At 71.9% G+C, this 57,035-nt stretch carries 50 protein-coding genes (1 of these 50 running past the window's edge); 33 read left to right on the top strand and 17 right to left on the bottom strand.

Going from position 1 to position 57,035, the window contains the following annotated elements; genetic code table 11:
* Window positions 1-3,209 carry the 3' portion of a DNA polymerase III subunit alpha gene (gene dnaE, locus ABZ444_RS37470; protein ID WP_358007758.1) on the top strand. Its footprint begins 445 nt before the window's first position, so the window shows 3,209 of its 3,654 coding nt (coding positions 446-3,654); the start codon falls outside the window, past its left edge; the stop codon is at window positions 3,207-3,209.
* Window positions 3,210-3,235: 26 nt separating this feature from the next.
* Here the strand turns inward: dnaE and ABZ444_RS37465 are convergent, their stop codons facing one another.
* A complete protein-coding gene (locus ABZ444_RS37465; protein WP_358007755.1) occupies window positions 3,236-3,907 on the bottom strand; it encodes a DUF4328 domain-containing protein in 672 nt (223 codons plus the stop codon).
* 115 nt (window positions 3,908-4,022) lie between these two features.
* Window positions 4,023-4,670 carry a response regulator transcription factor gene (locus ABZ444_RS37460; protein WP_352323489.1) on the bottom strand — a complete coding sequence of 216 codons (648 nt, stop codon included), beginning with the start codon at window positions 4,668-4,670 and terminating at the stop codon, window positions 4,023-4,025.
* A gap of 91 nt (window positions 4,671-4,761) precedes the next feature.
* Here ABZ444_RS37460 and ABZ444_RS37455 point away from each other — a divergent pair, with 91 nt between their 5' ends.
* The gene (locus ABZ444_RS37455; protein ID WP_352323488.1) at window positions 4,762-5,439 is read left to right on the top strand and encodes an ABC transporter ATP-binding protein; all 678 of its coding nucleotides are present in this window, start codon (window positions 4,762-4,764) and stop codon (window positions 5,437-5,439) included.
* Complete coding sequence (locus tag ABZ444_RS37450; RefSeq protein ID WP_358007751.1) at window positions 5,436-7,373, top strand: FtsX-like permease family protein; 1,938 nt, start codon at window positions 5,436-5,438, stop codon at window positions 7,371-7,373. Before ABZ444_RS37455 ends, ABZ444_RS37450 begins: the two co-directional genes overlap by 4 nt.
* A gap of 34 nt (window positions 7,374-7,407) precedes the next feature.
* On the opposite strand, the gene ABZ444_RS37445 is transcribed toward ABZ444_RS37450, so the two are convergent.
* Window positions 7,408-8,409, bottom strand: coding sequence for an LLM class F420-dependent oxidoreductase (locus tag ABZ444_RS37445; protein WP_358007748.1), 1,002 nt, complete (start codon window positions 8,407-8,409; stop codon window positions 7,408-7,410).
* 74 nt (window positions 8,410-8,483) lie between these two features.
* Here ABZ444_RS37445 and ABZ444_RS37440 point away from each other — a divergent pair, with 74 nt between their 5' ends.
* Window positions 8,484-9,914, top strand: a complete 1,431-nt coding sequence (locus tag ABZ444_RS37440; RefSeq protein WP_358007745.1) for a sulfatase — start codon at window positions 8,484-8,486, stop codon at window positions 9,912-9,914.
* On the opposite strand, the gene ABZ444_RS37435 is transcribed toward ABZ444_RS37440, so the two are convergent.
* The gene (locus tag ABZ444_RS37435) at window positions 9,908-10,588 is read right to left on the bottom strand and encodes an FCD domain-containing protein (RefSeq protein ID WP_358007742.1); all 681 of its coding nucleotides are present in this window, start codon (window positions 10,586-10,588) and stop codon (window positions 9,908-9,910) included. The two genes, ABZ444_RS37440 and ABZ444_RS37435, sit on opposite strands and share 7 nt — an antisense overlap.
* Before the next feature lie 84 nt (window positions 10,589-10,672).
* Between ABZ444_RS37435 and ABZ444_RS37430 the strand changes: the two genes are divergently transcribed.
* From ABZ444_RS37430 to ABZ444_RS37420, 3 genes are read left to right on the top strand one after another with little or no spacing between them, the layout of a single operon-like run.
* Window positions 10,673-11,404 (top strand): (Fe-S)-binding protein, encoded by a 732-nt coding sequence (locus tag ABZ444_RS37430; RefSeq protein WP_358007740.1) that lies wholly within the window; start codon window positions 10,673-10,675, stop codon window positions 11,402-11,404.
* Window positions 11,401-12,798, top strand: a complete 1,398-nt coding sequence (locus ABZ444_RS37425) for a lactate utilization protein B (RefSeq protein WP_358007738.1) — start codon at window positions 11,401-11,403, stop codon at window positions 12,796-12,798. Before ABZ444_RS37430 ends, ABZ444_RS37425 begins: the two co-directional genes overlap by 4 nt.
* Window positions 12,785-13,372, top strand: a complete 588-nt coding sequence (locus ABZ444_RS37420) for an LUD domain-containing protein (protein ID WP_358007736.1) — start codon at window positions 12,785-12,787, stop codon at window positions 13,370-13,372. Before ABZ444_RS37425 ends, ABZ444_RS37420 begins: the two co-directional genes overlap by 14 nt.
* Before the next feature lie 21 nt (window positions 13,373-13,393).
* Here ABZ444_RS37420 and ABZ444_RS37415 read toward each other — a convergent pair whose 3' ends face one another.
* Together ABZ444_RS37415 and ABZ444_RS37410 are read right to left on the bottom strand one after the other, a co-directional pair.
* A complete protein-coding gene (locus ABZ444_RS37415; protein WP_357980720.1) occupies window positions 13,394-14,404 on the bottom strand; it encodes a Vms1/Ankzf1 family peptidyl-tRNA hydrolase in 1,011 nt (336 codons plus the stop codon).
* 3 nt (window positions 14,405-14,407) lie between these two features.
* On the bottom strand, window positions 14,408-14,815 hold the full coding sequence (locus ABZ444_RS37410; RefSeq protein ID WP_357980717.1) for a DUF2795 domain-containing protein: 408 nt from the start codon (window positions 14,813-14,815) through the stop codon (window positions 14,408-14,410).
* A gap of 76 nt (window positions 14,816-14,891) precedes the next feature.
* Here ABZ444_RS37410 and ABZ444_RS37405 point away from each other — a divergent pair, with 76 nt between their 5' ends.
* The 10 genes from ABZ444_RS37405 (at window position 14,892) to ABZ444_RS37360 (ending at window position 29,394) form a co-directional block, all read left to right on the top strand.
* Window positions 14,892-15,980, top strand: coding sequence for a GNAT family N-acetyltransferase (locus tag ABZ444_RS37405; RefSeq protein ID WP_358007734.1), 1,089 nt, complete (start codon window positions 14,892-14,894; stop codon window positions 15,978-15,980).
* A gap of 81 nt (window positions 15,981-16,061) precedes the next feature.
* Window positions 16,062-17,237 carry an SAM-dependent methyltransferase gene (locus ABZ444_RS37400; protein ID WP_358007731.1) on the top strand — a complete coding sequence of 392 codons (1,176 nt, stop codon included), beginning with the start codon at window positions 16,062-16,064 and terminating at the stop codon, window positions 17,235-17,237.
* A 67-nt stretch (window positions 17,238-17,304) separates the two neighbouring features.
* The gene (locus tag ABZ444_RS37395; RefSeq protein WP_358007728.1) at window positions 17,305-18,150 is read left to right on the top strand and encodes a sirohydrochlorin chelatase; all 846 of its coding nucleotides are present in this window, start codon (window positions 17,305-17,307) and stop codon (window positions 18,148-18,150) included.
* A gap of 6 nt (window positions 18,151-18,156) precedes the next feature.
* Window positions 18,157-19,230, top strand: coding sequence for a nicotinate-nucleotide--dimethylbenzimidazole phosphoribosyltransferase (gene cobT / locus ABZ444_RS37390; RefSeq protein WP_358007725.1), 1,074 nt, complete (start codon window positions 18,157-18,159; stop codon window positions 19,228-19,230).
* 55 nt (window positions 19,231-19,285) lie between these two features.
* Window positions 19,286-20,281: an agmatinase gene (gene speB, locus ABZ444_RS37385; protein ID WP_358007722.1), complete on the top strand. Its 996-nt coding sequence runs from the start codon at window positions 19,286-19,288 to the stop codon at window positions 20,279-20,281.
* Window positions 20,282-20,360: 79 nt separating this feature from the next.
* Entirely contained in the window at window positions 20,361-21,593 is a 1,233-nt protein-coding gene (cobA, locus tag ABZ444_RS37380; protein ID WP_358007719.1) for a uroporphyrinogen-III C-methyltransferase, read from the top strand.
* A gap of 560 nt (window positions 21,594-22,153) precedes the next feature.
* Complete coding sequence (locus ABZ444_RS37375; RefSeq protein WP_358007717.1) at window positions 22,154-24,661, top strand: GTPase; 2,508 nt, start codon at window positions 22,154-22,156, stop codon at window positions 24,659-24,661.
* Window positions 24,658-26,283 carry a YfjP family GTPase gene (locus ABZ444_RS37370; RefSeq protein WP_358007715.1) on the top strand — a complete coding sequence of 542 codons (1,626 nt, stop codon included), beginning with the start codon at window positions 24,658-24,660 and terminating at the stop codon, window positions 26,281-26,283. The genes ABZ444_RS37375 and ABZ444_RS37370 overlap by 4 nt, the downstream gene beginning before the upstream one ends.
* 164 nt (window positions 26,284-26,447) lie before the next feature.
* Window positions 26,448-27,236: a single-stranded DNA-binding protein gene (locus ABZ444_RS37365; RefSeq protein ID WP_358007713.1), complete on the top strand. Its 789-nt coding sequence runs from the start codon at window positions 26,448-26,450 to the stop codon at window positions 27,234-27,236.
* 1,063 nt (window positions 27,237-28,299) lie between these two features.
* On the top strand, window positions 28,300-29,394 hold the full coding sequence (locus ABZ444_RS37360) for a GGDEF domain-containing protein (protein ID WP_358007710.1): 1,095 nt from the start codon (window positions 28,300-28,302) through the stop codon (window positions 29,392-29,394).
* Window positions 29,395-29,496: 102 nt separating this feature from the next.
* Here ABZ444_RS37360 and ABZ444_RS37355 read toward each other — a convergent pair whose 3' ends face one another.
* Both ABZ444_RS37355 and ABZ444_RS37350 read right to left on the bottom strand, forming a co-directional pair.
* Window positions 29,497-29,709 (bottom strand): hypothetical protein, encoded by a 213-nt coding sequence (locus ABZ444_RS37355; protein WP_358007707.1) that lies wholly within the window; start codon window positions 29,707-29,709, stop codon window positions 29,497-29,499.
* Window positions 29,706-30,185, bottom strand: coding sequence for a carboxymuconolactone decarboxylase family protein (locus ABZ444_RS37350; protein ID WP_358007704.1), 480 nt, complete (start codon window positions 30,183-30,185; stop codon window positions 29,706-29,708). Before ABZ444_RS37350 ends, ABZ444_RS37355 begins: the two co-directional genes overlap by 4 nt.
* Window positions 30,186-30,314: 129 nt before the next feature.
* Between ABZ444_RS37350 and ABZ444_RS37345 the strand changes: the two genes are divergently transcribed.
* Window positions 30,315-30,980, top strand: coding sequence for a TetR/AcrR family transcriptional regulator (locus ABZ444_RS37345; protein ID WP_358007701.1), 666 nt, complete (start codon window positions 30,315-30,317; stop codon window positions 30,978-30,980).
* A 577-nt stretch (window positions 30,981-31,557) separates the two neighbouring features.
* Entirely contained in the window at window positions 31,558-33,222 is a 1,665-nt protein-coding gene (ettA, locus tag ABZ444_RS37340) for an energy-dependent translational throttle protein EttA (RefSeq protein ID WP_358007698.1), read from the top strand.
* A 232-nt stretch (window positions 33,223-33,454) separates the two neighbouring features.
* Here the strand turns inward: ettA and ABZ444_RS37335 are convergent, their stop codons facing one another.
* On the bottom strand, window positions 33,455-34,771 hold the full coding sequence (locus tag ABZ444_RS37335; RefSeq protein WP_358007695.1) for an MFS transporter: 1,317 nt from the start codon (window positions 34,769-34,771) through the stop codon (window positions 33,455-33,457).
* A gap of 168 nt (window positions 34,772-34,939) precedes the next feature.
* Here ABZ444_RS37335 and ABZ444_RS37330 point away from each other — a divergent pair, with 168 nt between their 5' ends.
* From ABZ444_RS37330 to ABZ444_RS37310, 5 genes are all read left to right on the top strand, one after another.
* Complete coding sequence (locus ABZ444_RS37330) at window positions 34,940-35,452, top strand: VOC family protein (protein WP_358007692.1); 513 nt, start codon at window positions 34,940-34,942, stop codon at window positions 35,450-35,452.
* Window positions 35,453-35,521: 69 nt separating this feature from the next.
* Window positions 35,522-35,929 carry a Zn-ribbon domain-containing OB-fold protein gene (locus ABZ444_RS37325; protein WP_358007689.1) on the top strand — a complete coding sequence of 136 codons (408 nt, stop codon included), beginning with the start codon at window positions 35,522-35,524 and terminating at the stop codon, window positions 35,927-35,929.
* Entirely contained in the window at window positions 35,926-37,053 is a 1,128-nt protein-coding gene (locus ABZ444_RS37320) for a thiolase (protein ID WP_358007686.1), read from the top strand. Before ABZ444_RS37325 ends, ABZ444_RS37320 begins: the two co-directional genes overlap by 4 nt.
* 114 nt (window positions 37,054-37,167) lie before the next feature.
* On the top strand, window positions 37,168-37,419 hold the full coding sequence (locus ABZ444_RS37315) for an SCO4226 family nickel-binding protein (RefSeq protein ID WP_357980663.1): 252 nt from the start codon (window positions 37,168-37,170) through the stop codon (window positions 37,417-37,419).
* A 162-nt stretch (window positions 37,420-37,581) separates the two neighbouring features.
* Window positions 37,582-38,061 carry a hypothetical protein gene (locus ABZ444_RS37310; RefSeq protein ID WP_358007683.1) on the top strand — a complete coding sequence of 160 codons (480 nt, stop codon included), beginning with the start codon at window positions 37,582-37,584 and terminating at the stop codon, window positions 38,059-38,061.
* Window positions 38,062-38,088: 27 nt separating this feature from the next.
* Here the strand turns inward: ABZ444_RS37310 and ABZ444_RS37305 are convergent, their stop codons facing one another.
* Together ABZ444_RS37305 and ABZ444_RS37300 are read right to left on the bottom strand one after the other, a co-directional pair.
* Window positions 38,089-40,221, bottom strand: a complete 2,133-nt coding sequence (locus tag ABZ444_RS37305) for an acetate--CoA ligase family protein (protein ID WP_358007680.1) — start codon at window positions 40,219-40,221, stop codon at window positions 38,089-38,091.
* 3 nt (window positions 40,222-40,224) lie between these two features.
* Complete coding sequence (locus ABZ444_RS37300; protein ID WP_358007677.1) at window positions 40,225-41,406, bottom strand: acyl-CoA dehydrogenase family protein; 1,182 nt, start codon at window positions 41,404-41,406, stop codon at window positions 40,225-40,227.
* A gap of 80 nt (window positions 41,407-41,486) precedes the next feature.
* Here ABZ444_RS37300 and ABZ444_RS37295 point away from each other — a divergent pair, with 80 nt between their 5' ends.
* Window positions 41,487-42,098, top strand: a complete 612-nt coding sequence (locus ABZ444_RS37295) for a TetR/AcrR family transcriptional regulator (RefSeq protein ID WP_358007674.1) — start codon at window positions 41,487-41,489, stop codon at window positions 42,096-42,098.
* Here the strand turns inward: ABZ444_RS37295 and ABZ444_RS37290 are convergent.
* Together ABZ444_RS37290 and ABZ444_RS37285 are read right to left on the bottom strand one after the other, a co-directional pair.
* Window positions 42,085-42,909, bottom strand: coding sequence for a MaoC/PaaZ C-terminal domain-containing protein (locus ABZ444_RS37290; protein ID WP_358007671.1), 825 nt, complete (start codon window positions 42,907-42,909; stop codon window positions 42,085-42,087). The two genes, ABZ444_RS37295 and ABZ444_RS37290, sit on opposite strands and share 14 nt — an antisense overlap.
* Window position 42,910: 1 nt before the next feature.
* Window positions 42,911-43,810, bottom strand: a complete 900-nt coding sequence (locus tag ABZ444_RS37285; protein ID WP_358007668.1) for an SDR family oxidoreductase — start codon at window positions 43,808-43,810, stop codon at window positions 42,911-42,913.
* Between the two features lie 76 nt (window positions 43,811-43,886).
* On the opposite strand from ABZ444_RS37285, the gene ABZ444_RS37280 reads away from it, so the two are divergent.
* The 3 genes from ABZ444_RS37280 (at window position 43,887) to ABZ444_RS37270 (ending at window position 46,983) form a co-directional block, all read left to right on the top strand.
* Window positions 43,887-45,317: an MFS transporter gene (locus tag ABZ444_RS37280; RefSeq protein WP_358007665.1), complete on the top strand. Its 1,431-nt coding sequence runs from the start codon at window positions 43,887-43,889 to the stop codon at window positions 45,315-45,317.
* A gap of 77 nt (window positions 45,318-45,394) precedes the next feature.
* Window positions 45,395-45,778, top strand: coding sequence for a thioesterase family protein (locus ABZ444_RS37275; RefSeq protein WP_357980858.1), 384 nt, complete (start codon window positions 45,395-45,397; stop codon window positions 45,776-45,778).
* Between the two features lie 50 nt (window positions 45,779-45,828).
* Window positions 45,829-46,983, top strand: coding sequence for an MFS transporter (locus ABZ444_RS37270; RefSeq protein WP_358007662.1), 1,155 nt, complete (start codon window positions 45,829-45,831; stop codon window positions 46,981-46,983).
* Here ABZ444_RS37270 and ABZ444_RS37265 read toward each other — a convergent pair.
* The 4 genes from ABZ444_RS37265 to ABZ444_RS37250 form a co-directional block, all read right to left on the bottom strand.
* Entirely contained in the window at window positions 46,978-48,486 is a 1,509-nt protein-coding gene (locus ABZ444_RS37265; protein WP_358007659.1) for a glycoside hydrolase family 13 protein, read from the bottom strand. The two genes, ABZ444_RS37270 and ABZ444_RS37265, sit on opposite strands and share 6 nt — an antisense overlap.
* A gap of 16 nt (window positions 48,487-48,502) precedes the next feature.
* A complete protein-coding gene (locus ABZ444_RS37260; protein ID WP_357980637.1) occupies window positions 48,503-48,883 on the bottom strand; it encodes a globin in 381 nt (126 codons plus the stop codon).
* A gap of 9 nt (window positions 48,884-48,892) precedes the next feature.
* Window positions 48,893-49,780, bottom strand: coding sequence for a mechanosensitive ion channel family protein (locus ABZ444_RS37255; RefSeq protein WP_358007656.1), 888 nt, complete (start codon window positions 49,778-49,780; stop codon window positions 48,893-48,895).
* Window positions 49,781-50,324: 544 nt separating this feature from the next.
* Window positions 50,325-50,609, bottom strand: coding sequence for a hypothetical protein (locus ABZ444_RS37250; protein ID WP_352360547.1), 285 nt, complete (start codon window positions 50,607-50,609; stop codon window positions 50,325-50,327).
* 272 nt (window positions 50,610-50,881) lie between these two features.
* On the opposite strand from ABZ444_RS37250, the gene ABZ444_RS37245 reads away from it, so the two are divergent.
* From ABZ444_RS37245 to ABZ444_RS37225, 5 genes are all read left to right on the top strand, one after another.
* Entirely contained in the window at window positions 50,882-52,438 is a 1,557-nt protein-coding gene (locus ABZ444_RS37245) for an XRE family transcriptional regulator (protein WP_358007653.1), read from the top strand.
* Complete coding sequence (locus ABZ444_RS37240; RefSeq protein ID WP_357980628.1) at window positions 52,435-52,923, top strand: GNAT family N-acetyltransferase; 489 nt, start codon at window positions 52,435-52,437, stop codon at window positions 52,921-52,923. The genes ABZ444_RS37245 and ABZ444_RS37240 overlap by 4 nt, the downstream gene beginning before the upstream one ends.
* A 436-nt stretch (window positions 52,924-53,359) precedes the next feature.
* Entirely contained in the window at window positions 53,360-54,580 is a 1,221-nt protein-coding gene (locus tag ABZ444_RS37235; protein WP_358007650.1) for a DMT family transporter, read from the top strand.
* 196 nt (window positions 54,581-54,776) lie between these two features.
* Window positions 54,777-56,492, top strand: a complete 1,716-nt coding sequence (locus ABZ444_RS37230; RefSeq protein WP_358007647.1) for a tetratricopeptide repeat protein — start codon at window positions 54,777-54,779, stop codon at window positions 56,490-56,492.
* A gap of 3 nt (window positions 56,493-56,495) precedes the next feature.
* On the top strand, window positions 56,496-56,948 hold the full coding sequence (locus ABZ444_RS37225; RefSeq protein WP_358007644.1) for a hypothetical protein: 453 nt from the start codon (window positions 56,496-56,498) through the stop codon (window positions 56,946-56,948).
* Window positions 56,949-57,035 lie beyond the last annotated feature (87 nt).

Raw genomic sequence — 57,035 nt, 5'->3', positions numbered from 1 at the left:
TCGGCGCCGAGGACGGGCTCGTGGTGCTGCTCGGGCCGCGCTCCGACGTCGGCCGCGCGATCGCCGAACGCCGCGACGAGCAGGCCAGGACGCTGCTCGGCCGGTGGCGCGCCGCCGTCCCCGGCGTGGTGATCGAACTGGTCGACCAGTACGGCTTCCGCGACGCCACCACGGCCGTCCGCATGCTCGGCCTGGCCGAGTCCGCCGGCGTGCCGGCCGTGCTGACCAACGCCGCCCGCTACCTCGACCCGGCCGACCACCAGGTCGGCGACGTGCTCGACGCGGCCCGCCGGCTCGTCCCGCTGCACCCCAGGCACCTGGAGGGCGGCACCTCGCACGCCTACCTCAAGAGCACCAAGGAGATGTGGCAGGTGGCGGCCAAGGTCTGCGGCGCCGACCAGGAGCGGGTGGCCCGGCTGCTGTTCACCACCAGGCGCCTGGCCGAGGCGTGCTCGATGGACCCGCTGCGGCTGCTCGCGCTCAGGAACGACCCGCCCGACCTCAACCTGCCCGAGGTCGGCCGCGACCCGGTGCCGCTGCTGCGCAACCGCGTCGAGGACGGCCTGGTCAGGCGCGGCCTCGACCGCTCGGCGGAGGCCAGGGACCGCCTGCGGGCCGAGCTGGACGTCATCGAGCGCAAACGCCTGTCCGGCTACTTCATCGCCGTGGCCGGCATCACCGACATGATCCGCGGCATGGACATCCGCTGCGCCATCCGCGGCTCGGGCGCCGGCAGCCTGGTCAACTACCTCATCGGCATCGGCGAGGTGAACCCGCTCGACCACGGCCTGCTCATGGAGCGTTTCCTGGCGGAGGGCCGCGTCGGCCTGCCCGACATCGACGTGGACGTGGAGTCGGCCCGCCGGCTCGACTGCTACAAGGCCATCTTCGAACGCTACGGCGAGGCCCGCGTGGCCTGCGTGTCCATGATGGAGACCTACCGGGCGCGCAGCGCCATCAGGGACGTCGCCGGCGCGATGGGCCTGCCGCCGCACGAGATCGACGCCATCGCCAAGGCGTTCCCGCACATCAGGGCCAGGCAGATCACCGCGTCCCTGGCCGACCTGCCCGAGCTGCGCGAGAGCCGGCTCGGCGAGGCCGGGCTCGACCGGGTGTTCCGGCTGGCCGAGAAGCTCGACGGCCTGCCCAGGCACATCGCGCTGCACCCGTGCGGCGTGCTGGTCGGCAACTCGGGCCTGCGCGACAGGACGCCGGTGGAACGCAGCCTGCTGGAGTTCCCGATGTCCCAGTTCGACAAGGACGACGTGGAGGAGGCCGGCCTGCTCAAGCTGGACGTGCTGGGCGTGCGGATGCAGTCGGCCATGGCGTACGCGCTGAGCGAGGTCAAACGCGTGGACGACATCGAGGTCAGGCTGGACGAGCAGGCCGGCGACGACCCCGGCGTCGAGTACGTCCCGCACGACGACCAGGAGACCTACGACATGATCTGCGCCAGCCGCACGCTCGGCTGCTTCCAGATCGAGTCGCCGGGCCAGCGGGAGCTGGTGGCCAAGCTGGAGCCGCGCCGGATGCACGACCTGATCGTGGACATCTCCCTGTTCCGGCCGGGGCCGGTCAACTCCGACATGGTCACCCCGTACCTGGAGGCCAGGCACGGGTGGCGGCAGCCGTACTACCCGCACGCCCGGCTGCGCGAGGCGCTGAAGGAGACGCACGGCGTGGTCGTCTTCCACGAGCAGGTGCTGAAGATCATCTCGGTGATGACGGGACGCGACCTGTCCTTCGCCGAGACCCTGCGGCGCACCCTCGGCACGCCGGAGGGCCGGGACCGGGTGCGCAAGGCGTTCGTGCCGCTTGCCAGGGCCCACGGGTTCGGCGACGCGGCGGTGGAGCGGGCCTGGAAGGTGCTCGACGCGTTCGGCGCCTTCGGGTTCTGCAAGGCGCACGCGGCGGCGTTCGCGCTGCCCACCTACCAGTCGGCCTGGCTCAAGCGGCACCACACGGCGGCGTTCTTCGCCGGGGTGCTCACCCACGACCCCGGCATGTACCCGTCGCGCGTCATCATCGACGAGGCCCGGCAGTGCGGGGTCGAGATCCTGCCGCTCGACGTCAACGGGTCCGGGAAGGACTGGCGGGTGGAACGGCTCGGCCCGCGCCCGCCGCTGCGGCTGCGGGTGAGCCCGTCGGAGCTGGGGGAGGAGCGGCGTCCGGTGCGGCAGGAGTTCAGGATCGGGGAGATCGGCCGCGGTTACGCGCTGCGGGTGCCGTTCTCGGCGATCAAGGGGGTGAGCGAGGCCGAGGTCGAGCGCATGGTGGCCGGGCAGCCGTACACGTCGCTGGCCGACTTCTGGGACCGGGCCAGGCCCTCGCGCCCGACCATCGAGCGCATCGTCCAGGTCGGCGGCCTCGACGCGCTGCACGGCCTGCGTCCCGGCGGCCCCCGCTGGCGTCCGGGTGAGCTGACCCGGCGCGACCTGATCGCCCAGGTGGGGGCGCTGGAGCGGGCGTCGTCGATCGGCGTGCGCTCGGCCGCGCCCCGGTCCAGGCGCTACACCGCGGCACCGCCGCGTCCCCGGGCCGAGCAGCCGTCCACGCAGCTGCCGCTCGGCTTCGGCGAGCACCTGCCGCCCGGCGAGCTGCCCGAGATGACGGAGACGGAGATGGTCGAGGCCGAGCTGGAGATCCTCGGCATCGACGTCAGCCGGCACGTCATCAGCTTCCACGACGAGCTGCTCGACGCGCTCGGGGTGGTGCGCTCCAAGGACCTGCTCGCCCAGCGCAACGGCGCGGAGGTGCTGGTCGCGGGGGTGAAGGTGGCCACTCAGACGCCCGCCGTGCGTTCGGGGCAGCGGGTCATCTTCACCACTCTCGACGACTCGACGGGGCCGGTCGACCTGACGTTCTTCGAGTCGGTGCAGGGCAGGTGCGCGGCGACGGTGTTCGGCTCGTGGCTCATGCTGGCCAGGGGAGTGGTCCGCCGTACGGGGGCCCGCGCGGTCTCCATGCGCGCCGTCGACTGCTGGAACCTCACCGACCTGGACGCGCTGTGGCGCGCGGAGGGCGTCGAGGCGGTCCGCGCCCTGCTCGACCGGGCCCCCGAAGAGCGGCCCGGCGTCGGCGGACGCAGGATCGAGTACGCCAACGGCTTCCGGCTCTCGCCCTACTCCGACCTCGGCCCCGCCATCGCCGCCCCGCCCCGGCAGCTCTGGCACGCCAGCCCCGGCAGCTCCGGCCCGACGGCGGCCTGACCCTGTGCCCGGCCCCCGGGCGGTCGCTAGCCGGTGTGGCCGAACGGGGCCGAGCCCTGGGCGGGCCGGGTGGTCAGCCGGGTCACGACCTCGGGGCCGGGCGCGGACTCGGCGACCGCCTCGCGCAGCCGCCCGGCCACGTCGAGCCGCTGGACGCGGGTGACCTCGCGGACGGTGGCGGCGCACAGCAGGGCCGCCACCGCCGCGCCGCCCAGCTCCAGCACCCCCACCCCGGTCAGCCCGTCGGAGGAGGACTCCAGCGGGAGGCGGACCGTGACCAGCGTCAGCATGCCCAGCCAGCTCAGCCACCACGCCGCCAGCAGCACGAGCCACCGCCCGCGCCGCCCCGACGGCGGCTTGGCCCGCCGCCACACGTCGTCGACCAGCAGCGCGGGCGCGACCAGGTTGACGACGGGGATCAGCCAGGCGGCCGCGACCGGCCCGGTGGGGCTGGAACGGTCCTTCACCTGACGGGCCCGTACGATCCAGGTGACGTAGGCGGCCCCGGCGGCGACGGAGGTGCCCGCGACCAGCATCATCAGCACCGCGAACATCGTCACCGCCCCCACGACCGCCTCCGCCTGCGCCCCCTGGGGACGGCCGCCGAACGCGGCGAGCTGGACGGCGAGATGACGGCCGCGGGACTGCTCGAAGACCACGAGGGCGCCCAGGGAGAGGACCTGCGCGGCAAGCGTCACATATACGGCGGAAGCTGCTTTGGTTGGCGGTGCCTGGGCGTAGCGCACGATGTTCTCCCCCCGGGCCATGCGCTGAGGTTCTGACTCACTTGTATCCCGTGAGCACCGCTGTTAATCAGCTCACCACGCCGGATTCCCACGCCCAAGCCGCGATTCCCACTCGATTGCGGACACCGAGTTTCGCCTGGATGCTGCCCAGGTGCGTCTTCACCGTCGACAGTGACACGAACAGCTCGGCGGCCACCTCCTGGTTGGTGCGTCCCCTGGCGACCAGGCGCACGACGTCGAGCTCGCGGTCGGTCAGTGGGCCGTTCGGCGGCTCGGCCGCCCGCCTGGGCTGGGTCAGGTGCTGCAGCAGCCGTACGGTGACCGACGGCGACACCAGCGCGTCGCCCCCGGCGGCGGCCCTGACCGCCTCGATGAGCAGCGTGGGGCCGCTGTCCTTGAGCAGGAAGCCGGTGGCCCCGGCGCGCAGCGCGCCGTAGACGTACTCGTCGAGGTCGAAGGTGGTGACGATGACCACCCGCATCGGGTTCTCCACGCCCGGCCCGGCCAGCACGCGGGTCACCTCCAGCCCGTCGAGCTTGGGCATCCTGATGTCGAGCAGGCACACGTCAGGCCGCAGCCGCCTGGCCTCGGCCACAGCCTCGGCGCCGTCGGCCACGGCGGCCACGACCTCCATGTCCGGTTGAGCGTCCAAGATCATTTGGAAGCCGGTGCGCACCAGCTGCTGGTCGTCGGCGATGAGAACCCGAATAGTCACGGCTCAACTCTAAGGATCAGCCGTTCGGCCGAGGCCGAAATGGACGCACGGCCGATCCGCCGCCACCCCCCGCCACGGAAGGGTGGAGGCCATGAACGACGTGCTTGTTGGACGAGCCCTGGCCAAGCGGTTCGGGCAGACGGTCGCCCTGGGCGGCGTGGACATCACGGTACGGGCGGGAGAGGCCGTGGCCATCATGGGCCCGAGCGGTTCCGGCAAGTCGACCCTCCTCCACTGCCTGGCCGGGATCATGAAGCCGGACGACGGCGAGGTCCACCTGCTGGGCCAGCGCATCGACGCCATGGGCGAGCGCCAGCGCAGCGCCCTGCGCCGCACCCGCTTCGGCTTCGTCTTCCAGTTCGGCCAGCTCCTGCCGGAGCTGCCCGCCGAGGAGAACGTGGCGCTCCCGCTCATGCTGGGCGGCGTGCCGCGCGCCCAGGCCGTACGGCAGGCCCGCGAGTGGTTCCCGCTGCTCGGCCTGCACCAGATGGAGACCCGGCGGCCCGGCGAGCTGTCCGGCGGCCAGGCCCAGCGCGTGGCCATCGCCAGGGCGCTGGTGAGCAAGCCCGCCGTGGTCTTCGCCGACGAGCCGACCGGCGCGCTCGACCAGCAGACCGGCCAGGACACCATGCGCCTGCTCACCGAGGCGACCAGGCACAACGGGGCCTGCCTGATCGTCGTCACGCACGACCCCAACGTGGCCGCCTGGTGCGACCGCACGGTCGAGGTCCGCGACGGCCGCCTGCTCGCCCACGGGGTGACCGCGTGAACCTCGACCTGACCTGGCGGCTGCTCAAGGGCGGCGGCCGCAGGGGCATGCTGGGCACCTGGCTCACCTTCGGCGCGGTCGCGGTGGCCACGGGGCTGCTGCTGTTCGCCGTCGCCGCGAACGTCGCCTTCGACGCCAGGGCCGACCGCAGCGCCTGGCGCAACCCCGTGGCGGCGGCCCAGAAGGACGCGGTGGCCGTCGAGGCGACCCGCTTCGACTACGTGGGCGACCAGACGATCACCGTCGTCGACCTGGCCGCGCTCAAGCCGGGGGCGCCCGCCCCGCCCGGCATGCCGCGCTTCCCGGCCCCCGGCGAGGTGTGGCTGTCGCCCGCCCTGTCCGAGCTGGCCGCCAGGTTGCCCGCCGACCGGCTGGCCAAGCGCTACCCGGCGCCGAAGGGCGTGCTGGGCGATGAGGCGCTGGTCCAGCCCGAGGAACTGGTCGCGGTGGTCGGCCACGCGCCGGACTCGCCCGCGATGACCGCCGAGCGCAGCGACGACTGGATCCTCGGCAAGCCGCCGGTCAAGATCGCGACCCTGGCGGGCACGCCCAGCGAGGACGCCGAGGCGTACCAGGTGCTGGCGCTGATCGCCAGCGTGCTCATGGTGGTGCCGCTGCTGGTGTTCGGCGGCGCGGCGGCCCGGCTCACCGTCGCCCGGCGCGACCAGCGGCTGGCCGCGCTCAGGCTGATCGGCGCGACGCCGGGCCAGGTGGTCGGCATGACGGTGGCCGAGGCCGTGCTGGTGGCCTTCGCCGGAGCCCTGGCCGGGGCCGTGGCGTTCGGGGCGGCCGTGCCGCTGCTGGCGCGCATCCCGATCCAGGGCGGCACCTGGTTCGTCGCGGACCTGTTCCCGAACCTGCTGGTCCTGGCCGGCGTGCTGGTCGCGGTGCCGCTGCTGGTGGGGCTGTCGGCGGTGGTCGGGCTGCGCCGGGTCGTGGTCAGCCCGCTCGGCGTGGCCAAGCGGGAGACGCCGCCCGGCATGCGGTTCGTCCGCGTGCTCGCGCTGCTCGCGGTGCTGGCCGTGTTCCCGCTGCTCACCAGGGGGACCAGCGTGGCGCTCGTGGCCGTGGCGCTCGGGCTGGCGTTCCTGTGCCTGAACCTGGCCGGACCGTGGGTGGTCGGCCTCATCGGCAAGGTCGCGGCCGGGACCGCGCGAAGGCCCGCGCGGCTGCTGGCGGCCCGCAGGCTGGTGGACGATCCGCGCTCGGCCTGGCGGACCGTCAGCGGCGTGGCCCTGACCGGCTTCGTGGCCGGGTTCCTCGGCCTGCTCAGTCCCGGCGCGTTCGGCGGGGACGCCGGGCCCGCCCAGCTCAGCGTCGTGGCGCCGGTGGGCGAGGCGTCGAAGGTGGCCGACCAGGCCCGCGACCGGCTCGGGCGGGCGGGCATCACGGCCACGGTGAAGACCGTCAAGCACACCGTGGTCGCGGCGCTCGGCAGCGGCGCCGACGACGTCGTGGTCGACCGGGCGCGTACCGCGCTGAGCGACCTCGTGCCGGGGCGCACCCCGACGACGAAGGCCGACGACCAGCGCTTCGGCCTGCTGCTCCTGGCCGACGTGCGGGTGGGCACGATCGTGGTGCTGTCGGTGTCGTTCCTGGTGGCGATCGCCAGCGCGGGCATCACCGCGGCGTCGTCGGTGCTGGACCGGCGGCAGACGTACGCGCTGCTGCGGCTGGCGGGCACGCCCCTGGAGGTCCTGGACCGGGCCCGGCGGGCCGAGACGCTGATCCCGATGGCCGTGATGGGCGGCGGTGCGATCCTGGTGGGCGCGTTCTGCGCGATGCCGTTCATGATCGGTGGAGTGAGCACGACCGGCGTGGTCACGCTGCTGGTCTGCGTGGGCGCCGGCTTCGCGGGCGTGATCGGCGCGGGCGCGCTGAGCAGGCCGCTGCTGCGCTCGGTGACCGACGACCCGGCGCCCCGGCCGGACTGACCGCCCGGCCCGGCACGGATCAGCCGGGCACGGATCAGCCCAGCACGAGGTCGCGGACCGTGCGCAGCGACTGCTCGTCGCGCGGTCCCATCACCAGCAGGCTGGTGACCGGGCTCTTGTGCCACAGTTCGAGCCGTTCCCTGATCCGGCCGGGCGGGCCGACGAGCGAGATGCCGTCGGCCAGCTCGTCGGGGATCGCCCGGAACGCCTCGTCCTTGCGGCCGGCCAGGTAGAGCGCCTGGATGTGCTCGGCCGCTGCGGCGAAGCCCATGCGGCCGATGATGTCGGCGTGGAAGTTGCGCTGCTTGGCGCCCATGCCGCCGATGTAGAGCGTGAGCATCATCTTGACGCCGTCGAGGGCGGCCCTGACGTCGTCGGAGATGACGACCATCACCATGGCGGCGATCTCGAAGCCGGGGTCGCGGCCCGCCAGCGCGTCGCCGTACATCTCCTCGATCCTGCCGGGGAAGGCGAACAGCGGCAGCCAGCCCTGCGCGATCTCGGCGGCCAGGGCGACGTTCTTCGGGCCCTCCGCGCCGAGGTAGACGGGGATGTCGCGGCGCAGCGGGTGGGTGATGAGCTTGAGCGGCTTGCCCAGGCCGCCCGCCAGGGGCAGCGGGTAGTGGTCGCCGTCGCTGGTCACGGGCTCCTCGCGGCGCCACACGCGGCGCATGATCTCGACGTACTCGCGGGTCCTGGCCAGGGGTCTGGCGAACGGCTGCCCGTACCAGCCCTCGACGACCTGCGGGCCGGAGGCGCCGATGCCGAGCAGCAGCCGGCCGCCGGTCAGGTGGTCGAGCGTCATCGCGGTCATCGCGGTCGTGACCGGCGGGCGGGCCGAGATCTGCGCCACCGACGTGCCCAGCTTGATCCGGCCCGTACGCGCCCCGTACCAGGCCAGCGGGGTGAACACGTCGCTGCCGTACGCCTCGGCGGTCCACACCGAGTCGTAGCCGAGGCGTTCGGCGGCGAGGACGGTCTCCGTGGCGTCGTCGGCGCCGCGCTGCCAGTAGCCGAGGTTCAGGCCGAGCTTCATACGCACCTCCGGAATAAAGTTCCATTACCGGGGCCGCAGTGTCAATGCGTGATCTGCCGGGGAGATCAGACATTGTGCTCAAGAGCCTCTGCCGTCTCTTCTGCCTGCTGCTCCTGCTGTCGCCGACGGCCGAGCCGACGATGGCCGTGAGTGCCTCGCGGCCGAACATCGTGTTCGTGATGGCCGACGACCTGGAGAGCGGCACGCTGCCCTACTTCCCGGCCATCAACTCCGAGCTGGTGGCGAAGGGCACCTCCTTCAGCCGCTTCTTCGTGACGAACTCCTGGTGCTGCCCCTCGCGCACGTCGATCCTGCGCTCCCAGTACGTCCACAGCCACGGCGTCCTGACCAACACCGCCCCCGAAGGGGGGTTCGACCGCTTCCATTCCTTGGACTTGGAACGTTCCACGATCGGCACCTGGATGCAGCAGGCCGGCTACCGCACCGCGTTGATGGGCAAGTTCCTCAACCACTATCCCGGCGCCACCGCCGACGCCGCCTACGTGCCGCCCGGCTGGGACGAATGGGACGTCCCGGTCCGCAAGCTCTACGAGGAGTACGGCTACCGCCTCAACGAGAACGGCGACCTGTACGACTACGGCTGGTCGGAGGAGGACTACCTGTCCGACGTGCTGGCCGACAAGGCACGCGACTTCATCACCGACGCCGACGAGCCGTTCTTCCTCTATCTGACGCCCATCGGCCCGCACAACCCGGCCAACCCGGCGGTCCGGCACGTCGCCGACCTGCCCGAGGTCGCCGCGCCGCGCACGCCGTCGTTCAACCAGGCCGACGTGAGCAAGGAGCCGCTGTGGCTGAGCTCCCTGCCCTCGCTGACGCAGGAGGACATCGACCGGGTCGACGAGCGCCACCGCAGGAGGCTGCGGTCGATGCTGGGGGTCGACGACCTGGTCCGCTCGGTGATCGAGGCGCTGCAGGCGTCGGGCAAGCTCGACAACACCTACATCATCTTCACCTCCGACAACGGCTTCCATCTCGGCACGCACCGGCTCACCCAGGGCAAGACGACGCCGTTCGAGGAGGCGATCAAGGTGCCGTTCGTGGTGCGCGGGCCGGGGATCCGGCCGGGGGCCACGATCGGTCAGCTCGGCGCGACCGTCGACATCGCGCCGACGATCGCCGAGCTGGGCGGGGCCGCCGTGCCGTCGTTCAGCGAGGGGCGCTCGCTGGTGCCGCTGCTGCGCGGCAGCCCGCCCGCCCAGTGGCGCAAGAACGTGCTGGTCGAGTTCAACAGGCCGGTCAACCGGTCGTCGGCGGCCCAGACCCCGGTGCCCTCCTACCAGGCGCTGCGCACCGAGCGCTACACCTACGTCAGGTACGACACGGGGGAGCGGCAGCTCTACGACCTGGCCGCCGACCCGTACCAGCTCGACAACCTCGCGGCCACCGCCGACCCGGCGCTGCTGGCCGGCCTCGACGCCCGGCTCCAGGCGATGCGGGCCTGCTCGGGGGCGGGCTGCCGGGAGGCCGACGCGCGTCAGTGACCGGGGAACAGGGCGGGGTAGGCGTGCGCCAGGTGGTCGGTCACCGCCTGCTGGGCCTCCTCCGGGTCGCCCGCCGCGATGGCCGCGCGGATGCGCTCGTGGTCGGCGCGCAGCACGGACGGGTCGCCGAGGCGTTCGACCGCTTCGATGGCGTTCCTGCGCATCGCGTCCCGGAGTGAGCGCATGATGGCGGCGATGAGCCGGTTGCCCGAGGCGTCCGCGATCGCGCAGTGGAAAGCCGTGTCGTGCTCCACGAACTCCTCGGCCGTGGCCGCCCGGTCCATGCCCTCGATCGCGGCGGCCAGCTCCGCGACGCCGGCCGTGGTCGCCGCCGCGTGCGCGGCCGACCAGCGTTCGATCATCAGCCGGGCGTCGACGACCTCGCGCTGCTCCAGGGTGGCCAGGCCCAGGTTGAGCCGGAGCAGGTCGGTGAGCGCCGTGTCGGGCCGCGAGGTCAGCACGGCCCCCGCGTCCGGCCCCCGTCCCACCTGCGAGGACACCACGCCCAGGGTTTCCAGGACGCGCAGCGCCTCCCGTACGGACGAGCGGCCGACGCCCAGTTGCCCGGCGAGCTGGCGTTCGCCGGGCAGCCGGTCGCCCACGGTCAGGCCGTCCTCGGCGATGCGCCGTTCGATCTGGGCGAGCACGTCCTCGAACGCCCGTGTGCGTTTCACCGATGCCTCCCCGGTGCTGGCCCGGAACAGTGTGGTTAGGTATGGTCTGACCATACAGTGGTCGGACCATTCGTTGGGAGAGTCGTGCGAGTCGCCCTGTTCATCACCTGCGTGAACGACACGCTCTTCCCGGGCACCGGCAAGGCCGTCGTGTCGCTGCTGCGCAGGCTGGGCTGCGACGTGGACTTCCCCGTCGCCCAGACGTGCTGCGGGCAGATGCACGTCAACACCGGTTACCGGGCGGAGGGCGTGCGGCTGGCCAGGAAGTTCACCGAGGTGTTCGTCGGGTACGACGCCGTCGTGGCGCCGTCCGGGTCGTGCGCGGCCATGGTGCGCGAGCAGTACCCCAAGCTGGTGCGGCCGGGCAGCAAGGGCGCGGCGGCCGTGGCCGAGGTCGTGCCCAAGGTGTACGAGCTGAGCGAGTTCCTGCTGGACGTCCTGAAAGTCGACGACGTTGGCGCATATTTCCCGCACCGGGTGACATATCACCCGACGTGCCATTCGCTACGCGGGCTGCATCTGGGCGACCGGCCCACCCGGCTGCTGCGGAAGGTCCGAGGTCTGGAGCTCGTGCCGCTGCCCGGCGCGGAGGAGTGCTGCGGCTTCGGCGGCACGTTCGCGGTCAAGAACCCGGCGGTGTCGGCCGCCATGGGGGCCGACAAGGTGCGCGGCATCCTCGACACGGGCGCCGAGGTGATCTGCGCGGCCGACAACTCGTGCCTGATGCACATCGGCGGCACCCTGAGCCGCCAGAAGACGGGAGTCAGGACGATGCACCTGGCGGAGATCCTCGCAGCCACGGAAGAGACCCGATGAGCGCGACATTCCTCGGCATGCCCGGAAATTTCCCGAAAAATGCGGCGAAAGCCGTGGAGGACTCGCAACTGCGGTTCAACCTCCGGAAAGCCACCCACACCATTCGCGGCAAGCGCGCCGGCGTCGTCGGCGAGCTGCCCGACTGGGCCGAGCTGCGCGCGGCCGGCAAGGCCGTCAAGGATCACACGCTCCGCCACCTCGACCGCTACCTCCTCCAGCTGGAGGAGGCCGTCCGGCGGGCGGGCGGCACCGTCCACTGGGCCAGGGACGCCGACGAGGCCAACCGCATCGTCGGCGACCTGGTCGCGGCCACCGGCGAGACCGAGGTGGTCAAGGTCAAGTCGATGGCCACCCAGGAGATCGGGCTCAACGAGGCGCTGGCCCGGCGCGGCATCACCGCGTACGAGACGGACCTGGCCGAGCTGATCGTGCAGCTCGGGGACGACTTCCCCAGCCACATCCTGGTCCCCGCGATCCACCGCAACCGGTCGGAGATCCGCGAGATCTTCCTCGACCGCATGCCCGGCGTGCCCGACGGCCTCACCGACGAGCCGCCCGCCCTGGCCGAGGCCGCCCGGCTGCACCTGCGCGAACGTTTCCTCAGGAGCAAGGTCGCCGTCTCCGGGGCGAACTTCATGATCGCCGAGACCGGCACGCTGGTCGTGCTGGAGTCGGAGGGCAACGGCCGCATGTGCCTGACCCTCCCCGAGACACTCATCAGCGTCGTCGGCATCGAGAAACTCCTGCCGACCTGGCGGGATCTGGAGGTCTTCCTCCAGCTTCTTCCGCGCAGCTCCACAGGTGAGCGGATGAATCCGTACACCAGCACGTGGACCGGCGCCACCGAGGGCCAGGACTTCCACCTGGTGCTGCTCGACAACGGCCGCACCGACGTGCTCGCCGACGAGGTGGGCCGCCAGGCGCTGCGCTGCATCCGCTGCTCGGCCTGCCTGAACGTGTGCCCGGTCTACGAACGCGCGGGCGGCCACGCGTACGGCTCGGTCTATCCCGGGCCGATCGGGGCCATCCTCACCCCGCAGCTCAGGGGCATGTCCTCGGACCTGGACGCCTCGCTGCCGTTCGCCTCCAGCCTGTGCGGGGCCTGCCTGGAGGTCTGCCCGGTGGCCATCGACATCCCCGAGGTGCTGGTGGACCTGCGGGCCAGAGCGCCGCACGCGGCGGCCGAGCGCGCGGGCATGAAGGCCGCCGGCTGGGTGCTGAACGACCAGGCCCGGCTGGCCAGGGCGCAGCGGCTGGCCGCCCGGCTGCGCCGGCTGGTGCCCAGGCGGCGGCTGCCCGGCCCGCTGGCGGCCTGGACCGACACCCGGGACGTGCCCGACATCCCGGAAGAATCCTTCAGAGACTGGTGGGAGCGGAACGATGGGCGCGCGTGAGGAGATCCTGGCCAGGGTCAGGAAGGCGGTCGCGGGCGCGCCCGAGGTGGAGGTCGCCCGGCACTACCGGACCCGCCCGGACGTGGACGACGTGGTGGGCCTGTTCGCCGAGCGGGTGCGCGACTACCGGGCCGTCGTGCACGTGCTGCCCGACGCGGACGTGCCCGGCAAGCTGGCCGAGCTGGCCGCCGGCCGCCGCATGATCGTCCCGGACGGCTTCGCCTGGGCGGCGCCGAACAGCCCGGAAGCCGGGACCGACCGGCGCTGGGACACGCTCGACGCCGCCGACGGGGTGATCACCGCCTGCGCGGTGGCCGTCGCCGAGACCGGGACCATCGTCCTCGACCACGGGCCCGGCCAGGGCGCCAGGGCGCAGACGCTGGTCCCCGACCACCACGTGTGCGTGGTGCGTGCCGACCAGATCGTGGCGGGCGTGCCCGAGGCGGTGGCCAGGCTCGACCCGGCCCGTCCGCTCACCTGGATCAGCGGCCCGTCGGCGACCAGCGACATCGAGCTGAACCGGGTCGAGGGCGTGCACGGCCCCCGGACCCTCGAAGTGATCATCAGCACCTGAGCGCCGGCACGTCCAGGATCGTCAGTACCTGAGGACGGCCGCCACGTCCTGCACGTCGTCGGTGAACCACAGTTCGGCGTCGGTCATGGCGGCGGCCCGGACCACGGCCGAGTCCGCGCGCTCCTCGACGGGCTGCTCGACGCCCCAGCGCCGCAGCTCGCCCTGGTCGGTGGAGAGCTGGGTGCCGCCCTCGCCGGTCCACACGGTCCGGTCGAGCTGGGCGGGCATGAGCACCGCGTGCACCCTGCCCTCGCGCAGGGCGTGCGCGACCTGGGACAGGCCCGCCGGGCCCGAGGACTCGCGGTGGCGGTCGAGCAGCTCGGCGCGGCGGCGTTCGAGCCAGTCGTCCAGCGCACGCTCGACGTCGGCCTCGAACTGGCCGTGGTCGGCGCGGCTGCCGTGCTCGACCATCATCACCCGGTCGGCGGACTTGGTGCTGAGATGTTGCAGCAGGTAGGAGCGCGACTTCGGCTCGCCGGCCACGATGATCAGCTCGGCGCCGATCCTGCGGACCTGCTCGTCGATCTCGCGGGCGACGGCGACCGCGTTCTTCTCCCACGTCTCCTCGGCGCCCCGCTCGTACCGCTTCTGCGACCAGCCGCCCTGGGCGGTCTTCTGCAGCGGCCAGTCGGCCGCCGCCACGGTGGTCGTGCGCGGCGCGCCGCCGCCGAACACCGACAGCTCGGCCCCGGCGTGGTCCACGATGACCCGCAGGTGCGGCACGTTCTCGCCGCGCTGCCTCAGCATCGGCGTGACGTGCGGCAGCGGCGACACGGTCGCCAGCTCGTACGGCGCCCGCGCCAGCGGCTCGGCCAGCACCACCGCGCCGTGCGTGGCGAACAGCGCCTGGCCGGGCGCCGGCCGGTTGGCGGCCACCTCCAGGGCGTCGATGGTCGCGGGGTCGGTCCCGTCGAGCTGGTCACGCACGCTGTGCCAGTGCGTCTCCCGCTGCGGCTCGGTGAGCGCGCCCAGATAGACCGAGGCGTACGGGCCGCGCCGCTCGTACAGCGGCCTGATGAAGTCGAGACGCACCGGTCACCACCTCCGCTCTTCGATGCCGAGACCGAGGGCCTTGGCCACGTCGGCGATGTTCACAAAGCGGCGGTCGGGAAGGGATCGCACCATGTCGGCCACCTGGTCGGGGGCGTCCACGTCCTCGGCGTGCTGGACCAGGTCGTCCTTGGAGGCGGGCCAAGGGGTGTCGCTGAGCCATTTGGCCAGGTCGCTGCGGATGTCGACGCCGCGCTGGGTGATGCCTTGGGGGGTGCCGGGCTCGTGTCCCGGGGGGTACGACTGCCCTGACTCCTCGCCGGGGCCGGGCATGGACTCGGTCTCCTTCCACTCCTCGGCGTGCGTGCTGCCGCCGCCGCGGACCATGCCCTCGGTCTCGTGCTTCTGCTGATCGTCCAGGCGCGGACCGTGCTTGTCGCTCCCACGTTCCATAGTTCCCTCACTCCTCTCAAAGCGGCCCCTACCCCCGCTTTCGTGGGCAAACATCGTGAGTGTGTAGGGTGCGCACGTGTTCGATCCCGATGCGCGCATAGCCGCCGGAAGGCTCGTGCTGCGGCCGTTCGACCCCCGTGACGCCGCCCGCGTGCGGTCGGTGGTGGAGACGGTGGAGCCCGGCGACCGCTTCCTCCCGCCGGGCGCGCCCGTCCACGCCTCCGGCGTCGGCCAGTGGCTCGCGCACGGCGTGCACGAGCTGTACCGCTCGCAGCAGGGCCTGCACCTGGCCATGACCGAGGCCGACGACCGCATCGTGGGCGCCATCAGCCTGTTCAGGACGTCGTGGACGGCGGGCACGACCGAGGTCGGCTACGGCGTCCACCCGATGTACCGGGGCCGCGGCTATGCCACCGAGGCCGTACGCGCCCTGACCGCCTGGGTGTTCGCCACCACCGCCCTGCGCAGGGTGGACCTCACCGCGAACCTGGACAACCCGGCCTCCCTGCGCGTCGCGCTGAAGGCGGGCTTCACCTGGGAGGGCGTGCTGCGCGCCGCCGTGCTGGAGGAGGACGGCCCGCACGACCTGGTCGTCCTCGGCCTGCTGCGGGAGGACTCCGGCGAGCCCGCGCCCGCCCTGCCGAAGACCGAGCTGCGCACGCCCCGGCTGCTGCTGCGGCAGCCCGTCCTCGCCGACGTGCCCGGCCTGGCCGCCACCGGCGCCGACCCGCTCACCCAGGCCAGGACCGGCGTCCCCCGCGACTACACCGAGGAGCACGCCCGCGCGTTCGTCGACATCTGCGAACGGATGCGGATGAGGGGCGCGGGCATCGCGTTCACCGTGGAGGAGTTCACCACCGCCCGTTTCGCGGCCAACGTGGACCTCAGGGACCTCGACTGGCACAACCGTACGGCCGAGGTCGGCTACATGACCGCGCCCTGGGCCCGCGGCCGCGGCTACGCGGGCGAGGCCGTGACCGCCATCGCCCGCTGGCTGTTCGAGCGCCACGGCTTCCGCCGGCTGCGACTGCGGGCCGCGGTGTCGAACCCGGCCTCGCAACGCGTGGCGGAGAAGGCCGGCTTCACCCGCGAGGGCGTGGCCCGCGCCGCGCTCGACGGCGAGGACCTGGTCGTCTACAGCCTGCTCGCCTCCGACCTGGCCTGAGGGCACAGCGGACTGGCCCCGCCGACCCATGGTGAAACCCGGCGGGAACCGTCACCCTGGGGATGAGGACGGTGAGGCTGAATGATCACGGTTGTCGGCTGGGACGGGGTCGAGCTGCCGGCCGGGGCCGCGGGCAGGCTGCGTGAGGCGGAGCTCGTCGTGGGCCCCGCCGCCATTCTCGGCCGGCTCGGGGTCGACGGACGGGCCGCGAACGACGGCGACGTGCTCCAGGCCCTCGACGGCCATCTCGGGCAGGACCGGGGCCCGGCCGTCGTGGTCACCGAGGGCGATCCCGGCTTCTTCGGCGTCGTCCGCACACTACGGGCGCACGGCCTGCGGCCGGACGTCCTGCCGGCCACCTCGCTGATCAGCCGCGCCTTCGCCTGCGCCGGGCTCAACTGGGAGGACGCCCTCGTCGTCGCCCCCTCCGGCCCCGGCCGGCTCGCCCGCGTGGTGAACGCCTGCCGCGCCCACCCCAAGGTCGCGCTGCTCGTCGCGCCCGGCGTCGGCCCCGCCGAGATCGCCAGGGAGCTGGCGCCGACCACGCCGCGCGCCCTGATCGTCTGCGAGGACCTCGGCGGCCCTGGACAGCGCGTCACGCACAGCCGCATGGGCGAGGCCACCACCCGGCCGTGGAAGGACCCCGACGTGGTCCTCGTCATCGATCCGCTGCACCGGCTCGGACAGCCGGGCTGGGTGGCCGGGGCGCAGCCGGGCCCGGCGGAGTGGGCGCTGCCGTGGGAGAACGGGCTGCCCGCCGAGGCGCGGGCGTTCGTCCTGGCCAAGCTGGGTCCCCGGCTCGGTGACCTGGTCTGGGACGTCGGCGCGGGCGAGGGCGAGATCGCCGTCGAGTGCGCGAGGCTGGGCGCGGCCGTCGTGGCGGTCGAACGCGAGCAGTCCGCCTGCGCGCGGCTGCGTGCCAACGTGCTGGCCCACGGCGTCAAGGTCGCCCTGACCAGAGGGCAGGCGCCGGCCGCGCTCGAACCGCTGCCCGATCCCGACGCCGTCTTCGTCGGCGGGGGCGGCGACGACGTGGTCACGGCCTGCGCCGCCCGCGGCCCCCGAGCCCTGGTGTGCGCGGTCGGCACGGCCGAGCGGGCGGTGGCCGTGCTGGAGCTGCTGCGGGAGCTCGGATACCGCGGCGAGGGCACGCGGATCCAGGCGTCCGCGCTGACGCCCGGCACCGGCGGTTCCCACCGTCTGACCGCCGCGGACCCCGTCTTCGTCGTGCACGCCAGGCCCGCGCACGCAGCGTGACCTGTCCCCCACGGGCACGTATCGGTTATCCTCGCGTGACTTTGTCTATGCACCGGAGAATCCCTCAATGAAGCCGCCGCTCCTGCTGATCGGGCAGGGCTCGCACGATGACGCCTACGCCGCGGAGTTCGGCAGGTTCGTACACCGGCTGCGCTGCCGCCTCGACCACACGGCCGTCGACGTCTCCGGGGGCTACCTGGAACGCGCCACGCCGCGCCTGAGCGACTCCGTGGCGTCCCTGATGGCACGCGGCCACCACCGCCTCGTCGCGATGCCGCTCAGTCTCAGCAGGGTGGGGGAGGAGTTCCCCGCCGCGATGGCGCTCGAACAGCAGCGCCACCCCACCCTCATGTACGACTACGGCCGCCCCCTCGGCCCCGACCCGCGCGTGCTGGCGCTGCTGGCCGACCGGCTCGGCGAGGCCGCCGCCGAGATGGCCAGGCCGCGCCCCCTGGAGCTGGTCGGCGCGCGGCCCCGGCTGCGCGCCGTCGACACCCCGGCCCTCGACGACGTCCCCGGCCAGGTCGAGCCGGGCGAGACGGCGGTCGTGCTGGTCGGCGAGGGCTCGACCGACGCCACCGCCAACGCCGAGATCCACCGGGTGTCGCGGCTGTTCTGGGAGACGCACGCCTACGACTACATGACGGTCGAGACCGCGTTCGTCTCGGTGACGCCGCCCGGCGTGCCCGGCGGGCTCGAACGCTGCCGCCGGCTGGGCGCCAAGCGGGTGATCGTGGTGCCGTATCTGCTGTTCGCGGGCGGTCTGCTGGAACGCGTATGGGCGCAGGCCCTGGCGTACGGCGCGGGCCACCCCGACCTCGACATCCGCTGCGCCGAGGTGATCGGCGACTGCGAGACGCTGGCCGACGTCGTGATCGACCGGTACGAGGAAGCGCTCCAGCTCGTTCACTAAGTGGAGGTGTCCGTGCTCGCCGAGACCCTGGCAGCCATCCGTCCCGCCGACCCCGAGGCGCTCGCCGAGGCCCGCGCCCATCAGGACCGGCTCACCAAGCCGCGCGGCGCGCTCGGAGCTCTGGAGGAGGTGGCCGTACGCCTGGCCGGCGCCTCCGGCGTCTGCCCGCCGCCCATGCCCGAGCCGGCCGCCCTGGCCATCTTCGCGGCCGACCACGGCGTGCACGCGCGCGGCGTCACCCCGTGGCCGCAGGAGGTCACGACGCAGATGGTCGCCAACTTCCTGGCCGGCGGCGCGGTCGCCAACGCCTTCGCCGCCCAGGTGGGCGCCTCCGTGACGGTGGTCGACGTCGGCGTCGCCGCCGACCTGCCCGACGCCCCCGACCTGGTCAAGCGCAAGGTCGCGTACGGCACCGCCGACCTGTCGCGCGGCCCCGCCATGAGCGTCGACCAGGCCGTCAGGGCGCTGGAGGCGGGCATCGCCGTGGCGCAGGAGCTGATCGACGGGGGCGCCCGCTGCCTGATCACCGGTGACATGGGCATAGCCAACACCACCGCCTCCGCCGCGCTGATCTCCGTGTTCACCGGCAAGGACCCGGCCGAGGTGACCGGCAGGGGCACCGGGATCGACGACGCCACCTACGACCACAAGGTGGCGGTCGTCCGCGAGGCGCTGCGGGTGAACGGCCTGCCCGGCGGCACCGGGCCGAGCGACGCCCTGCGCGCGCTGGCCGCCGTGGGCGGCTTCGAGCACGCGGCCATCGCGGGCTTCGTGCTGTGTGGCGCGGCGAACCGGGTGCCGGTGATCCTCGACGGCGTCATCGCCGGCTCGGCCGCCCTGGTCGCCGCCGCCCTCGACCCCCACGTCAGCGGTCACTGCGTGGCGGGCCACCGCTCGGCCGAGCCCGGCCACGCCGCCGCGCTCGACCATCTCGGGCTGCGCCCGCTGGTGGACCTGGAGCTGCGGCTCGGCGAGGGCACCGGCGGCCTGCTCGCGCACCCGCTGGTGTGCGCGGCCGTACGGGTGATGCACGACGTGGCGACGTTCGACTCGGCGGGGGTCACGGAAAAGCCCGTGTGATGATGGGGGACACTCGAAACAGCACGTGAGGTGAGCAGTGTCCCGGTACGGTCCCATGTTCGGCCCTGACATCACGTTCCTCGGCGTGGACCGCTGCGACGTCGCGGACCCGGCCAGCTACGCCGGAGCCGACGTGGTGATCATCGGCGCCCCCTTCGACGGGGGCACCTCCAACCGGCCGGGCGCCAGGTTCGGGCCGATGGCGCTGCGCCAGACCTGCTACCTGCCGCACAACGGGTCCCGTCCGAGCCTGGCCCTGCGCGTCGACGCCCTGCGCGACCTGCGGGTGCTCGACGCGGGCGACGTCGAGTGCTACTCCGGCGACGTCGAGGGCTCGCTGGCCGCCATCGAGGACGCGGTGCACCGGATCGCCTCCTCCGGGGCCGTTCCGGTCGTGCTCGGCGGCGACCACACCGTCGCGCTGCCGGACGCGCGGGGCACCGCCAGGGCGTACGAGCCGGGCCGCACCTCGATGATCCACTTCGACGCCCACGCCGACACCGGCGACATCGAGTTCGGTCACCTGCACGGGCACGGCCAGCCGATGCGGCGGCTCATCGAGTCCGGCGCCATCCGGGGCGACAGGTTCCTGCAGATCGGGCTGCGCGGCTACTGGCCAGAGCCCGAGACGCTCGACTGGATGGCGGCGCAGCGCATGCGCTCGTACGAGATGACCGAGATCGTGACGCGCGGGCTGGAGGAGTGCCTGACCGAGTCGTTCGGGATCGCGCTCGACGAGTGCGACCAGATCTTCCTGTCCGTGGACATCGACGTCTGCGACCCCGGGCACGCCCCCGGCACCGGCACGCCCGAGCCCGGCGGCCTGTCGGCCAGGCAGCTCCTCGACGCCGTTCGCCGGATCTGCTACGAGCTGCCCGTGGCCGGGATGGAGGTGGTCGAGGTCTCGCCGCCGTACGACCACGCCGACATCACCGCGTTCCTCGGGAACCGCGTTATTCTTGAGGCACTCTCGGCCATGGCCAGACGCCGCAAAGACGCTCAGGGCGGGCCACGCTGGGACCCGTCGCAGCCTCTTCTTGACGGCCGTTGAGCCATGCGCAGCGAACGACGCACGGTGAGCCGGTAGGTTTACCTCCAAACACAACCTTCGCGAACGGGAGATTCCCCCCATGGGTCCCTACCTCCTCGGCCTGCGGCTTTCCGGCCGCCGGGTGCTCGTCGTGGGCGGCGGCCGTGTCGCGCAGCGGCGTGTCCCCGCGCTGCTGGAGGCCGGTGCGGAGGTCACCGTGGTGTCCCCGGCCGTCACACCGGCCCTCGACGACCTGATCGCGACGGGCCGGGTCACCTGGCACGCGCGGCCGTACGAGGTGGGCGACTGCGACGGCGCCTGGCTCGTGCAGGCGTGCACCGACGTCAGGTCCGTCAACGCCGCCGTCGCCGCCGAGGCCGAGGCCAAGCGGGTGTGGTGCGTGCGCGCCGACGACCGGGACGCCTCCGCCGCCTGGACCCCGGCCGCCGGCCGGGTCGACGAGATCAGCGTGGCCGTCACCGCGGGCGGCGACCCGCGCCGGGCCGCGGGCATCCGCGACGCGGTCGTCGGCGCGCTGCGCGACGGCACGGTCGACGCCCGCCGCAACCGCACCAAGCCCGTCGGCGTGGCCCTGGTCGGCGGCGGCCCCGGCGACCCCGGCCTGATCACCGTGCGCGGGCGGCAGCTCCTCGCCCAGGCCGACGTCGTGGTCGCCGACCGGCTCGCGCCCCGGGCGCTGCTCGACGAGCTCGCCCCCGACGTCGAGCTGATCGACGCCGCCAAGGTGCCCTACGGCAGGTCGCTGTCCCAGGAGAAGATCAACGAGCTGCTGGTCGACCGGGCCAGGCAGGGCAAGTTCGTCGTCCGGCTCAAGGGCGGCGACCCGTTCGTGTTCGGGCGCGGCGGCGAGGAGATGATCGCCTGCGCCCGGGCCGGCATCCCCGTGCTCGTCGTCCCCGGCATCACCAGCGCCGTCGCGGTCCCGGCCGCGGCCGGGGTGCCGGTGACGCATCGCGGGGTGAGCCAGGAGTTCCATGTCATCTCCGTGCACGTCGCGCCCGACCACCCGGCCTCCACCGTCGACTGGCCCGGCCTGGCCCGATCCCAGGGCACGCTGGTGCTGATGATGGCCGTCGAGCGGCTGCCGAAGGTGGCCGAGGCGCTGCTTCGAGACGGACGTGCGCCGGAGACTCCCGTAATGGTGGTACAGGACGGTACCCTTCCGACCCAGCGGGCGGTAATCGCACCGCTTTCCACCGTGGCCGACCGCGTGTCCGCGGCTGGGATACGGCCTCCGGCGATCGTCATCGTCGGCGACGTCGTGCGGGTCGGCCAGGAGGTCGAGATGGTTCGAGCGGAGCGCTTGCCGTGAACACCGCCATGGATGACGGGCGGCACGAGTCGCTGGGGGAGCAGACGTTGAGCTTCCGCCCGGTGACGGACGACGACCTGCCCGATTCCCGGACTCCCGCGCCTTCGCCGCCCGCTTCCCCCGCGGGGCCGCCGCCCGTCGCTTCCGCGGGCCCGCCGCCGGCTGCTTCCGCGAGTCCGCCGGCTGCTTCCGCGAGTCCGCCGGTTGCTTCCGCGGGCCCGCCGGCTGTGGCTTCCTCGGGCGAGCCGCCGTCCGCCGCTGCCCGGCCCTCGCTCTTCCAGCCGCCGCCGCGCGCCGACGAGCCCGCCCCCCCACGGCAGCCCACCGCTCCACGGCTCCCGGCCGCTTCGCAGGAGCCACCCGCCGGTACGGACGAGCCCGGCCCGTCCACGGGGCCCAGCCTCTTCACGCCGTCCCGTCCGGCCGGCCGGCCGAGCCTGTTCACCCCGGCTCGCGCCGCCGACCCGCCTGAGGGGAACGAAGCACGTCCGAGGCCCGCTGCCTTCTGGGAACGAGCCCCCCAAGAACCAGGCGCCGCCCCGCTCCCGGAGACCGAGCCGGTGGCCGCGTCCCCGAACGCCACCGTGGCCGACACTGTGGCCGACGCCGGGGCCGACGCCGGGGCCGACACCGGGGCCGACACCGGGGCCGCGCCTTCCGACGCCGAGCACGCGCCGCCCGCCGCAACTCCCGACGCGGTCACGGACGAGACGGACCCCGTCGACGAGACCGACGCCTCCGCTGACGAGGACGCCGACGGCGATGCCGGGAACCGCGACGTCGGCTCGGAGAGCGACGACACCCCCGGCCCCAATGACGACCCCGCTCCTGAAGCCGAAGCGGCACTGGTTGCGCAGGGCCACGACGACCCCCGCGAGGCGATCCACCTCGACGAGGCGATCCACCCCGACGAGATGGTGGACGCCGACGAGGTGGTGGACGCCGACGACGGCCGCGCCGTCGCCGACCCCAGCGACACCGCCACCGCCGCGGCCCCCACTGGCTTCGACGCGTTCTCTCCGGCCTCCGACGTCCCCGCCGGCGCCGACTACCCCACCGACCCGGGAGACCTGGCGGAGGAGGAGCTCGACTCCGAGGCCGACGCCGACGACGTCGCGTTCACCGTAGAGACCGATGACGCCGAAGCGGGCACGGACGACCGCGCCGACGCCATCGGCGACAGCGGCGAGACCGTCCCCGACGCCGCCCCGAACACCGAGGCGGACGCCGACGCCGGTGCCGCCCCCCAGATCGACGCCGAAACCGACGCCCCCTCCGCCCCCGACCCCGACGCTGGCACCGACAGTGACACCGACGCGGACACTGACGCCGATGACGACGCGGACACTGACGTCGAGGCGGACGCGGACACCGACGCCGTATCGGAGCCGGAAGAAGCGCCAGGGGAAGGGCAGCGGGTCGAGGAGCTGCCGGCCGAGGTCGTCGAGGCGATGACGTCGGCGCTGAGCGCGTTGCGCGAAAGCGTGTCCGACCTGCGCTTCAGCCTCGATCTGCCGGGAGCCGAGGAGGCCAGGCAGGCGCGGGCCGACCTGCTGGCCCAGCTGGAGAACTACGTCCTGCCCAGGGTGCGCACCAACACGGCCCCCGCGCTGATCGTGATCGCGGGCTCCACCGGCGCGGGCAAGTCCACCCTGGTCAACTCCCTGGCCGAGCGGAACATCTCCCGCACCGGAGTACGCCGCCCCACCACCGGTACCCCCATCCTGGCCTGCCACCCCGACGACCGGAAGTGGTTCGCGGAGGGCGAGCTGCTCGGCGGCCTCGAACGGCTGGACCGGCCCTCGCCCGACAGCGACACGAGCGGCCTGGTCGTCGTGACGACCGAGAAGCTTCCGCAGGGCGTCGCGCTGCTGGACACCCCCGACATCGACTCGGTCGTCGAGGAGCACCACGAGATCGCCCACCGCATGCTCGACGCCGCCGACCTGTGGATCTTCGTGACCACCGCCGCCCGCTACGCCGACGCGCCCGCCTGGAGCCTCCTGCGCCTGGCCAAGGAGCGCGGCGCCCGCCTGGCCATCGTGTTGTCGCGGGTGCAGCCCCGGTCGGCCGACGTCGTGCTCAAGCATTTCGTCCGCATGCTGACCGAATACGGCCTGGGCGACATCGACAGGTTCGTGATCCACGAGGCGAAGGTGACCGACGGCAGGCTGCCCGACAGCGAGGTCACCGACCTGCGCCTGTGGCTGGCCGAGCTCTCGGTCGACGAGGCGCGCCGGGCGCAGGCCGTGCAGGAGACCCTGAACGGGGTGCTCAACAGCTTCCGCACCCGCGTGCCCGCGCTGGCCAGGCATCTGGAGGGCCAGGCGGCGTTCCGGGCCGAGCTGCGCAGCGACGTCGAGGCCGCCTACCTGGGCGCGCTGGCCGAGATCGACAAGGCGTCCAAGAACGGCTCGCTGCTGCACGGCGAGGTGCTGGCCCGCTGGCAGGACTTCGCGGGCTCCGGCGACCTCATGCGCTCGCTGCAGTTCGGCAAGAGCGGCAAGGCGGGCAGGCAGACGCCCGAGCGGGTGACGGCGTTCAAGGCGGCGATCCGGGCCGGGCTGGAGTCGGTGATCGTCGCCGCGGCCAACCGGGCCGCGGAGGAGGTGGTCGCGCGCTGGCGCCACCGTTCGGAGCTGGGCGCCAAGCTCGCCGAGGGGCTCGACCGCCCGTCGGACAACCTGTTGCGGCACTCCGGGCGTGCCATCGCGTCCTGGCAGGACCACTTGAACGAGCTCGTACGCACCGAGGGCGTGACCAAGCGCTCGGTGTCCAAGCTCGTCTCGTTCGATCCCGACGCGCTCTCCCTGATCTTCACGGTCGCCATGTTCAGCGGCGGCGACGGGTCGGGCGTGCCGCACCGGCTCGTCAACGCGCTGCTCGGCGCGGAGTCGCTGCGCGGCATCGGCGCCAAGGCGCTCAGTGACCTGCGAGCCAGGATCGGCATGCTGTTCGACGAGGAATCCATGCGTTACGTACACGCTCTCGACTCGGCGGGCATCCCGGACGAGTCCGTCGCGACCCGCCTCTACCAGGCGACGTACAACCTTGAGGTCGCCCGATGACGACGACCACGCCCCCGAGGGCGGGCCTCGCGCCGAGGTTGTCCGCGCTCAACAAGGTGGTGGAGCTCGGTCCGGGGCGGCTTGACCAGAAACTGCTCTCCGAGGCCGGCGCGCTGCTGACCCGGGCCGGCGACCGGCTCAAGCTGTCGTCCGAGCACACCGTGGTCGCCCTCGCGGGCGGCACCGGCAGCGGCAAGTCGTCCCTGTTCAACGCCATTTCAGGGCTTGAGCTGTCGCCCACGGGCGTACGCCGCCCGACCACGGCCCGTACCCACGCCTGCGTGTGGGGGGTGGAAGGCTCGGCGCCGCTGCTCGACTGGCTGCAGATCCAGCCGCGCCACCGCTTCTCCCGTACCAGCGCGCTCGACAAGGGCGACAGCCAGCTTCACGGGCTGATCCTGCTCGACCTGCCCGACCACGACTCGATCCGGGCGCTCACCGACAACGAGGCCGACCGGCTCATCGGGCTGGCCGACCTGGTGGTGTGGGTGCTCGACCCGCAGAAGTACGCCGACGCCTCCACCCACCGGCGCTACGTGACCGAGCTGGCCGGGCACGACGCGGTGACCGTGTTCGCGCTCAACCAGGCCGACAAGCTCTCCGCGGCGGAGCTGGCCGAGCTGGTCATCGACCTCAACGACCTGCTGCGCCGGGAAGGCGTCGAGCATCCCAGCGTCGTACCCACCTCGGCCGTCACCGGACGCGGCGTCGAGAGCCTCAAGAGCGTGATCGCGACCGCCGTCGGCCGCCGCCGCGCCGCCATCCAGAAGCTGGAGGCCGACCTCCAGCGGATGGAACAGCGGCTCGGCGAGGCCATGCCGCTGGGCGACGCGCTGCTCGTGCCGTCGTCGGTCGACGAGGCGCGCAGGATGGGGCTCACCGATGCGCTCTGCGACGCGATCGGCGTCCCCGCCGTCGGCGAGGCCATGGAGAACGTCTACGCCGAGCGTTCCAGCCAGTGGGTCGGCTGGCCGTATCCGCGGTGGTTCGCCAAGTTCCGTCCGGATCCGTTGAAGAGCCTGCGTCTCGAAGACGTCGGCGACGAGATCCGCGGCATCACGACCGGCTCGGTGAGCGCGCATTCCGCCGAGGTGGCCAACGCCGTGCAGGCGCTCACCGACGGGCTCTCGGCCGGGATGGACCCGGTGTGGCGGACCGCGGTGCAACAGGCCGCGCGCTCGCACGCGTCCCGGCTTCCGAAGGCGCTGACCGAGGAGCTCACGGAGGTGGCGCCGCGCCTGGACCAGGTGCCCGGCTGGTGGCGGCTGCTCAAGGTCTGGCAGTACCTGCTGGTGGTGGCGTTCGTGGCCGGGGTGGTGTGGCTGGTGGCCGGGCTGACCGTGCCCGGGCAGCTGCCCCCGACCCTGCAACTGGTGGGCGACGGCGCGGCGCTGCCGTGGGTGGCGCTCATGATGGCCTCCGTACTGGGGCTGGGCGCGTTGTCGGGCATCGCCTCGCGCAACTTCGTGGAGCTGGGGGCCTCGCGGGAGCGGGAACGTCTGGAGCGGGAGATGCGCCGCAGGGTGTCGGCGGTGTCGGCGAAGATGGTGGTGGAGCCGGTCGAACGCGAGCTCGGCCGCCACAACGCCTTCTACACGGCCCTGCGCGACCTCTCGGGCTGACACCCCTCTTCTCGTACGGGCTGAACGCCGGCACGTCATCCACAGCCGTCCTCCCTCGCCGTCCCCTCATCCACAGAACGGCGTTCGCCCCCACTCCGCCCGGCCTGCTTCAGGCACCGTGTTCCCAGGTCGCGGGCAGTCCGCCCGCCGCATGGGAGGCACGGATGAACGACATCTACATCACGCTCACCGGAAACGTCGCAGCAGAGCCACGGCAGTACAGCTTCGACGACGGCACCAGGGTCACGTCGCTGAAGGTGTTCACCTCGCACCGCTACTTCGACAGGAAGACAGGGCAATGGACCGACGGTGAGCGCGTCTGCTTCACGGTCCGGTGCTGGCGCGCGCTGGGCGACAACGTCGCCGACTGCGTACGGGCGGGGCAACCCGTCGTCGTGTCCGGCAAGCTCCGCATCCGCGAGTTCGGCGCGGAAGGCGACCGCCGGTTCATGCCGGAGATCGAGGCCAGCGCGGTCGGGCACGACCTGCGCTGGGGCACCGGCGTCTTCACCAAGCCGGAGCGCGGGGGCGGCCTGGGTTCGATGACCAAGGAGATGCGCGAACGCCTCGACGAGGAGACCCAGGACTGGGCGATGGGCACCAGGCCCGTCCGCCCGTCCTCCCTCCACTCGACCGCCGACCCGTCGGTCCCCGTGGCCGCCGACGCCCCTCGAAGCGCTCCCGCGCAGCCTCACGACGAGGATGCCGAGCCGGACACCGACCACCCGGTGCTGGCCATAGCGGCCACCGACCCCGACGCCGCCACTCCGCACCCCACCGCCCGTCCTGAGCTCCAGCCCGACACCGCCGTGGGGGACGACACCACTCCTGGCACGGTCACCCGAGAGCATCCGGGCCGCGGTTCGTCAGCCAAGGCCGCCACGGTCCGCGTCCTGGGCGCGTCCAGCAAGCCCCGGACGAAGACACAGGCACCGGAGAAGGCCGCAGCCTGACACCATCGTCACCTGACGGCTAAGCAGCGACACCTCTGGATGCTTCCGTCGTGACGGATACGCGGCCGCTGCCCGTGAAGGCGGGTGCCTTCATGGCGACCTACTCAATCCGCCATGAAGACACCCGCCACACACCGCCCCGAGGGGCTGCTCCACGATGGAAACCGTCTGTGGGTGTGCGCATGCGAAGGTGCGGTGTCTCGGGCTGCTCACGATGCCAACCCGCCCGAGTGAGTGTGTGCATGCGGAGGCGTAGGGGCCCTGGTTCGCCTCACGGTGGTCCCCACAGGGGCGATTCGCGCTGCCTGGTTGAGGGCCGGGCGGGTGCCCAGGCACCGGCTGGGCCGCCTGTTGACAGGCGTCGCTACGGGGGTCGCTTACCGGTGACGCCAGGATGTGCGGGCAACGGCGCGCAAGCGTGACGTGACGAGCAGTCCTGGGGGTGACGCACACCTTGATGGCGTGGGCCCAGGCTCGCCGGTCATCGAGTTCCCCGACATGGAGGAGGTGAGGGGGTGGTACCACCGATGGTTCACCTGCCATCGGACAAGGGGAAAGCGATCGGGGCGGAGGGCAGCAGCCGATGGGTCGGCGCCCCGCGCAGGGGACGGCCAGAGGGGAGGGGGAGGGGCATCGGCTGATGGCCCCGATGTCACCCCGAAGGGGGCCGATGGGGTGTTTGTCTGCGTCAGATACCTAGAGCATGGGTCATGTCCAGGTCACGCCCCGCACCATGGTTGCTCCTTTCCGGCACTGCCCGCTCGCGGAGTGAGCGGGCGTGGTCGTTTCAACGTAGCGGTTCCCATCGCATAACGCACACTCCGCAATTATTGTGTTACACATCGTTAGTCAGGGAGGAGACGAGATGGCGGCGACGAGTCACGCCACGATCAAGTCTCGCGACGGTGTGTCAAGAATGGCCGGTCGTTGGCCATTGCTCGGGCAACGGCGCCCGCTTGTGGCGTATCTGTGCGCCATTGTCGCCCTAGATGCCGTCGCGATTGCCTTGTTCGCGAGATCTACCGATTTCCACTGGCCGGATTTGCTAACTTTTGCCGCTCTCATGGCGTGTGGCGCGGTCTGCATCGAGGCCAGCAGGCGTCTGGGCATGCCCGCCGGCGTCTCGCGTGACCTGTTGTCGGCCTGGTGGCTGCCGGTCGCCCTGCTCCTGCCGCCGGTCTACGCCCTCTTCGCGCCGATCGTGCTGCAGATCCTTCTGCAGGTGCGCGTGCGCGCCACAGTTCTCTACCGTCGGGTGTTCAGCTCGGCGGCCATCGGCCTGGCCGGCTGCACGGCGTCGGTCGCCTTCCACTGGGTCGTCCCCGATCCCTGGGTGCTGACGCGGGGGAGTGGGCCGCCGATCGCCTACGCGGTTGCGGCCGCCGTGCTGTTCTCCCTGCTCAACATCGGTCTCATCGCGGTCGCGGCGCACACGTCCGATCCCGAGGGGTCGTGGCAGGAGGTGCTGTGGAACAGGGAGAGCGTCCTGCTGGACGTCGTCGAGCTCTGCCTCGGGGTCACGGTCTCGATCGGGTGCGGGCTCAACCTGGCTCTGCTGGTGCTCGCGTTGCCGCCGGTCGTCCTGCTGCAACGCAGTCTGCTGCATGCGCAGTTGCAGGCCGCCGCCCGTACCGACTCGAAGACCGGGCTGCTCAACGCGGCCGCCTGGCAGCGGGAGGCCGACACCGAGATCCTCCGGGCGCGTCGCAGTGGTGACACGCTGGCGCTGCTGATCATCGACATCGACCACTTCAAGCGCGTGAACGACGCCCACGGGCACCTGGTCGGCGACGAGGTGCTGGCCGGGGTGGCGGCCATGTTGCGCAGGGAGCTGCGGGAATCCGACGTGGTGGGGCGGTTCGGCGGCGAGGAGTTCGTCGTCCTGCTGCCGGGGGCGGACGTCGAGGAGGCACGGCAGGTCGCCGAGCGGCTTCGTACGCATATCGGGCACATGGCCATCCCGGTGGACGACGCTCTGATCCGGATCACGATCTCGGTCGGGGTCGCGTTGATGTGCGTGCACGGCGACGATCTGATCGACCTGCTGGCCGCCGCCGACCTGGCTCTCTATCGGGCCAAGGAGCTGGGCCGGGACCGTGTCTGCATCCCCGCCGTCCAGCCTCCACAACCGCCGTCGCCCGAGGAGCAAGCCGTGTGACGTGCCACGACAAGTGCGGTGTGATGTGCAGGGAGTGCGGGCAGGCGCCTGGGGGATGGGTCAGGAGCCTGCCCTGGGGGTGTGGGGCGTGCGCCTTGGGCGTCAGGATGTGGTGACGCTGTCGCAGATGACGAGACGGACGGCGGGAGCCGAGACGATCTGGACGTGAGGTACGCCGGGGACCTCGACGTTGAGGTATCCGCCCTCGATGGCGAACCGCACTCCTTCCACGGTCGACACCCGGCGGCCCTCGGAGTTCGTCAGCGTGTAGCCGTCGAGGAGTTCGACGGTGCCGCTTCTCCAGGTGGGGTTCATGCCTGCACCTCCGGGAAGTCCAGCTCGGGCTGGGCGAGGTGGTTGAAGTAGTTGGACAAGGTGTTCAGGGCGATGTGGCCCACGATCTCGGCGAGCTCCGCGTCCGAGACGCCGGCGGCCCGTGCGGCGTCTAGGTCGGCGTCGCTCACCGCGCCGCCCGTGTGCATGATCACCTGAGTGATGGCCAGGACGGCGGCCGCGTGCGGCTCGTCGTCAGCGCCCTGGCGGGTCTTGAGAAGTTCCTCGTCGGACATGCCCATACGGCGTCCGCGCATGGTGTGGGCGCTCACGCAGTACGTGCAGTGGTTCTCCTGGGCGACCAGCAGGGCGATCTGCTCCCGCAGTCTCGGGGTGAGGGCGCCCGAGCTGAGGTGTTCGCGCATCGCGAGGTAGCCGGCCAGGGCGGCTGGGCCGTTGGCGAGGGCGGCGTACAGGTTGGGGACCTTGCCGAGCTGGCGGCGGGTCTGGTCGAGCAAGCCGTCATTGTCTTCTGTCAGTTGTGGAAGGCGGGGCATGATGTCTCCAAAACGGTACTGGTCGGTTCCATCTGGGCAAGACGATACCGAACGGTTCCGTTTTAGGGAAGTTCGGGATAGCTTGGCGGTATGCCCACACGTGCCCGTGAACGACTGCTCGACGCCGCCGAGGACCTCTTCTACGCGGAGGGGATCAGGGCGGTGGGCGTCGAGCGGATCCTGAGTGTCTCGGGGGTGGGCCGTGCCTCCTTCTATCGGCACTTTCCGAGCAAGGACGACCTGGTCGTGGCCGTGTTGCGGCGGCGGGACGAGCGGTGGCGGGCCTGGCTGGCCGAACGCGTGGAGGCTCTGGGCGGGCATCCGCTGGACGTCTTCGACGCACTGGCCGAACGGTTCGCGCGGGCGGATTTCCGTGGCTGCGCCTTCATCAACACCATGATCGAGACGGCGGATCCCGACAGTGCGGCACATCGGGTGGCGGCCGAGCACAAGGAGCGCGTACGGGCGTACGTCTCGGGGTTGATCGAGCGCGACGGGCGGGCCGATGCCGCCGAGCTGGCGCACCTGTTCGTGCTACTGGTGGACGGGGCCATCGTCACGGCGGTACGTGAGCGCTCGCCCCACCCGGCACTACGAGCACGCGCCGCAGCCACCGCTCTCCTCGCCACCACGGAGACCACCACAGGGGCCGCGACGAATGCGGCCGCGACGAGGGACGCCGCGACCGGCGAAGGGGCCGCGACGAAGAGGGCCGCGATGAGGGAGGCCGCGGCGGCGGGGCCAAGGAGGGGCTGACGGGGGTCCCGGTCGGCTGACGTCCGGGGTGTGAACAGAACAGCCTCCGCCCTCAAGGCGGGCCTGGGGCCTGGGCCGTCATGGGCGTTCCAGCGCGCGAGGGCGTAAAGGGTTGCCGCCCGCGGCCACCGCTCTCCTCGCCACGGCGGAGACCACGACGGCGACCGCAGCGGAGATCACGGCGGCGACCACCGCAGGGTCCGCGACGAACAAGGTCGCGACGAAGGGCCGTGGCGAAGGGGGCAAGGACGGCGTGAGGGAGATCCCGGTTGGTTGAGGTCCGGGGTGCGAACGGCCCCCGCCCCCCAAGGCGGGCCCGATGCCTGGGCCAAAGAGAGCGCGACGGAGATCGCCAGTTGGTTGAGGGCGGTGGTGGGAACAGGTCCGCCCCCAAAGGAGGGCCCAGGGGTGGGTCGTCATGGGCGTTCCGGCGCGTGAGGGGGTCAAGGGGTGTGGCCGCGGGCGTCGAGGCGTTCGGGGGAGATGGGGGGTGGGGGGCTCGGGCGGGTGGCGAAGGGCGGGGGTGAATGGGGCTGGGCGGCGGAAGCCTGTGTGTGCAGCCTCTAAGCTAGGGAGCATGCCGGAGTACATCTACACGCTGCAGCGCGTGCGCAAGGCGCACGGCGACAAGGTTGTCCTTGACGACGTCACGCTGTCGTTCCTGCCCGGAGCCAAGATCGGTGTCCTGGGGCCGAACGGCACCGGGAAGTCGACGCTGCTCCGGATGATGGCCGGCCTGGAGCAGCCATCCAATGGCGACGCCAAGCTGATGCCGGGCTTCACGGTCGGCATGCTCCAACAGGAGCCGCCGCTCAACGAGGAAAAGACCGTTCTGGGCAACGTGCAGGAGGGTGTCGCCGAGACGATGGCGATGCTCGACCGCTACAACCAGATCGCCGAGCAGATGGCCACCGACTACAGCGACGAGCTGCTGGCGGAGATGGGCAAGCTCCAGGATCAGCTGGAGCACCGCAACGCGTGGGACCTCGACAGCCAGCTCGAGCAGGCGATGGACGCCCTGCGCTGCCCGCCGCCCGACGCCGAGGTGAGCAAGCTGTCCGGTGGTGAGCGCCGCCGCGTGGCGCTGTGCAAGCTGCTGCTTGAGGCCCCCGACCTGCTGCTGCTCGACGAGCCCACCAACCACCTCGACGCCGAGAGCGTGCAGTGGCTGGAGTCGCACCTGGAGAAGTACGCCGGCGCGGTGCTGGCCGTCACCCACGACCGGTACTTCCTGGACAACGTGGCCACCTGGATCCTGGAGCTCGACCGCGGTCGCTGCTACCCCTACGAGGGCAACTACTCCACCTACCTCGACATGAAGGCCCAGCGCCTCAAGGTCGAGGGCCAGAAGGACGCCAAGCGCAAGAAGCGCCTGGAGGACGAGCTGGAGTGGGTGCGCTCCAACCCCAAGGCCCGCCAGACCAAGAGCAAGGCCCGTCTCCAGCGGTACGAGGAGATGGCCGCCGAGGCCGACAAGTTCCGCAAGCTGGACTTCGAGGAGATCCAGATCCCGCCGGGCCCGCGTCTGGGCACCACGGTGATCAGGTCGGAGCAGCTCACCAAGGGCTTCGGCGACCGCCTGCTGATGGAGAGCCTGACGTTCGACCTGCCGCGTAACGGCATCGTCGGCGTCATCGGTCCCAACGGCGTCGGCAAGACCACGCTGTTCCGCATGATCACGGGTGGGGAGACGCCGGACACGGGGTCGATCACGATCGGCGAGACCGTGAAGATCTCCTACGCCGACCAGAGCCGGGGCGGCATCGACCCGAACAAGAACGTCTGGGAGGTCGTCTCCGACGGGCTCGACCACATCAAGGTCGGCAACGTCGAGATGCCGTCGCGGGCCTACATTGCGGCGTTCGGGTTCAAGGGGCCCGACCAGCAGAAGAAGGCGGGGGTGCTGTCGGGCGGCGAGCGTAACCGGCTCAACCTGGCACTCACCCTCAAGCAGGGCGGCAACGTCCTGCTGCTCGACGAGCCGACCAACGACCTCGACACCGAGACGTTGTCGTCGCTGGAGAACGCGCTGCTCGACTTCCCGGGCTGCGCCGTGATCACCTCGCACGACCGGTGGTTCCTCGACCGCATCGCCACCCACATCCTCGCGTGGGAGGAAGGCTCGAACTGGTACTGGTTCGAGGGCAACTTCGCCGACTACGAGAAGAACAAGATCGAGCGTCTCGGCGCCGACGCGGCCCGTCCCCACCGGGTGACGTACCGGAAGCTGCACCGGGACTGACGTCTCGCCCCGGCAGCGGGAGCGACACGTCTCATCTCGGTGCCAGGGACGACACGTCTCGTCCCTGGCAGCGGGACTGACACGTCGCGTCGCGGCAGCGGGACCGACACGTCTCAACCTGGAGCCCGGGACTGACGCGTCTCGTCCCGTGCCAGGACTTATGGCTCATTCCTGCGGCGAGCGGCGGGCCCCTTCCGGGGTGCGCCGCTCTTCGCGTGTTCCGGCAGGACGATCAGCCTTCGGCCTCGGTGAGGGCGACCTGTGCGGGAGCGGGAGCGGTGCGTCGCCATGGCCCGTTGAACAGCAGGATCGCGGGGACGAACAGCACGAGGCAGCCCAGCGCCACGAACAGCCAGGTCTGCCAGCTCGTGGCCGCCACGACGTGCGGGATGACCAGCAGCCCGACCACCGCGATCGCCTTGCTCAGGAAGCCGAACAGCCCCCAGGCCGTGCCCTGCAGACGCGGGTCGGCGTCCTCGGCGTCCTCGGAGTAGTTGGCCATCCAGGGGGCGTAGGCGACGCCGAGTGAGCCGCCGAGCAGGGCGCCGACCACCATGAGCGTGCCGGTGGAGACACCTTCCTGGCCGAGCGCGACGGCGAGGTAGGCGGTGACCAGCACCGCGGCGATCGTCCCGGCGAGCGAGAACGGCTTGCGCAGTTGCAGGCGGTCCGACAGGCGGCCGGTGACGATCAGCGTGACGAGGTTCAGGCTCCAGAACGCGGCCATGATCGTGGACGCCTGCGCGCTGCTGATGCCGAGCGCGCCCACCAGCATCGTCTGGCCGAACAACGACAGCGTGATGTAGAGGACCAGCCAGAGCGAGATGCCGACGACGTGGGCCCAGATGTTGCGCCGGGCGAACAACGACCGGACGGTGGGCGGGCGCTCCAGGTCGACGACCTCCTCGGCGGCCCGTTCGGTGTGCTGGATCCTGGCCCGCAGTTCGGGGGACAGGTCGGCGATGTTGAACGCGATGACCGCCGAGATCACCAGCGAGAAGCAGCCCATGATGACGAACTGCGACCGCCACGACTCGTCGAAGATCGGCAGCGTCCAGCCGGCGACGGCGGCGGCCAGGAAGTTCGCGCCCACCGGGCCCCACGTCCAGAACCCGAACGCCTGCGCCCGTCCGAGCCGCGGCGAGAAGTCGCGGACCAGCGGCGCGGTGGAGGCCATGGCGACGCCGTCCACGAAGGCCAGCAGGATGCGGGCGATCAGCAGGTCGCGTGGACTGTGCACGAGCGTCATGGCGAAGCAGCACACGGCGGTGAGGGCCATGAGCGGGATGAGCAGGCGGACCCGGCCGACCCGGTCGGTGAGCCTGCCGCCCAGGATGGAGGCCACGGCCCCGGCCACCGCCGCCGCCCCCGACACCGCGCCGTACGTGGCCAGGGACATGTCCAGGTCTTTGAGCAGCAGGGGTACGACGGGCGCGATCTGCCCTTCGTAGGAGCCGATGAGGATGGCCAGGACGGCCATGGTGAGGATCTTCATCCGGCGGGCGCCGGTCGGGTACTCGTCGAGCTCGCGGACGTAGGACAGCCTCATGACAAGCCTTTCTGCCGAGCCTAGGGCCCCCGCCATGAGTTCTAGAAGCTAGCTCTAGAATCAATTTCTGAGATGCTGCTCCTCGCATCGGTCGGCGTCAAGAGTGCGTACCCGGGATCAGATGATTAGAATCAAATTCTAGGATTCGTTCGTAGTGAGGAGCCGGGCGTGGACCTGGAACTTGACGGCCTCGACGTGACCTTCGACCACACGGCCGTGGCCGCTCCCCGGATCAGGGATCTGCTGCCGATCTACCGCGACCTGCTCGGAGGTCGCCATCTGGGAGGCGGTGGGGACAACCGGGTCAGCGGGTATCGCACGCTGCAGCTCACGTACTCCAACGGGAGCAAGGTCGAGCTCATGGAGCCGCTGACCGGGTCCACGTTCTTCGACAGCTTCTTCGAGCTGACGCGGGGGCGCGGCGGCGTCCATCATCTGAACTTCCACGTCGGCGACATGGACGCGGCCGTCGCCCGGCTCGCCGGGCGCGGCTACCGGCTGCACGGGCTCAACAGGGCCGACGTGCGCTGGCAGGAGGTGTTCCTGCACCCCAAGGAGGCGCACGGCGTGCTCATCCAGCTCGCCTGCCCGGGGCTCCGTGACCCGGACCTGGCCCGTCCGACGCTGGCGGAGGTGCTGGCGGGACGCGGCCGCAACGGCGACGGCATCCCCAGCCCCTGAGTCGCGGAGGCTTCCCCAGGACCGAACACAGCTCTAGAGTGCAATTCTAGAACTAGAGCGAGGAGGCCCATGAAACCGGCACCGAAGCCAACGCCCGAGACCCAGCCGTTCTGGGACGGCACGGCCGCGGGAGAGCTCAGGATCCAGCGCTGCCAGACGTGCGCGCGGCACTACTTCTACCCCCGGCCGAGCTGCCCCCACTGCGGCGGCGGTGACGTGGAGTGGGTGCGCGCGACGGGCCGAGCGACCCTGTACTCGTACGTGATCAACCACCGCCCCGCGCCCGGTTTCGAGGCCGGCGGGCCTTACGCCATCGCCGTCGTGGAGCTGGAGGAGGGCGTGCGGATGATGAGCAACATCGTCGGCGTGCCCAACACCCCCGAGGACCTGCCGCTGGACATGGAGCTGCGGGTGGTGTTCGAACGGCGCGGCGACGTGCACGTGCCGCTCTTCGAGCCCGCGGGGGACGCCCGATGAACATCGTGATCGCCGGGGCGGCCGAGACCGACGAGATCGGCCGCCTGCCGGACCGCTCCACCTTCCAACTCCACCTGGAGGCCGCGCGCAACGCCCTCGCCGACGCGGGCATGACGAAACACGACATCGACGGCATCGCCACGGTCGGCACGCCCGGCCCGATCCAGGTCGCCCACGCCCTCGGCATCACGCCCTCCTGGCTCGACGGCACGGGAGTGGGCGGGTCGTCGTTCCTGTTCCACGTGCGGCACGCCGCCGCCGCCATCCGGGCCGGGCTGTGCCGTACCGTGCTGATCACGCACGGCGAGTCGGGACGGTCGCGCGTCGGCGCCGGCCGGTGGGGGCTGGGCGCGGACTCGCTGCTCGGGCAGTTCGAGCTGCCGTACGGGGTGGTCGGGCCGCCGACGTCGTTCACCGTCACGGCGCTGCGCTACATGAAGGAGACCGGCCTCACCCACGAGCAACTGGCCGAGGTGGCGGTCGCGCAGCGCCGCTGGGCCTCCCGGAACCCGCGGGCCATGTACCGCGACCTCGTCACGGTCGAGGACGTGCTCGCGTCCAAGCTCGTCGCCTACCCCTTCCACCTGCTGGAATGCTGCCTGGTGACGGACGGCGGCGGCGCGCTGGTCGTCACCGCCGAGGAGCTGTCGCGGCGCCCGCCGGTGTACCTGCTCGGCTCCGGCGAGGCCATGGACGCCCCGATGGTCTCGCAGATGGAGGACTTCACCACCTCCAAGGGCTTCCGCCTGTCCGGCCGGGCCGCCTTCGCCGAGGCCCGGATCTCCCACGACGACGTCGACCACCTGATGGTGTACGACGCCTTCGCCCACGTGCCCGTCTACGGCCTGGAGGACCTGGGCTTCGTCGGCCGGGGCGAGGCGGGGGCGTTCATCGCCGAGGGGCACACCTCGCCCGGCGGCCGGCTGCCGATGAACACCAACGGCGGCGGCCTGTCCTACACGCACACCGGCATGTACGGCATGTTCGCCATCCAGGAGTCGGTGCGGCAGCTCCGGGGGGAGGCCGCGGCGCAGGTGCCGGACGTGGAGGTGAGCGTGGTGCTGGGCAACGGCGGCATGTTCGCCTCCGCCGCCACCCTCGTCCTGGCCTCCCGGTTGCCCTAGGTTCCGCGCACGGCCCTGCGGGCAGGCGAGCCCGGACGGGCCGATGGAACGGGATGGAACGGAATGGAACGCCTCTCCATCGGAAGTGGAAGATCCTGAGAAGAGGAGACGGCGATGCCGAAGTTCATGGACGTGCACAGTGGTTTCGTCGGTGTCACCGAGGACCAGTTGCGCGAGGCCCACGAGCGGGACCTTGCGGTCGAGGGGGCCGAGGGTGTGCACTTCGAGCGGGCCTGGCTCGACCCGGACTCGGGCAAGGTGTTCTGCCTGTCGTCGGGGCCGTCGAAGGAGGCGGTGATGCGGGTGCACGAGAAGGCCGGCCATCCCACGACCGAGGTCTACGAGCTGCCCATCGAGGTCGAGTAGCCACGAATCGGCCACCGGACCGGTGACGGCCGCCCGCGCTGCTGCGGACGCGGGCGGCCGCCACCGACGCCCCCGCGCCACGGCCGGGCGGGGCGCCAAAGGTTTTCCAGGCGGGCGCGTCGGGCGCCGGGCCGCGCGCGAGGGCCGTACTAGATTCGTCGGGTGAGCACGGGAGCCGCGCGCGGGGTGGGGCGGTTCGTCAACGGCGAGTCGGTCTACGGGACCATCCTGACGGCCGGCGTCGTCTCCGGGCTCTCGCACTGGATCGCCGACCCCGCCGAGCTGCTGGCCACCGCGATCGGCACGGTCATCGTGTTCTGGATCGCGCACGCGTTCGCGGAGATCGTCGGCGACCGGTCGCCGGACGTGCGCAAGGCGGTGCGGGGCGCGGTGACGCGGTCCACCGGCATGTTGTGGGGATTGGTCCCGCTCACGGTGATCCTGTGCGTGGCGATGACCGGCGTGATGTCCCTGGACGCGTCGGTGTACCTGGAGATCGCCGTGTCGGTCGTCCTGCTCACCGTGCTCGGCTTCTTCGCGGCGGCGCCCAAGACCGACCGGCTCTGGATCCGGCTGGTCTGCGGAGCCGGCTCGGGCGCCCTGGGAGCCGTGATGATCCTGCTGAAGAGCCTCGAGCACTGAGCGGCCCCGCGCGGGCGCCGGGGCGGGTCAGGAGGGCGGCGGGCGCCAGGTGATGAGGGCGTCCAGGGCCTCGACGCGGGAGCCGGTGACCAGGAGCGGGTTGATCTCCAGGGACTCCAGGTCGTCGCCCAGGCTCTCGGCGAACGCGGCGATCCTGGCCACCACGTCGGCCACCGCGTCCAGGTCGGCGGGTTCGGTGCCCCTGGCGCCGTCCAGCAGGGCCGCGCCGCGCAGCTCCGACAGGGCCCGGCGTACCTCGCCGGCGTCCACCGGCAGCACGCGCAGGGCCGCGTCCCGCAGCACCTCCACCCAGACGCCGCCGAGCCCGACCGCCAGGGTGAGCCCCCAGGCCGGGTCGCGCACCACGCCCGCCAGCAGCTCGATCCCGCCGCCGCGCTGCGGCTGGATCAGGACGCCGGCGTCGGGGGCGTGCGCCCGCGCCGCGGCCACCACCTCCCGGTACGCCTGCCGCACCGCCTCGGGACCGGACAGCCCGAGCCGCACCCCGCCGATGTCGCTCTTGTGCCCGAGCCCTTCTGCGGCGGCCTTGAGCACCACCGGGTAGCCGAACCGTTCGGCCGCGGCCACGGCCGCCGCCTCGTCCGCCGCGGTCTCGGACGGCACCACGGGCAGCCCCGCGGCGGCGAGCAGGGCGGCGGCCCGATGCTCGGCCCACACGCCGTGTGCATCATCGGGTGCACCCTTGGGTGCACCCCCGGGCGCGCCGGTGACCGCCGCCCGCCCGGCCGGGCCGCCGCCGGCCAGGGCCCTGCGGTGGGCCTCCGACCAGCGCACCGCCGCGCCGAGGGCGGTCAGGCCGTGCTCGATCCCGCCCATGACGTACGGGAACCCGGTCTCCCGCTGCACCTGCCGCCCGAACTCCGTGACGTCGGTCAGCACGTTGCCGACCACCACGACCGGCACCGGCGACTCGGCGATGCGCCGCGAGCTGGCCTCGTACATGGCGAGGACGGGCGCGGGGTCCGCAGGCGCGATCCTGGGCGGTTCGGACAGCAGCATGACCAGGTCGATGCCGGGATCGGCGGCCACCGTCTCCAGGGCACGGCCGAGCAGGGTGCGGTCGACGAGGACGTAGCCGGTGACGTCGAGCGGGTTCTGCACGGTGCCGAACGACGGCACGATCCCGGCCAGCCGCTCGACCGTCGCCGCAGAGAAGGGCGGCAGTTCCAGGCCCTCGTCCTCGGCCCGGTCCGCGATGATCTCGGACGCCCCGCCGGACGGGGTGACGACGCCCACCCGGCGGCCGGGCAGCGGGCCGGTGGCGGCCAGCAGTCCGGAGATGATGATGAGGTCCTCCAGCGAGCGCACCCTGATCACGCCGAGCTGGCGCATCGCGGCGTCGATGACGTCGTCGTCGCCCACGAGCGCGCCCGTGTGGGCCTGCGCGGTGTGCGAGGCGAGCCTGCTGCGGCCGATCTTGAGTGCGACGATCGGCTTGCCCGCCACCAGTGCCCGGCGGGCGACCCGGGAGAACTCGGCCGGGTTCCTGATCGTCTCCAGGAACAGGGCGATGACCCTGGTCGCCGGGTCGTCCACGAGGTGGTCGACGACGTCGGTGACCGTGACGACCGACTCGTTGCCCATGGAGGTCAGCAGGCTGATGCCGACGTTGCGGGCCTGGGCGAAGCCGAGCACCGAGCTGGCCAGCGCGCCGCTCTGCAGCACCACGCCGACCGACCCGCGCAGCAGCGGCTCGGGGATGGGCAGCCCGTACGGGGTCACGTCGGCGGCGGCGTTGATGTAGCCGTTGCCGTTCGGCCCGAGGATCGTCAGGCCGTTCTCGCGGGCGAACCCGGCGATCTCCGCCTCCAGCCGCGCCCCCTCCGCGCCCGCCTCCCCGAACCCCGCCGTGAGGATCACGTAACAGCCGATGCCCAGCTTGGCGCCCTCCTTCAGCACGCCGAGCACGGCGGCCGTCGGCACCATGACGTAGGCCAGGTCGACGGGGGAGGGGATCTCGGTCAGGCTGCGGAAGGCCGGCGACCCGTGCACCACCCCGCCCCTGGGGTTGACCAGGTGGACGGGCCCGGAGAAGCCGTGGGTGCGCAGGTTCAGCAGCGTGCTGACCGACCAGCCCGACTTGTCCGTGGCCCCCACCAGGGCGATCGAGCGCGGGTTGAACAGTGCCTCGACCGACATGGACTACTCTCCGATCAGGCCGAGCCTGGCGTGGCCCTTGATGAGGTTGCGGGCGATCGTGCGGCGCTGGATCTCGTCGGTGCCCTCGAAGATGCGTAGCAGGCGCAGCTCCCGGTACCACCGCTCGACCGGCAGCTCCTTGGTGTATCCCATGCCGCCGTGGATCTGCAGCACCCGGTCCACGACCTGGTTGGCCATCACGGCGCCGTTGAGCTTGGCGATGGAGGAGGCGTGCCGGGCGTCCATGCCCTGCTGCACCTGCCAGGCCGCGTGGAGGGTGAGCCACTTGGCCGCCTCGATCTCCACCTGGGAGTCGGCGATCATCCACTGGATGGCCTGGTACTCCGAGATGGCCTGGCCCATCGACTTGCGGATCTTGGCGTAGTCGATGGCCATCTGGAGCATGCGCTCGGCGGAGCCGATGGCACGGGCCGGGATCATGTACCGTCCTTGCCCGATCCACTGCATGGCAAGCTCGAAGCCCTTGCCGAGCTCGCCCAGGATGTTCTCCTCGGGCACCCGGACGTCCTGGAACACCAGCGCCGCCGGCCCCCACTCGCCCATCGTCGGGATGGGCTCGGACTTCCAGCCCATGTCCCGGTCGACCAGGAAACACGTCACGCCGTGGCCCTCGGCCACCGCGAACACCATGACGAAGTCGGCCTCGCTGCCGCCGGTGATGAACGTCTTCTCACCGTTGATCACCCACTCGGCGCCGTCGCGGGTGGCGCGGGTGCGGATGTTGCGGGCGTCGGAGCCGGCGCCCGGCTCGGTGATCGCGAAGCAGGACCGCCGTTCGCCCTCGATGGTGGGGACGAGGTAGCGCCGCTTCTGCTCGTCGGTGCCGGCGTAGAGGATGTTGTCGGCGCTGCCGCCGAAGGAGAAGGGCACGAACGTGCGGCCCATCTCCATGGCGATGATCGCGGACATGATCGGGCCGAGCGCCGCGCCGCCGTACTCCTCGGGGGTGTTGATGCCCCAGAAGCCCGACTTCCTGGCCTTGGCGCGCAGGTCGCGCACGACCTCGGGATCGAGCCCCGGACGCCCCTCGCGCTCGTTGCGCAGGACCTCCGGCTCCAGCGGCATGATCTCCTTCTCGATGAAGGCACGCACGGTGTCGCGGATCTGCCGTTCCTCCGGGCTGAGCGAGAAGTCCACGGCCGCCTCCTGAATTTCTAGAATCATTCTCTAGTACGTGATTCTAGCCTCCGCGCCGCACTGGTCAAGAATCAGATTCTAGAATTCGCCGGGATAGAATGCCTGGCATGGCACGCAAGTCCTCGTGGGAGTGGAGCCGTACGGCTCAGACGCGCAAGAGCATGTTGCAGGCGGCCCGTGAGGTCTTCAGCGAGCACGGCTTCGCCGACTCCAACGTCTCGGAGGTCGTGGCCCGCGCCGGTTCCAGCGTCGGCAGCCTCTACCACCACTTCGGCGGCAAGACCGAGCTGTTCCTCGCCCTCTACGAGGACCACCAGGCGGCCCACGAGCAGGCGTCGGCCGCCAGCGTCGCCAAGGCCAGGAAGGAGGGCGTCAGCGACCCCGTCGAGCTGCTGATCGCCGGGGCCCGCGCCTACCTCGACGGCGCCTGGGACCGGCGCGACCTGGTCAGGCTGTTCATCGACGGCGACGGCCCGCCCGGCTTCGAGCTGATCCGCCGCACCCGCGGGCGCGAGTGGGTGCGCCAGAACGCCGTCCTGCTCGGCGCCGGGGGAGACCCCCTCGACCGGTTCACGGTCGCGGTGCTGACCAGCATCATCGGCGAGGCCGCCCGCGAGGTGGCCACCTCCGACACCGAGGAGGAGGCCAGGGAGATCATCGAGGCGGCGATGAAGCTCATCCACCGCCTCGATCCCCTCAGGGGGCTCAGCGACGACTGATCGTCGCCCGGCCGCGGTCGATCACCACCGTCCCGTCGTCCTTGGCGGTCCGGAACAGCACGTCGTCGCCGTCGGCCCAGATGGAGACGGTCAGCGGCTCGCCGGGGAAGACCGGGCTGCTGAACCGGCCCGACATCGCCCTGAACCGCGACGGGTCCGACCCGGCGAGCGTGTGCAGCAACGCCCGCCCGGTCACGCCGTACGTGCACAACCCGTGCAGGATCGGCCGGTCGAACCCGGCCCTGGCGGCGAACTCGGGATCGCTGTGCAGCGGGTTGCGGTCGCCGGACAGCCGGTAGAGCAGTGCCTGGTCCGGCCGGGTCGGGTAGGTCACCTTGTGGTCGGGCGCCCGGTCCGGGACCGCCCACTCCTCGCGCGGCCCCCGGTCGCCGCCGAAGCCGCCCTCGCCCCGGATGAACACCGAGCTGTGCGAGGCGATCAGCAGCTCGCCGCTCTCCAGGTCGACGGCCCTGGCCTCGGTGGTCACCAGTGCGCCCGAGCCCTTGTCGTAGATGCCGGTCACCTTCGACGTCGTCCGTACGCCGCCCGCGGCCGGCAGCTCGCGGCGCAGCTCGAAGCCCTGCTCGGCGTGGACCAGCAGGGCCGGGTCGTAGTCGCCCAGCCGCCGCCCCGGCGACTGCGCCGCCAGCACCGCGAACGTCGGCAGCACCCGCTGCCCCTTCTCGGTGGCGAACTCCAGCTCGTCGAGGCCCGAGCCGACGCCGAGCGCGTACAGCATGGTGTCCTCGGCGGTCCAGGTGCGCTCGTGGGCCGGGCCCTCGACGCCGATCAGCGAGTGGTCGAGCGGCATGTCAGTCCTCCCGCCCGGGGACGCGGCCGTTGGTCAGAGCGTTGGGGGCGGCCTTGTCCACCAGGGCGGGGATGACCGCGCCCAGCTCGGCCGGGTCCCAGCGGCCGTCCTTCTCCACCCCGGGGCCGGCGTGCCAGCCCTCGGCCACGCTGATCGTTCCGCCGCGCACGTTGAACACCCGCCCGGTCACGCCGCGCGCCTCGCCGCTGGCCAGCCAGACCACCAGCGGCGCGATGTCGTCGGGGTCGGCGCCGGTCGCCCCGGCCGGGATCAGGTTCTCCGTCATGCGGGTGAGCGCGGCGGGCGCGATGGCGTTGACGGTCACGCCGTAGCGCTCCAGCTCCCTGGCGGCGATCACGGTCAGCCCGGCGATGCCCGCCTTGGCCGCGCCGTAGTTCCCCTGACCCGGGTTGCCGTAGATGCCGGACGACGACGTCGTGTTGATGATCCGGGCGTCGAGCCGCTCGCCGGACTTGGCCTTGGCCCGCCAGTAGGCGGCGGCGTGTCGCAGGGGCGCGAACGTGCCGCGCAGGTGCACCCTGATCACCGCGTCCCACTCGTCGGCGGTCATGTTGACCAGCATGCGGTCGCGCAGGATCCCGGCGTTGTTGACCAGCACGTGCAGGTCGCCGAAATGCTCGACGGCCGACCTGATCAGGCGCTCGGCGCCGTCGAAGTCGGAGACGTCCTCGCCGTTGACGATCGCCTGGCCGCCCGTGGCCTCGATCTCGGCCACCACCTCGGCGGCGGCCCCGGACGAACCGGTGCCGTCCACCTCGGCGCCCAGGTCGTTGACCACCACCTTCGCGCCCTGCCTGGCGAACTCCAGGGCGTGCCCGCGCCCGATGCCCCTGGCCGCACCCGTGACGATCACCACGCGACCTTCGACGATCCCGCTCATCCGACACCTCGATCCTTGACCGGCCGACGATTTGAATTGGATTCTAGTATCAAAATCTAGAAAGGACAGGCCCTTGGTGACGACGACCACCGCCCCCGTCGGCCACGCCTGGCGCACGCTGTCGGTCGTGAGCCTGGCCGGTGTGCTGACCGGGCTGGGCGGCAGCGCGATCAACGTCGCGCTGCCCGAGATCGCCCGGCACACCGGGGCCGACGCCACGGCCGCGGGCTGGATCCTGCTGGGCTTCCAGTTGACCACGACCGTCCTCATGGTGGTTTTCGGTCGCTTAGCCGACATGTTCGGCAGGCGCAGGATGTACCTGCTCGGGCTGGCCGTCTACACCGGGGGCGCCCTGCTCGCCGGGCTGGCGCCCGGCGCGTGGATGATCGTGGCCATGCGGGTCGTGCAGGCCGCCGGCGCCGCGATGTTGCTCACCAACAGCGCCGCCCTGGTCAGCGACGCCTTCCCGCGCGAGCGGCTGGGCGAGGGCATGGGCGTCTACGTCGCCTCCTTCTCCATCGCCGGGCTGATCGGCCCGACGCTCGGCGGCGTGCTCGCCGCGAACCTGGGCTGGCGCTGGGTGTTCTGGTTCAACGTGCCCATCGGCGTGGTCTGCCTGGTGTGGGGGGCGGTCACGCTGCGGCGGGCCGAACCGGCCGGGCGCGAGCGTGGGCTCGACCTGCCGGGCAGCGTGCTGGTGCTGGTCACGCTCGGCGGGCTGCTGCTGGCGCTGTCGGAGTTCGGCAGGCTGGGGTGGGGGCATCCGGTGGTGGCCGCCGGGCTCGCCGCGTTCGCCGTGGGGTTGCCGCTGTTCGTGGCCAGGGAGCGGCGGGCCGCCCATCCCGTCGTGGACCTGCGGCTGTTCCACGACCGGGCGTTCGCCTTCGGCACGCTCGCCTCCTTCCTCAACGCCGTCGCGCGGATGGGCATGGTCTTCCTCGTCGCGCTCTACTTCCAGGCCGTGCGGGGGGACGATCCCGTACAGGCCGGGTTGAAGGTGCTGCCGCTGGCGGTGGCGGCCATGGTCGCGTCGGTGACGTCGGGCTTCCTCCAGCGGCTGACCAGCGCGCGCACCCTGGCGGTGGCCGGGGCCGCCACCACGACCTGCGGGCTGCTGGCGCTGCTCGGCACGATGTCGGCGAGCACGCCGTACCCGGCCGTGGCCGCCGGGCTCGTGCTCATCGGCCTCGGCTCGGGCGTCTTCCTGCCCTCCAACACCACCGCCATCCTGGACGGCCTGCCCTCCGAACGCCTCGGCATCGTCAACGCCATGCGCCTCATGCTCCAGAACACCGGCAACGTGGTCGGCACCGGCCTGGTGCTGTCGATCATCACCGCGCCGCTGCCCGCCGGGCTGCACCGGCGCGTCTTCGCCGGGACGCTGTCGCGGCTCTCCGGCGACGCGGTCGGCCTGCTCGTGACCGGCTACCGCTGGGCGCTCGCCTGCATGGCCGCGATCTCGGTGCTGACCGTGCTGGCCTGCCTGGCCCGCCGCAAGGCCCGGTGACCAGCGGGCCGGACGGTACGGGTACCGTGGCGGACGTGGCAGAACCCTCCCCGGCGTACCGGCACGTCTTCCCCCGCATGGTCAGATTCGCCGACATCGACTCCCAAGGGCATGTGAACAACGTGCGCTTCCTCGACTACCTGGAGGACGCTCGCTTCGGCATGTTCGCGATCGATCCGGTCAAGGCGGGCGAGGCACCCTTCGGAGGGCTCGTGGTCACCCGCCACGAGATCGACTACCGCCGCCCGCTGGGCCTGCGCCCCGAGCCGGTCAGGGTCGAGACCTGGGTCACGCAGATCAGGCCGGTCCGCTTCACCCTGGCCTACGAGATCCGCGACGACGACGAGGTCTACGCGACCGCCACCTCGGTGATCGTGGCCTACGACGTCGAGCGGGCCGCGCCGCGCCGGCTCAGCGAGGACGAGCTCGTCCTGCTCAAGCGCTACTCGGCCCAGGGCTGACCGCCCTGGAACCGCAGCCGCCCGCCGGTCCCGGCAGGAAGCGCTGGCTGATGCTCGCGCTGGGCGTCAACGCCCATGCGAGCGTCAGCTTAGGACTGTTCGGCCTGCCTCTCGTCATGCCGGAGATCGAGCGACATTTCGGTGTTCCGCTGGCAGTGGCCGGAGTCATCGGGAACGCGCCGGGAATCGGCGTTCTGGTGGCGCTCGTCGCCTGGGGCGCGCTGGCCGACCGGCACGGCGAGCGCCTGGTGCTCGGCATCGGCGTGAGCCTGGCGGCCGTGCTGCTCGCCGCCGTCGCCTTCGCCGGGCCGGCCTGGGCTGTGATCGCGCTGCTCGCGCTGGCGGGCGCGGCCGGCTCGGCGGCCATGGTCGGCGGCGGCCGGATCGTCCTGCGCTGGTTCCAGCCGCCCGAGCGCGGGGTCGCCATGGGCCTGCGCCAGGTGTCCTACACCCTCGGCATGGCCGTCGCGGCGTTCGTGCTGCCGCCGGTCGCGCGGGCGCACGGGCTGCCCGGCGTGCTGCTCGTCTGCTCCGCCGTCAGCCTGCTGGCCGCCGTCCTGGCCGCGCTGTTCCTGGGCGAGCCGCCGCACTCGATCGCCGGGGGGAGCGCGGGGCCGGCGCGGTCGCCGTACCGGCAGCCGGCGCTGTGGCGGGTGCACGCGACCAGCGGGCTGCACGCGGTGCCGCAGATCGTGGTCAGCACGTACGGCGTCACCTGCCTGGTCGGCCTGTACGGCTGGGACGCCGTGGCCGCCGGCCAGCTCTTCGGCCTGTCGGCCGTCGCCGGAGCCGTGGTCCGCGTGGCCGTCGGCCGCTGGTCCGACCGGGTCGGCCTGCGGATGCGTCCCCTGCTGCTGCTCGCCTGCGCCTGCCTGGCCGTGCTCGCCCTGCTGGTCGTGGGCACGGCGACGGACAGCCTGCTCGGCCCGGTGGCGCTCGCGACGGCCTCGGTGCTCACCGTGTCCGGCAACGGGCTGGCCTACCTGAGGGCGGGCGAGCTGGCCGGGCCCGCCTGGGCGGGCAAGGTGCTCGGCACCCACAACACCGTCCAGAACGTCGTCGCCCTGGGGGTGACGCCGCTGGCCGGGGCACTGATCACCGGGACGGGGTACTGGGCGGCGTACGCGGTCGGCCTGGCCTGCGCGCTGGTCTCGCTGCCCGTCATCCCCGTCCGCGGCGAGCAGCGGGCCGGCCTACGATCATGACTCCCCGCGCAGCCACACGGCGGTGTCCGGCGGCAGCGTCCCGGCCTGGACCGGGCCGCTGGACAGCAGCACCGCGTCGTGCGCCGGCAGCCGTACGGGCTCCATCCCGCAGTTGATCGCGCAGATCAGCGGGCCCCGGGCGAAGAAAAGCGCTCCCTCGGGGGAGTCCAGCCACTCCAGGGTGTAAGGAATCACACCCGCCAGCTCGCGGCGGCAGGCCAGGGCCCGGCGGTAGAACTCCAGCGTCGAGTCCGCGTCGCCCTCCTGCTTCTCGGCGGTCAGCTCGGCGAAGGCGGCCGGCTGCGGCAGCCAGGGCCGCACGCCGGGCGGTGAGAACCCGTAGGAGGGCGACTCGGCCGACCACGGCAGCGGCACCCGGCAACCGTCGCGGCCCGGCAGCTTGCCCTCCGACTGGAAGAACACCGGGTCCTGCCTGGCCTCGGCCGGCAGGTCGGTCACCTCCGGCAGGCCCAGCTCTTCGCCCTGGTAGAGGTAGGCCGAGCCGGGCAGCGCCAGCATCGTGAGCAGCGCCGCCCTGGCCCGTGCCAGGCCCGTGCCGGGATCGGCGGTCTCGTAGCGGGTGCGATGGCGTACGACGTCGTGGTTGGACAGCACCCAGGTGGCGTACGGGACCGAGGCCAGGGTGTCGTCGATCACCTTCTTGAACGCGGTCGGCGACCACGGCGCCTGCAGCCAGGCGAAGTTGAAGCTCTGGTGCAGCTCGTCGGGGCGCACGTAGAGGGCGAGGTCCTCGGCGCTGTCGGTCCAGACCTCGCCGACGGCCATGCGCTCACCCGGGTAGCCGTCCAGCACCTTGCGCCAGTCGCGGTAGACGCCGTGCACCTCCGGCTGCCCCCAGACCGGCGAGACCGACTTGAACGACTGGTCGCCGACGTCGGGCAGCCCCTCGGCCTTGTACAGGCCCATCGCCACGTCGATGCGGAACCCGTCCACGCCCTTGTCCAGCCAGAACCGCAGGACGTCGAGGAACTCCGCGTGCACCTCGGGATTGCGCCAGTTGAAGTCGGGCTGGCCGGGGGCGAACAGGTGCAGGTACCACTGCCCGTCGGGGACCTGGGTCCACGCCGGGCCGCCGAACGTGGACTGCCAGTTGTTGGTCGTGTCGCGGAAGATGTACCGGTCGCGTCCCTCGCCCCGCAGCGCGGCCTGGAACCAGGGGTGCTCGGAGGAGCTGTGGTTGGGGACGATGTCCACCAGCACCTTCAGCCCGTGCTCGTGGGCCTCGGCCACCACCGCGTCGAAGTCGGCCAGCGTGCCGAACAGCGGGTCGACGCCGCGGTAGTCCGCCACGTCGTAACCGCCGTCGGCCATCGGAGAAGGGTAGAACGGCGTCAGCCAGATGGCGTCGACCCCCAGCCTCCTCAGGTACGGAATCCGCTCCCGCACCCCGGCCAGGTCGCCGACGCCGTCTCCGGAGGCGTCGGCGAAGCTGCGAACGTAGATCTCGTAGACGACGGCATCACGCCACCAGGGGATATCCATGTGGGCGTCATGCCCGTTATGTCGGCGAGTTCACCAAGCTTTGGGCCGCATAGACCAGATAGTCCCAGAGCCTGGTCGCCTGGTCCTCGGGCAGGCCGAGCGAGTCGACCGCGTCACGCATGTGCCGCAGCCAGGCGTCGCGCTCGGCCTCCCCGATCACGAACGGCACGTGCCGCATGCGCAGCCGGGGATGGCCGCGCTCCTGGCTGTAGGTGTTGGGGCCGCCCCAGTACTGGATCAGGAATCCGCGCAGCCGGTCCTCGGCGCCCGTCAGGTCGGGCTCGGGGTAGAGCGGCCGCAGCAGGGGGTCTTCCGCGACACCTTCGTAGAAACGGTGGACGAGGCGGCGGAAGGTCTCCTCGCCGCCTACGGCGTCGTAGAAGGAGGTCTCTGTCACGTTCTCACCTTATGCAATGGCGACCATGGGGATTCCGGCGGAGTCCAGGGCGGCCTTCACCCTGAGCCGGATCTCCCGGGCGACCTCGGCCTGGCGGGAGGGCAGCGTCTTGGCGGTGATGCGGAACACCAGCGCGCTGTCGGAGAGCTGCTCCACGCCGTACACCTGGGGCTCCTCCACGATCACGGTCTCGCGGAACTCGGGGTCGGCCCAGATCTCCTCGGCCACGATCCCCAGCGCCGCGCGTACGGCGGTGATGTCGGCGTCGTAGGCCACCGGGACGTCGAAGTAGGCCCGCGACCAGCCCTGCGACTCGTTGCCGACGCGGGTGATCGTGCCGTTGCGGACGTACCAGACGCGGCCGTCGGCGTCGCGCAGCCGGGTGACCCGCAGGGTGACCGCCTCGACCGTGCCGATGGCGGCGCCCGCGTCGATCACGTCGCCCACGCCGTACTGGTCCTCCAGCAGCATGAACATGCCGGCGATGAAGTCCTTCACCAGCTCCTGCGCGCCGAAGCCGATCGCGACGCCCAGGATGCCGACGCTGGTCAGCAGGGGAGCGATGGGGATCGTCAGCCGGTCGAGCACGGTGAGGATGGCGGTGCCGAGGACGACGATGGAGGCGATGTGCTTGAGCACCGAGCCCATGGTCTCGGCCCGCTGCTTGCGGCGCTCGTGCAGCAGCGCGTCGATGCCGTCGGTGGCGGCGTTGCGGCGGAACCTGTTGGTGAGCGAGCCGCCGGTGGCCGCCCGGTTCACCACCTTGGTGATCACTCGGTGCGAGATGTTCCGCACGACGAACCCGAGCACCAGGATCAGGACGATGGTGATGAAGCTCGCCAGCAGCGGCGCCCACGCGGCATTGTCGAGCCAGTCGACCAGGGGACCACAGAACACCGTGTCACCTTGACAGGCCTGCGCCATCTGCGAGCTCACTTTGTCCAAGTCCTGCACGAGCGACGACTCCGCCGGCGTGGGCGTAGATGATGGCCCTGGTGTCACCAACAGGAACACTGGGTGGATTCCCCCTCAGGAAGCGGTTCGGTCAGCGGCAAATCAGTCCAATTGGATCTAAAAATACCGCTGACCGAACCGGCCGCCGTCACATCACGCCGGGGAAGACGGGGTCGCCCGGTCTCTGGGCCGCGGAGGGAGAGACCGGACGCTCCGATGACGGACGGCTCGGACGGGCCACACACCCGGAAGCATGGCCCGTTCCGGTTCCAAGGGGGGAGGTGATCCCCCCGGCACCCGGCGGGCGCACCCGCCGGGCTGATCTGCGCGCGCGGGCGTGCGCCCGCGCGAAGGGGCCGGAACCGGCGGGACGATCAGGGGCCCGGGAACCCGGACGCCCTCCGCACCGATCGTCCCGCCGGCCCCGCGGGGCCGCCGTGGGGGCGGTGAGCCGTGGTGGCTGCGCTCCACCCGGATCACCGCGTGGTCACTCTCCCACCGCGGCGAGCACGCGTGCGACCTTGGTCGCGGCACCGGCCGGGTCGTCGGCCGTGTGCATGGGTTCGCCCCAGGACCAGCAGTACCACCAGTCGGGAAGGTCCGAGGCGTTCGCCGGCCGGCAGGTGACGTTCTCGGACAGGCTCGTCGCCTTCGGGTTGATGACGCGTACGAACTGCCGGCCGCTCTGGGTCTGGACCACTCGTGCGAGCAGACCGCGAGCGCCGAGCTCGGATACGAGGCGCTGCAGATGTCCGATCTTGTCGTCCGTCACCTTCTCGTCCTCCCTGGGAATCGTTGCTGGTGGGCCAAACATGGCTCAAGTCAACAGCACACGCAACGCCACCCTGCTGATCACAGGGAGTGGCTATTCCCTCATGGGTTGTAAGAAACAGTCCCTCGGAGGACGATCCTTAACCGTAGGCTTGATGAGCACGTTTCCAAACGGCCCTCACTGCTTCATAGTCGTCTCTAGGCGAAGAGCTACCTGAGGGCTACGCTGAGTCACCAGTCTTGACGGGTCGAGACATCGGGAGAGGGGCCGGGATGTCCGGCAGGCAGCACAGGGAAACGGAGATCGCCCGGCGGATCAGGGCCAAGGGCCTTGCCACCGGGCGCACCTCCGCCCAGATAGCTGAAGAGATCCACGAGGCGTGCTCGCCACAGTTCAGCACGACCCGCATCAAAGCGCACCGCCTGTCCTACGGCATCGCGCTCGCGGACGTGATCGAGCAGGTGCGCGCGTTGTTCGAGCGCGACGCCAAGGCGCCGCCGGGCATCGGCGAGACGTTGCTGTCGGCATATGAGAGCGGGCTCAAGCGGCCGGGGCCCGAATACCTCCACTACCTGTGCTCGGTCTACCGGGTCGAGCCCATCGAGCTCGGCTTCGACGGGCCCTGCATCTGCGGCCACGGCCACCGGATGCCCGGCGTGCTCGGCGAGCCCGCCAATCGCGTGCCGGGGTCGGCGTCGATCCCGCGCGACCTGGTGATCCATCCGATGACCGTCGAGGCCGACGCCCAGGAGGACGAGAACATCCTGCGGCGCACGTTGTTAAATCTGCTCGACACCGACGTCTCGTTCAAGCAGCAGTTCGACGGGCCGGTGCTGGGGGCGTGCGAGGGCATCCGGCGGCGGATGGACGAGACGCTGGTCTCGGCCACCGTGTCCGGCGGCATGCTCGACCAGTGGGAGGAGGCGACGCTGGCCTTCGGCCGCCAGTACACGACGACGCCCCCGCTGCGGCTGCTGTGCGACGTGCTGCTGGAGCTGAGCGCGGTCCGCACGGCGTTGTCCCGGCGCCAGCCGATCGACCTCCAGGACCGGCTGTGCCGCATGGCCGCGCAGCTGGCCGGCCTGAGCGGCATGGTGATGATCAACCTGGGCGACCACCGGCTGGCCAGGTCGTTCTTCCGCACCGGCCGCCTCGCCGCCGACGAGACCGGCGACCGCGCGCTGCGGGCCTGGATCACGGCCAGGGAGTCGCTCGTCCCCCTCTACTACGGCGACGCCCGCGAGGCGCTCAACCTCGCCAAGAAGAGCCGCGACCTGGCGGGCGCCACGCCGTGCGTGGCCCAGGCCATGGCGCCGGTCGTCGAGGCGCGGGCCCTGGCCATGCTCTCGGGCACCGACAGCAAGAAGGAGGTCGTCGACCAGGCCAAGCGCGCGCTGGCCCGGGCCAGGAGCGCCTTCTCGCACATGAAGAGCGAGGAGCAGGAGGACATGGCCTTCGGCTACACCGAGAAGCAGCTCTACTTCTACCAGGGCGACGTGCTCACCAAGCTCGGCCAGACCATCGAGGCCGAGGTGGTGCTCGACCAGGCGCTCGGCAAGTACGAGGACCACATCCTCGACCAGACCCTGATCAGGCTCGACCAGGCCCAGTGCCGCCTTCTGGAGGGTGACATCGACGAAGCCCTACAAATTAGTACGAACGCCTTGCGCAATCTGGGGGATGAATACCTTACGGACCTCATCATCCGCCCAGCGCTCGCTCTGGAGCAGGCGATCATGAAGAAGGACGACAAACATCACATGCTGGCTGAATTCAGCGCCCAGCTGCGGCGTCGGAAGTTGGCCCAGAAGGAAGGGAGCGGTGGATGACGTTGAAGATCCGGCGGTACCGCTGGTCCGATCTCGACACCATCCTCGCGCTGCACCGGATCTGCCTCGCCGAGGTGGGTCTCCAACCTGGCGACGGCGTCTACTACGACGACGACTTCCCCCGCATCCAGGAGATCTACCTGGCCTGCGGAGGTGACTTCATCGTGGGCGAGGCCGGCTCGCGGGTGGTCGCCATGGGCGGCCTGAAGCCCGTCGACCGGGAGACCGCCGAGGTGTGCAGGCTCAGGGTCCATCCCGAGTTCCAGCGGCGCGGCTACGGCGGCGCCATGCTCTCGGCCCTCGAAGACCGCGCCCTGGAGCTCGGCTTCAGCAGCCTGCGCGGCGACACCACGCTCAACCAGGGCGCGGCCCTCGCGCTGTACGCCCGCCAGGGCTGGCGTGAGCTGTCGCGGTCCCAGGTGGGCGACCTCGTCGTCATCTACGGCGAGAAACGGCTGGCGCCCGCGCCGGCCATGGAGCTCTAGCTCCGACGACGACGCCGCGGTCCGACGCTTCCGGATCCGGCGGCCACGCCCCATCCCCTCCTGGGGCCTTGGCTCGTTTTCCCTTTCCGCCCCCGCGGCGTTCCTGCGACCTCTACGCTCAGGCGTGACCACACCGCCTCGGGATGATCGCAGAGAGTGACGATCCTCGGGGCGCCGCCTCGTCCGTTCGCACGGTACGCGCACGCGTCCGTACACGGTGCGAATGTGGAGAGCTCGGCCGTACCAGGCAGTAACTGCAGGAAAGAGCAGTTTTCGCCGCCGCCGGTATGGATGTTTCGGGCCTGGAGTGAGGGTCTTAACTCCAAGTGGAAGAGGAACCTCACCGCCTTCTCCGCGTGCTCTGGCGAATGCATTTAGTAGTGGCATGCTCTGCTCCATGGCAGTCGTGCCCGCTTCCCGACCCCTCCTGGGAGCCGTGCTTCTGTTGTTCGTCAGCGCCGCTTGGGGGTCGGCGTTCCCGCTGATGAAGGATCTCATCCTCCGGTTACCGGTGGAGGACCTGCTGGCCGAGCGGTATCTCATCGCCGCGGTGACGCTGCTGGTCATCCGGCCGCGCTCGCTGCGGGGGCTGTCGCGCCGGACGTGGGTCAACGGACTCGTGCTGGGGCTGCTGTTCGGCGTCGGGCAGACCGCCCAGGCGCTCGCGCTGCACAGCCTGCCCTCGGCGGTGTCGGGGTTCGCCGTCGGGTGCAGCGTGGTGATCACTCCCGTCCTGGCCCTGGTGATGTGCAGGAGCCGGGCGCCGCGGCGGGTGTGGGCCGGGGTGGTGCTCGCCATGGCGGGGATGACCGTGTTCACGCTGCTGCGCGGGGTCGAGGACCACGAGGTCTCGCTGCTCGCGCTCGGCGTCACGCTCACGGCCGCGGCGCTCTACTCCGCCCACACGCTCATGCTCGCCGAGCTGTCCAGGAAGGGCGAGCGCTTCCACGCGTACGCGCTGACCACGATCCAGCTCTTCACGATCGGCATCCTCACCGGGGGCTTCGCGCTGCGCGGCGGGATCACGCTGCCGTCCAGCCTGCCCGACTGGGCGATCCTGGCGCACCTGGCCGTGGTGTCGTGCGCACTGGGGTTCCTGGCCCGCTCGTACGGGCAGAAGCACGTGCCGGCCGTGCCCAGCGCGATCATGATGTCCTCGCAGCCCCTCTGGGTGGCCGCCATCGCGGTGATCTGGTTCCACGAGCAGGTGGGCTGGAGCATGGTGCTGGGCGGCGGGCTGATGGCCGCGGCGATGCTGCTGGCCCTGCCCGAGCGGGCGGCTGCGGGAAAAGAGAGCCGGCCGGGCAGGCGCGACCTGCTGGAGGTCTCCCGCCGCGCCGCTCTGGTGCTGGCCGACCTGCGGATCAAGCGTGAGGACCGGCTGCGTTTCGAGCCGGGGCCGGCGCCGTTCATCGCCAAGAGCGCGTGCAAGGACGTCGAGGCGTGCCCGTGGAACGCGCACGCGCTCAAGGGCGGCGGGGAGCCGAGCCTGGAGCGGCTGATCGAGCGGGCGACCGCGATCGTGCGCGCCAAGAAGCTGCCGGGGCCCGGCTGCTGCCAGTCCGTCACGCTGGTCGGGCGGTGCCTGTGCACGTTGATGGAGGAATCGGAACAGACGCGGGTCGCGGCGGTCGATCATTGGTTCCGGTCTCAATAGGCTGCGGGACGCACACAAATGCCAGGTGCTTCTTATTCGTTAAACCGCCACTTCCTCACCATAAATCTTGATATCCGGTTGGGTGTCCGAATAATGGATAATCACACCCATCGGAGAGGCACGTCATGAAGCGCATCGTCGTCCGTAAGCCAGGCACCGCGAGGCTCGCAGGGACCGCAGGCGTCATTCACAAGGGGTGACCGAGAACGGGCCCCACCTCAGCGTCCAGGGCGGGTCGCCCGCCCGACGGGGGGCCGTGCGGCTGCTGATGCCGCTGATAGACGCGCATCGCCGGCCGCGCGGCCCCTACACCGTGGGCGCCGCGCTGCTCCGGCACCTGGTGCCGGACGCCCCGCGCGAGCTGGTCGCGGCCTACGACATCGAGATCCGGGCGGTCGCGCCCGAGCTGGCCGGGCAGGTGCCCGCCCGGCGGACGACCATCGACGCCGGGCTGCCGGACGAGGAGCGCATCCTGGTGCCGGCGCCCCGCCGTACGCTGCGGCTGGCCAACGGGGTCGCCGAGTTCGTCCGGGCGGCCGTGCGGCCGGGCGCGACGCTCGCGGTGTGCAACGGCGCGCACGCCGACGCCACCGACACCGAGCTTCTCGACGTCCTGACCCGGCGGGTCCCGGCCGGCACGCTGGCCGTCACCGTCTACGCCGAGGGCCCCGAGCCGCCGCCCGACGAGCGCGGTGCCGACGAGCTGTGGCCCCTGGTGGACCGTTGCATGCGCGAGGGCTTCCTGCACGCCGCGGCCGAGCTGGGGGAGCTCGGCCTGGCCCGGACGGAGCCGGGGGAGGCCCGGTGGTGGCGCTTCGCCCAGCGCACCGCCACCGCGCTCGGCGGGCTCGGCCGCGTCCAGGAGGCACGGGCGCTGTGGGACCGGGTACGCGCGGCCAGCCAGGACCCGGTCGTGCACGCCGCAGCCGCGTACGGGACGGCCATGCTCGACGCCCGCCACCCCGACCCGGCGCGGCGCGACCTGGACAGGGCCCGCCGCTGGCTCAACGAGGCCATCGCCATCTCCGGCCTGCTGCCCGACCCCCTGGAACGGGCCTTCAAACTCGGCTTCGACCGCAACGGCCTGGCGCTGGTCGAGCTGCGGCACGGACGGCTGGAAGCCGCGCTGTCGCTGGTGGAGTCGGCCGTCGAGCTGGCCGGCGAGCTGGGCGAGCGGCACCCGCTGCACCGGATGGTGCTGCTGACCAACCGGGCCCAGCTCCTCGGCGCGCTCGGCCACGCCAAGGAGGCCCTGGAGGACTACACCGCCGCCATCGCCATCGACCCGGGCTTCCCCGACACCTACCTGGAACGCGGCAACCTGCTGCTTCGGCTGGGGGAGGCCGAGCAGGCGCTGGCCGACTACGAACGGGCCATGCGGGCCGGGCCGCCGCTGCCGGAGGCGTACTACAACCGGGCGGAGCTGCGTACCGTGCGGGGTGACGTCGAGGGGGCGCTCGCCGACCTCGGCACGGTGATCGAGCTGGACCCCGCCTACCTGGACGCCTACGTCAACCGCGCCGGCCTGCTGGCGGCGGCGGAGCGGGACGAGGAGGCCAGGGCCGACGTCACGGCCGGGCTCGCCCGCGCGCCGGAGAACCCGCACCTGCTCACCGTGCTCGGCCAGCTGGAGACGGCGGCGGGCCGCTTCGGGGCGGCCGCGGCGGCCCTCGACCTGGCCCTGGAGCACGCCCCCGAGCTGGCCGCCGCCTGGGGCAACCGGGGCGTGCTGCGTTACGCCGCGGGCGACGCCGAAGGCGCGCTCGCCGACCTGACCCGGGCCATCGAGCTGGACCGGCAGCCCGACCTGTACGCCAACCGCGCCGTCGCCCTGCGCGCCCTGGGCCGGACCGCCGAGGCGGAGGCCGACGAGCTCCGCGCGACCGCCTCCGCCGGACAGTGGGACGATTAATGCATGACGGGGCGTATAGGGCGAGCCGCGGGGGTGTGCGGGGCACTCGGGGTGTTGTGGTGGGCCACCGCCCGGCTGGCGTGGGCGGGCGTCGGCTGCGCCGACTGGGACTGCCTGGCCCCGGCCCTCGGCGCCCTCCTGGTGATCAGCCTGGTCATGCTCGCCGGGGCCGCGTACGTGCTGGAGCGCGTGGACGTGCGGCCCGCGCGGCGCGCCGCCCTGGTGGCCGCCGGGGCGGCGGTGGCGTTCTGGGCGGCCGGGAAGCTGCTGCCGTCGGTGCCGCACACCGCCGCGCAGGCCATGGGCGCCGCGGTCGTGTTCGCCGGGGCGGGGGCCGTCGCGGCGTTCGTGACCGGGCCGGGGCTCGCGTTGCGCTGGCGGGTGCTGGTCGCGCTGGTGCTGGCCGGCGTGCCGTGCGGGGTGTTCGCCGTGCTCTGGTTCGGGCTCGGCGGCTAGCCCCGTTTTCCGCACGTTGGATGGTTTGAAGATCGCTGGGTTGCTGGGGTGATCGTCATCGCGGTATGACCTGGCTGGTGAGACAGC

It is taken from the genome of Nonomuraea sp. NPDC005730, assembly GCF_040630865.1.
In the GTDB taxonomy this organism is placed as follows: Bacteria; Actinomycetota; Actinomycetes; order Streptosporangiales; family Streptosporangiaceae; genus Nonomuraea.
Note: the sequence above shows the minus strand (reverse complement) of the source record. Positions and strands in the feature narration are given on the sequence as shown.

What these genes read in the sequence shown, in the direction of transcription:
- ABZ444_RS37240 (WP_357980628.1), top strand. Translation starts at nt 52,435, where the DNA reads ATGACGTTGAAGATCCGGCGGTACCGCTGGTCCGATCTCGACACCATC.
- ABZ444_RS37300 (WP_358007677.1), bottom strand. Translation starts at nt 41,406, where the DNA reads ATGATTCTAGAAATTCAGGAGGCGGCCGTGGACTTCTCGCTCAGCCCG.
- ABZ444_RS37305 (WP_358007680.1), bottom strand. Translation starts at nt 40,221, where the DNA reads ATGTCGGTCGAGGCACTGTTCAACCCGCGCTCGATCGCCCTGGTGGGG.
- cobA (WP_358007719.1), top strand. Translation starts at nt 20,361, where the DNA reads ATGGGTCCCTACCTCCTCGGCCTGCGGCTTTCCGGCCGCCGGGTGCTC.
- ABZ444_RS37355 (WP_358007707.1), bottom strand. Translation starts at nt 29,709, where the DNA reads ATGAACCCCACCTGGAGAAGCGGCACCGTCGAACTCCTCGACGGCTAC.
- ABZ444_RS37245 (WP_358007653.1), top strand. Translation starts at nt 50,882, where the DNA reads ATGTCCGGCAGGCAGCACAGGGAAACGGAGATCGCCCGGCGGATCAGG.
- ABZ444_RS37360 (WP_358007710.1), top strand. Translation starts at nt 28,300, where the DNA reads ATGGCGTGTGGCGCGGTCTGCATCGAGGCCAGCAGGCGTCTGGGCATG.
- ABZ444_RS37345 (WP_358007701.1), top strand. Translation starts at nt 30,315, where the DNA reads ATGCCCACACGTGCCCGTGAACGACTGCTCGACGCCGCCGAGGACCTC.
- ABZ444_RS37410 (WP_357980717.1), bottom strand. Translation starts at nt 14,815, where the DNA reads ATGGAACGTGGGAGCGACAAGCACGGTCCGCGCCTGGACGATCAGCAG.
- ABZ444_RS37425 (WP_358007738.1), top strand. Translation starts at nt 11,401, where the DNA reads ATGAGCGCGACATTCCTCGGCATGCCCGGAAATTTCCCGAAAAATGCG.
- ABZ444_RS37225 (WP_358007644.1), top strand. Translation starts at nt 56,496, where the DNA reads ATGACGGGGCGTATAGGGCGAGCCGCGGGGGTGTGCGGGGCACTCGGG.
- ABZ444_RS37445 (WP_358007748.1), bottom strand. Translation starts at nt 8,409, where the DNA reads ATGAAGCTCGGCCTGAACCTCGGCTACTGGCAGCGCGGCGCCGACGAC.
- ABZ444_RS37420 (WP_358007736.1), top strand. Translation starts at nt 12,785, where the DNA reads ATGGGCGCGCGTGAGGAGATCCTGGCCAGGGTCAGGAAGGCGGTCGCG.
- ABZ444_RS37275 (WP_357980858.1), top strand. Translation starts at nt 45,395, where the DNA reads ATGGTCAGATTCGCCGACATCGACTCCCAAGGGCATGTGAACAACGTG.
- ABZ444_RS37285 (WP_358007668.1), bottom strand. Translation starts at nt 43,810, where the DNA reads ATGAGCGGGATCGTCGAAGGTCGCGTGGTGATCGTCACGGGTGCGGCC.
- ABZ444_RS37290 (WP_358007671.1), bottom strand. Translation starts at nt 42,909, where the DNA reads ATGCCGCTCGACCACTCGCTGATCGGCGTCGAGGGCCCGGCCCACGAG.
- ABZ444_RS37265 (WP_358007659.1), bottom strand. Translation starts at nt 48,486, where the DNA reads ATGGATATCCCCTGGTGGCGTGATGCCGTCGTCTACGAGATCTACGTT.
- ABZ444_RS37400 (WP_358007731.1), top strand. Translation starts at nt 16,062, where the DNA reads ATGATCACGGTTGTCGGCTGGGACGGGGTCGAGCTGCCGGCCGGGGCC.
- ABZ444_RS37365 (WP_358007713.1), top strand. Translation starts at nt 26,448, where the DNA reads ATGAACGACATCTACATCACGCTCACCGGAAACGTCGCAGCAGAGCCA.
- ABZ444_RS37370 (WP_358007715.1), top strand. Translation starts at nt 24,658, where the DNA reads ATGACGACGACCACGCCCCCGAGGGCGGGCCTCGCGCCGAGGTTGTCC.
- ABZ444_RS37315 (WP_357980663.1), top strand. Translation starts at nt 37,168, where the DNA reads ATGCCGAAGTTCATGGACGTGCACAGTGGTTTCGTCGGTGTCACCGAG.
- ABZ444_RS37320 (WP_358007686.1), top strand. Translation starts at nt 35,926, where the DNA reads ATGAACATCGTGATCGCCGGGGCGGCCGAGACCGACGAGATCGGCCGC.
- ABZ444_RS37335 (WP_358007695.1), bottom strand. Translation starts at nt 34,771, where the DNA reads ATGAGGCTGTCCTACGTCCGCGAGCTCGACGAGTACCCGACCGGCGCC.
- ettA (WP_358007698.1), top strand. Translation starts at nt 31,558, where the DNA reads ATGCCGGAGTACATCTACACGCTGCAGCGCGTGCGCAAGGCGCACGGC.
- ABZ444_RS37295 (WP_358007674.1), top strand. Translation starts at nt 41,487, where the DNA reads ATGGCACGCAAGTCCTCGTGGGAGTGGAGCCGTACGGCTCAGACGCGC.
- ABZ444_RS37325 (WP_358007689.1), top strand. Translation starts at nt 35,522, where the DNA reads ATGAAACCGGCACCGAAGCCAACGCCCGAGACCCAGCCGTTCTGGGAC.
- speB (WP_358007722.1), top strand. Translation starts at nt 19,286, where the DNA reads ATGTTCGGCCCTGACATCACGTTCCTCGGCGTGGACCGCTGCGACGTC.
- ABZ444_RS37395 (WP_358007728.1), top strand. Translation starts at nt 17,305, where the DNA reads ATGAAGCCGCCGCTCCTGCTGATCGGGCAGGGCTCGCACGATGACGCC.
- ABZ444_RS37270 (WP_358007662.1), top strand. Translation starts at nt 45,829, where the DNA reads ATGCTCGCGCTGGGCGTCAACGCCCATGCGAGCGTCAGCTTAGGACTG.
- ABZ444_RS37455 (WP_352323488.1), top strand. Translation starts at nt 4,762, where the DNA reads ATGAACGACGTGCTTGTTGGACGAGCCCTGGCCAAGCGGTTCGGGCAG.